The sequence below is a fragment of the Pseudoalteromonas rubra genome (genome assembly GCF_004212645.1).
Classification (GTDB): Bacteria; Pseudomonadota; Gammaproteobacteria; order Enterobacterales; family Alteromonadaceae; genus Pseudoalteromonas; species Pseudoalteromonas rubra_G.
In genome coordinates this window covers 57,672-115,342 of the sequence record NZ_PPUZ01000022.1, presented here as the reverse complement: position 1 = coordinate 115,342, position 57,671 = coordinate 57,672, and the positions used below count along the sequence as shown (strand labels likewise).

The following is a 57,671-nucleotide window of genomic DNA, read 5'->3' as shown; positions in this document are numbered from 1 at the left end:
AACGAGCAAAGCCACAATGGCGAAGCTCGTTCAAATGAACTGGAATCACTCACCCGCAGCCTGAGCGAAGAAACTCAGATGGTTGCCTCTGCCATTACCGAGCTCACCGCCTCCGCTCAGACCGTAGTAGAACATGCTGAACAGGCAGCAGAATCTGTACAACAAGCTGAGGGTCAGGGACAAAGCGCCGATAAACTGACGACCAAAGCCTCTGAGGCAATAGCCTTGCTGGAACAGCAAATCGATAGTGCCGGCAATAATATCCAGGTGCTGGATGAGGAAGTAAAAAACATTGCCAATGTATTGAGTGTGATCCAAAGCATTGCAGAGCAAACCAATCTGCTGGCGCTGAATGCCGCGATTGAGGCTGCCCGAGCGGGTGAGCAGGGGCGCGGCTTCGCCGTTGTGGCCGATGAAGTCAGACAGCTGGCACAACGCACACAGACCAGCACGGAAGAAATTCACACCATGATTGGCAATCTGCAATCCGCAACGCAGGAAGCCAAGGCGTCGGTCACACTCAGCATCGCCACCAGTGAAAAAACGGTGACTATGTCGAGTGAGGCCAGTGACGCACTGAAACGGGTAGCCGAGTCGCTCAGTGCCATATCGCAAATGAGCGACCAGATTGCGCAAGCAGCCAAAGAGCAGCTGGCAGCCGGAGAAGACACCGCTCAGCGCGTTGTGACCATCTCAGATACCGCCAGCCAGACTGCACAGGTCTCGCACCATGCCCATCAGGCAACTGACAGCATTACGGCATTGACCCACCAGCTGGAAAAAGAAATGGCAAAATTTAAAGTTTAGTTGTTTAGTTAATATTCAGATTTTCAAGTAAAAAAAGTGAAACCAAAAAATAAATTAACATTAAATTAAAGTTATATGAAAAATTTCATTTCACTTTTCTGGTCTTGGTGGTAAATTTATTAACCAGAGCTTAATAGACTTATGTTGTGTTGTATGAAATTAATCATATATGATAGGTCTGAAAGCACACCCTATTCATCAGAGTTGCGTCGCCAAAATTTGCACGTAATTCTATGATGAATGAGCAAAGGCGGAAGCTGTGCCTATACTCTAAGAAGCAGACTAGCCAGTTTATGTAGTCGTTTTGGTTAGGCCAACAACAATGACATAAGGAATATCGATATGAAAACTCTTTCATTCACTGATTGCCAAAAAGTCGCTGCCGGTTCCAGTGTGTTACACCCTGTACGGCCCAATGCCCAGCAAACTTCCCAAAAAATAGAGATAAAACGTACTCCGACATGACAAAGGATTTATCGATCAAAGACCTACTACTACCATACGTCGTGATGGTAGTAGTTATTTTTATTATGCAGGATGCAACCTATGTGTTCATCCTCTCTTGTATTGCGATCATCTCACTGGTGTTCCTGATAGGATTACGGATTAAGGACATCAATATTTGCGTGCTTGCAATGATGAACTTATCGTCCATTCTGATAGAAAACCTGCTGTTTTCCACTGGCCTGATCAGCCTGTACTCTGAAGAAGAGAATCGCCTGCTGCAAAACAGTGTGATATTCGGCCTCTCCATGGCCAGAGAGCTGTTGATCTTAGTGCTGCTCACCTATCGCGTTGAAATCACCAAATGGCTGTTTCCCAAGCACCAGATCCGTGCCACCTTTGCGGATAGCATGATGCCCTGGCTTTATTTGATTGGCGCGGCTATCAGCTTTTTCGCCCTGATAGAAAACTATTTCCGTAATGCCAAAGGCTACGACATCACTTTCTTCTTCTACGCCTTTGAAATTACAGGCTACCTGATATTTTCCACCATCTGTGCCATGCTGGTTGCGCTCACGGTGATCTCTTACAAAGAAGCTTATGAATTGAAAGTACCTTCGATTAAAAAGCGCAGTTAAGATGCAAAGGCAAACCTGTTTAATCAGTCGGTGTGGAAGAACGGGTTGTCGAGATATATCGGCCGTGCAGTGCTCAAAAAGGAAAGATCAAAGTAACGCGCCAATAGCTGCCGATACTCGCCACTTTCTTTCAAACGCGATAGTCCCAGTGCCAGTTTTTCTGCCAGCTGTGGTTGTTGTTTGTTCACAAAAAAGTAGAAATGTGCCGGATACGACAGATAAACGCCGGGGAGCTTGACCAAATCAGTGGCCGACTGTGCCGCCAGCTCGGAATCTACCTCTATCACCGAGCGGGGAAAATAGTCCGCTTTTTGCGTCAGGATCAAGTCAAACATCGCCTGATAATTCACGATCGGCCTGACCTTTAAGCCATTGGCTGCCAGTATTTTTGTATCGGGCCAGTCATGCCCTTGCACAGCAACCAGCTTGGCCAGGGCCGCTTTATCCTTTACAGCCTCAAAACGGGCCAGCTGTGCGCGATGAACCAGCAAGGCACGCTTGCCGATCAGACCATCAAACAGGGGGAATTTAACCGCAATTGCCAGCTTTTCTCGCGCCGGACTCGACATGCTCCAGTGTAAGTCAACTTCGCCTTTACTCAGCGCGAGCAGGGTGCGTTGCTGATGAGGATGCACCTTAACATGCTGGATATCAACCGGATATTCGGCCGCTTTGAGGGATAAGTCGAGCAATTCATAAAGGAATAAATCGCGGTCATAGAGGGGACGCATTTCCTTGGCAACATAGATGCTTGGTTTTGCTTCGGCAACCACACCAAGCAGTATTAGCATCAGATACATAACCCGTTTTACCATACACCACCTAGCCCACATTGAATTATCAGTGCTGCAATTTGGCATCCCAGACACTGGCGTTGCTGACTTTCAAACTACACCTTAGCGTACTGAACTGCAACAATACTCACGCGAAATCGCTGCTGACTGCGTCCAGGCGTACTACGGGTGCGCTGGGCTTACGGCGGTTGCAGACAAACAGATAACTATTGCGGTATCGTTTGGCCTCTTTTTTGGCATCCGTTGCCAATGCGGCAACCTGATGACTGTTGCTGCAGGATTCTACGTCCGGAGAGACCAAACCGATCGATAACGTCAGTAAAGGGACAAATTGTTTCTGCCCTTCCCGGTTACTGGCCCAGTACCCGCCGGCCGCCACATGCTCCGGAGTGAAAAAAGCTTTAGACTGGGCTTCAAAGCGTTGGATTATCTCATGGCATAAAGTCTCGGCATCGTCATTGTCAAACACCACCATAAAATCATCGCCACCGATATGGCCCACAAAACAATGACTGTGCTTGCACACAGCCACAGTGACTTCGGCCAGCAACTTTATCACGCTGTCGCCACTGGCGTACCCATACAGGTCGTTAAACTGTTTAAAATGATTGAGGTCGATATAGGCCAGTGAAAACCCGTGCATGGCGCGCAGGCGCTGTTCAATTGCTTCATTGATAGCCACATTACCCGGTAACATGGTCAGCGGGTTGGCGTGTTGCGCATGGCGAATTTTTTCATCGGTAATATGTTTGAGAATATCCCGCAGCGGTGCCAGGCCCAGGTAGCGCCCTTCCCGGGTAATAATAATGTGCCGCCGGATATCGAACTCATGTTCAGTGATCAGCTGGCTGACACTGTCGAGCTGCTCCTGCTCATCCACAATCAAAGGCTGCTTATCCATCAGCTCTGTCACCGGCTTTTTATCGAATAACGCATGGCCATAAGGGGCTGCGAAGACTTCGGTGAGCTGATCCCGGTGCAACAAACCCACCGGCTCTCTGGCATCATTCACAACCGTCAAACTCATCAGTCGTTTATCCCGCTCAAAATGCCGATGCGCATCGAGGCACTGGGTACAGGTGTGGATCGCAGCCACATCCTTGGCCAGCCAGCCAATCGCGATGGACTGCTCAAACGGGTTATCTTTATTGTCAGTATGGCGATGCTGGGCCAGATTAATCATCTCGCAGTTAGGATGCTCACTGGGTTTGGCCAGTAGATATCCCTGCGCGTTCACTATCCCCAGTTGCTCCAGCAAAGCGAGCTCTTCCATACGCTCGATACCTTCTGCAATGACCGCGGTGTTGGTTGCTTTTGCCAGTTCAATAATAGATTTCAGAAACTCTCGTTTGACGATGCTCTGGTCGCAATAATCAATAAAGTAGCGATCCACCTTAACAAAATCAGGGCATAACTCAGACCACTGTTTTAGTCCCGAATAGCCCGCCCCCAAGTCGTCAATGGCAATGGTGAACCCCAGCTGGCGGTAATGGGCAATGGTTTTTAACAGTAAAAAGCCATCATCCACTTTATCCTGCTCAGTCACCTCAATCACTATGCGGCTGGCGGCCAGCCCAGCCTGTTCAACCAGATGCAGGGTTTCGCCTTTGGGATGACGTGGATCCAGCAAGGCTTTTGGACTGACATTCAGAAACAGCTTACCGGGGAGTTGTTGCGCTACAAATTGCGTGATCGCTCTTTGGCGGCATAATAATTCCAGCTCGGACAGCCGGTCATAGCGACTGGCAGCCGCAAACAGGCTGTCTGGCTGCTCCAGCGCAGAGCCTCGCTTACCACGGCTGAGCGCCTCAAAGCCGAGCACTTGCTCCTTTGCCAAGTCATAAATTGGCTGAAATGCCGTGTATACGGCCTGGTTTGCGATGATTTCATCCAAAAGGATCTGCGTTGAGTCCACTGCTCGATGACCAAGATGAGAGTTGATTGATAATCGAACAAATTAACAATTTTACATGACAGTTATATGTCAAAAGGACGATTGTACCTAATTTGTTGTTGAATCATTTGCAACTTCCAATGACTCAGCCGCTGTCTTGGCGCGCGCAAATGCCAACCTGACTTGCTCAACATGGGCCATTAATTCGACCAGATCCAGTTCAGCATCCAGATATGCCTCATCATCGCTCAGCCCCGCTTTGGCCATCACTGCCACTTTGGCGGGGTGGACCAGTAACTCCTTTGGGTGATAACACACGGGATCAGCCAAAGTCGGCAATGCTTGGGCATCATGATAGTCCTGCTCAAGCTGCTGTAAAGTCAGCGTCGGTAGCGTTTGGGTAGCGCCAAGCACGGCATCCAGGTAAGCCCCGCATTGAGGATAGGCCTGGTTAAAGTGTGCCAACACGGGACCTGCTTCGTGCATTAAATCCTCAGCCTGTTGTGCTATGGCCTCAGCTGATGTCTGGATCCGAATATTGGTAAGCAGATCGCTGGCGATCAGCCGGTAGCGGTGCAGTGTATCCTGAGGCTGGATGGGTGTTGGCGTACTCGCATTTGCCTGCTCGGCTTGCTCCGAGCAGCCAAGTAACGCCAGGCCGATCAGTGCTGTTAATTCCTTTCGCATTCGCTGTGCTCCTGTGGTGACAAAAAAGCCGCGATACAATCGCGGCTTTTTATTACATTGCTGGTTGATTATGGCATGGCATCCAGATCGGCGCCTTCTTTTTCCACTTCAACCGGGATCAAATCTTCTTTACTCACGCCCATGGCCACCGCCACAGAGCTGGCCACATAGACCGACGAGTAAGTACCAATGAATACACCGAACAGCAGCGCTGTGGCAAAACCATGGATAGTCTGGCCACCCCAGACAAACAAGGCAACCAATACCAGAATGGTCGTGATTGACGTCACTAAGGTACGGTTTAGCGTCTGAGTCAGTGAGATATCGATGATCTCCAGCGTATCGTCAATGCGCACCTTACGGAAGTTTTCACGGATCCGGTCTGATACAACAATGGTATCGTTGAGCGAGTAACCTATCACGGCCAGGATAGCGGCCAGAATGGTCAGGTCGAACTCCAGTCCCAGCAGTGAAAACAGACCCATGGTCAGGATCACATCGTGGAACAAAGCGGCAACCGCGCCCACAGCAAAGCGCCATTCGAAACGAAACGCAACATAGATAAGGATACACAGCAGTGCGGTCAGCATTGCCAGGCCACCCTGCTCTTTCAGATCCTCACCCACGCTCGGGCCAACAAACTCGATGCGGCGCATCTCAACATTGCTGTCGACCTGTTTTAGTGCGTCAACCAACTGGTTACCCAGGATCTCGGCTTTCACGTCATCGCGCGGTGCCAGACGTACCAGTACGTCCTGGCTTGAACCAAATAACGTCACCGACGCATCCGGGAAACCATTTTCAGCCAGCGTGCTACGCACTTTCGGTAAGTCGGCAGGCTGAGAAAAACCCACTTCAACCGCCGTACCACCGGTGAAATCCAGACCCATGTTCATGCCTTTGTAAGCCAGGCTGAAAACAGACGCCAGGATCAGTAGCGCAGAAAACGCCATCGACACTTTGCGCGCCGCCATAAAGCGGATAGTGTCTTTGATTCTTAATAACTGCATGTCCGTCTCCTAGATTGAAAGCGAGTTAATACGCTTGCCACCGATGACCGCATTGATCACCGCACGGGTACCGACGATAGCCGTAAACATCGACGTTAAAATACCAATCGCCAGCGTTACAGCGAAGCCTGCTATCGGACCTGTACCTACAGAGAAGAGGATCACGGCCGCGATCAGCGTGGTAATGTTGGCGTCGAAAATGGTGCTGAAGGCACTGTCATAGCCATGGTGAACCGCTTGCTGAGGACTGCGCCCTTCTGCCAGCTCTTCACGAATACGCTCAAAAATAAGCACGTTAGCATCTACCGCCATACCGACGGTCAGTACGATACCGGCGATACCCGGTAAGGTCAGCGTGGCACCTGGGATCATCGACATAACGCCCACAATCATGACCAGGTTGGCAGCCAGCGCCAGGTTGGCAACCAGACCAAAGCCTTTGTAGTACATCAGCATAAATGCCAGTACGAAGGCAAAGCCCAGCACAACGGCTGTCATACCAGCCTGAATGTTTTCCTGACCCAGGCTTGGACCCACAGTACGTTCTTCAACGATCTGGATAGGCGCAACCAGCGCACCTGCACGCAGCAACAGGCTCAGATTATGGGCTTCTGCTGGCGTGTTGATACCGGTGATCTGGAATGAGCTGTTCAGACGGGCCTGAATGGTGGCCACGTTGATCACTTCTTCCACTTTAATTGGCGGCAGGGCCTTACCATTTTTGTCGACTTTACCCGACGGCTTGTATTCGATGAATACGGTTGCCATAGGCTTACCAATCGCGCGCTTGGTAAAGGCACTCATTTTCGCACCACCTTTGCTATCCAGATTGATGCTTACTTTTGGACGCTGATACTCATCCAGGCCAGACTGTGCACCGGTAATGTGCGAGCCTTCCAGTACCACACGCTTTTTCACCACGACCGGATAACCGGCCTGGTGCATAATCACTTCTGAACCCGGTGGTACGCGACCTTGCGCCGCGGCGCGGGCATCAGCATTTTGATCTACTTCGCGGAATTCCAGTGTTGCCGTCGCACCTAAAATTTCTTTGGCACGTGCGGTATCCTGTACACCAGGTAACTGAACGATAATACGCTCAGCGCCCTGACGCTGTACGTTAGGCTCAGCAACACCCAGCTGGTTGATCCGGTTACGAATGATGGTTTCGTTTTGCTTGATGGCGTAGTCACGCAGCTCTTTGATTTTTGGCTCGCTCAGCGTCGAGAAAAATGCCAGACCATTGCTGCTGTCATTGATAAACAGGTTACCCGGGTAGCGGTTTTTCAAAAAGCGCTCAGCCGCATCGCGGTCTTCATCAGAGCGCATGACCACCTGAATGCGATCGCTGTTGGCAACACGACGAATAGAACGATAACGTAGTTTTTCTTCTCTTAGATCGCTCTTATAGTCCTGCTCCATCTGCTCAAATGCTTTGTCCATGGCCGTCGCCATGTCAACTTCCATAGTGAAGTGAACACCACCGCTCAAGTCCAGGCCCAGTTTCATTGGGTTAGCACCCAAATTCTTTAACCACTCAGGCTGTGCCGGGGACATGTTAATGGCAGAGATATAATCTTCACTCAGGGTATTGCGCAGCAGGTCTTGCGCTTTGAGCTGATCTTCAACGTTGGTGAAGCGGATCAGTACCTGGCCATCTTCAAGGGCCGTTGATTTGACAGTGAGGTTATTGTCTTTAAGTGTTTTATTTACTTGGTCGAGCACACTGAGATCGGCATTGGTACCTTTAGTACCAGAAACCTGTATGGCCGGATCACGGCCATACAGGTTAGGTGTAGCGTATAAAATACCTACGGCCAACACAGCGAGCACAAGTAAATATTTCCACATTGGATACTTGTTTAACACTGGATCATCCTTATTGCTGGTTTATAGCGACTTCATTGTGCCTTTCGGTAACACCGCTGAAATTGCTGATTTTTGTACCGTAACTTCGGCCTGATCATTCAGGGCGATCACGATAAAATCTTTGTCTTCTGCAACCTTAGTGATTTTACCAACCAGGCCACCCTGAGTAAGCACTTCATCACCTTTGGTCAGCGCACCCATCAGATCTTTGTGCTCTTTGACGCGTTTTGCTTGTGGGCGGTAGATCAGGAAATAAAATACCAGACCAAAAATACCCAGCATGATCAACATGCTCCACTCGCCACCGGCTGGTGCTGCGGCTGCCGTGCTGGCATGCGCGCTAGACATAAATAAGCTCATAGCTCTTCCTCATTTAATTTTTATTGCAAACTATTATTCGGTGTCGGCCAGCGGCGGAACCGGTCTGTCACGTCGGGCATAAAAATCGGCCACAAACTGATCAAACGTACCGGCAGCAATGGCCTCACGCATTCCTTCCATCAGGCGCTGATAATAACGCAGGTTGTGGATGGTATTAAGACGCGCACCTAAAATCTCGTTACACTTATCCAGATGATGCAAATAAGCACGTGAGTAATTTTTACAAGTGTGGCAATCACACTCTGGGTCCAGCGGACCTGTATCCGTTTTATGTACCGCGTTGCGGATCTTAATCACGCCACCGGTAATAAACAGGTGACCATTTCGCGCGTTACGGGTGGGCATCACACAGTCAAACATGTCGATACCACGACGTACAGCTTCTACTAAATCTTCCGGCTTGCCCACGCCCATCAGGTAACGCGGCTTTTGCTCCGGCATCTTATACGCACAGTGATCAAGGATGTTGATCATGTCTTCTTTGGGCTCACCCACTGACAAGCCGCCCAGGGCATAGCCATCAAACCCAATGTCTTCCAGTCCAGCCTGAGACTCGGCACGCAGCTCAGGGTACATACCGCCCTGAATAATGCCAAATAGTGCAGACGGGTTGTCGCCATGGGCTTCTTTAGAACGCTTTGCCCAGCGTAAAGACAGCTCCATTGAGTCACGCGCTTCTTTTTCCGTTGCAGGATAAGGCGTACATTCGTCGAAGATCATCACGATGTCAGAGCCCAGATCACGCTGTACTTCCATCGCTTTTTCAGGAGACAACATGATCCGCTCACCGTTGACCGGTGACTGGAACAGCACGCCTTCTTCGCTGATCTTACGCATTGCGCCCAGACTGAATACCTGGAAGCCGCCTGAATCGGTCAAAATCGGCTTATCCCAGTTCATAAAATCGTGCAGATCACCGTGCTGTTTGATGATCTCGGTGCCCGGACGTAACATCAAATGGAAAGTGTTACCCAGGCAGATGTGTGCACCGGTGTCTTTCAGCTCGTCCGGCGTCATGCCTTTTACGGTACCATAGGTACCTACTGGCATAAATGCGGGTGTTTCAACCACGCCCCGGTCGAAGATCAGGCGGCCACGACGCGCCTTACCCTGTGTACAATCTAATTCAAATTTCATACTTACCTCTGGTCGGAAAAACAGTCCAACTTACTCTTAACCGGGAGCCAGACCCGGCGATACTAAAAACCGCCCGATTCTACCATAACGGCAATAATATTGGGGCGAAAATAGCACTTTAAAGCGCCGGGTCACAGAATTCAGGGATTAAAACAGAAAAACCCAGCCTTAATGCTGGGTTTTCATGATTTACGCCTTGTCCTGTCGGGTCAGGAACATGGCATCGCCATAACTGAAGAAACGATACTGCTCGGCAATCGCCGTCTCGTAGGCATGCATAATATGCGACTGGCCAGCAAAGGCACTGACCAACATGATTAGGGTTGATTCGGGCAGGTGGAAGTTGGTGACCATGGCATCTACCAGCTGGAACTGATAACCCGGATAAATGAAGATATCTGTATCGCCGTAAAATGGCTTTAGCTCATCTGGATGCGCTTTGGCTGCCGACTCCAGCGAACGTACTGACGTTGTGCCAATTGCGATCACTCGTCCACCACGCTGGCGCGCAGCAGCAATCGCATCCACCACTTCCTGCGGCACTTCGATGTACTCAGAATGCATATGGTGATCGTTGACGTTCTCAACCCGCACGGGCTGGAAAGTCCCTGCGCCAACATGTAGCGTAACAAACGCCATTTCAACGCCTTTGTCTTTTAACTGGGCCATCAGCACATCATCAAAATGCAGGCCAGCTGTCGGCGCTGCTACGGCGCCTGGCTTTTCGCCATACACAGTCTGGTAACGCTCTTTGTCTTCTTCTTCGTCCGGACGATCGATATAAGGCGGTAACGGCATGTGACCGATTTCGTCGAGAATTGACAATACGGAAGACTCACCGTGGAACTTCAGCTCGAACAGCTCACCATGACGGCCCACCATAGTGGCTTTTGCTTTGCCCTCGAGTATGATCTCAACGCCTTCTTTTGGCGATTTACTGGCACGTACATGAGCCAATACGCTGTGTTCATCCAGCACCCGCTCAACCAGCACTTCCAGCTTACCGCCGGTGGCCTTTTGACCGAACATACGGGCCGGGATCACTTTGGTATTATTGAAAATTATGAGATCTTCCGGATTGATCAAATCGACAATATCCTTGAACACTTTGTGCTGTAATTCACCAGTGTTGCCATCCAGTGTCAGCAAACGACTGCTGGAGCGTTCTTTTTTAGGGTGGCGAGCGATCAGCTCATCAGGGAGTTCAAAACTAAAGTCAGCAACGCGCATAGAAGACCTCAAATTAATGCAAATAGGCGCCAAGTCTAGTGATCCACCTACGCTAAATCAAGTGCTGAGGTAAAACTATGTAACGCTTGTCAGTGCCCCAAAATAGCTTTAATCTAGTCGCTATTGTACGAAATTTCGCAGCTAAAACGGTGCCACACAGTGACCTCCCGGTTCAGGGATCCTTCAAGGTACACAGCGCAATACAGATCACTGACAAAAAGGGTAAAAACTTGTTTACTTATTTCATGGGTTTAAGGCAGTAACACCATGGCAAAGCAACTCACATTATTGCTGGTGAACGCGGATCAACAGGAGCGCCAGCTGGTCGTCAAAACCTTGTCTTCACTGAACGTGTTTCACATCGTTGAGCACAGTGACACGCAAACTGCGCTGGGTGTATTAAAGCGCCAGGCCGTTGATTTGATCATTACCGGGCTTAATGTCGGCAAAATAGATGGCTGGCGCTTCTCACGTATGGTGCGCTCCGGGCTGCTAAAAACGCCTAAAAATACCCCGATTGTACTGACGCCTCCAACCTATTGTGAACGTATTGCCGAAACCACAGCGCGCAGTTATAGCATAGATGCCGTATTGCCGTTGGAACGTCAGGATGTACTGCCGCAGGTGCTGGCGAATGTATTATCAACTCACCTGGAAAAAAGCAGCCGCTTAAACCTGTTATTGCTTGAACCGGACCAGGCCCGTGCCGATGAGATCTGTCAGCATTTGTCCCTAAACTTTACTACTACGCACGTCACCACCACCAATGGGGCGCTGTCGCAGTTTTTGCAAAGTGAGTTTGCCATTGTGCTGCTGGATGCGACGGCAACACACAGTGACGCCGGCAAAGAGCTGGTGGCGAACATTTTGCAACATAAACCCAGCCAGGCCATTGTAACCATTATAGATAACCGCGATGCGGATTATGCCGAACAGCTGCTTTTGCTGGGTGTGACCGACTTTGTCCGCGCTCCCTATGATCTGTCTTTATTGAGTAAAGTGTGTGACCACGCGGCACGGCGTGAAGACTTTATGGTCAGCTATGCCGAGTTTGCCGAAAAAGTTGAGCAACTGAGCCGCAGTGAACGACGCTACAAAGACCTGTTCTCGGCACACCAGCGCATTTTGCTGCACCTTAATACCGTTGTGATGGAGCTGGATACCGCCGGGGTGATCCGCTTTTTAAACCCCGCCTGGGAGCAACTGGTGGGGCACAAACTAAAAGCCAGCCTGCATACCAGTATGTTCGACTACGTACTGGCAGAGCACCGTGACAAACTGGCATCGGTGCTGACCAAAGTACAACAAGGCGAGCAGCAATCGGCGCTGCTTGAACTGCAGGTGATGCAGAGCAACCAATGCCCTATCTGGGTTGAGTGCCGCTTTCAGCTGATTAAAAATGTCACCAGCACCGCCACTATTACGGCAACCATAGACAATATCCATGAGCGTAAGCAGGCAGAATTGCAGCTGCGCCACTTGGCATTGCACGATACCCTGACCGGCCTGCATAACCGCTATTACTTCGATCAGCAATTGAACCTCTTCTGCGAACAGGCCAAGCATGATACACAACTTGAACATGCGCTGATCTATATCGACCTGGATCACTTTAAGATCATCAATGACAGCAAAGGTCATCAGCAGGGCGACATTGTGCTTAAAGAAGTGGCGCAACTGTTTGGTGAACATATTGCCGATGAGCACCTGATCTTCCGCATCGGTGGCGATGAGTTCGCGATTTTACTGAAGCACACGCCGCTGCTGGATGCCCATATGCTGGCTGAAAGTGTCTGTAGTGCCATTGAACACCATCAGTTTCATTCCGAGGAAGCCAGCTACACCATCAGCTGCTCCATTGGTTTAACACAGATCACTCACCTGAACAGCGATCCCAGTGAATGCCTGAAGCAGGCCGACATCGCCCTGTATATTGCCAAAAATTTAGGCCGTAATCTGGTGCACTGTTACAGCAAAGAAGATGCCCAGAACAGTACTCTACAAACCGGGCTGGAATGGGGACACAATGTCCGCCAGGCGCTACAGAATAACCATATTGAGCTGCACTACCAGCCTATCTGGGACTTTAAACGTAATCAGGTCGCCTATTTTGAAGCCCTGCTACGACTGCGTGTTGACGACAACCTGGTTTATCCCAATCAATTTATTCCGGCACTGGAATTACTCAATGATACCTACCTGATGGACCAGTGCGTGATCCGCGAGTGTATTCGCGCTATCGCCTGCCACCGCGAGTTGCACCAGGTCTCTATTAACCTGTCGGCCCAGTCATTTCTGGACGAGCGTTTGCTGCCGCACATTCAATCCTGTCTGGCGGAATTTCAGGTCGCTGCCAGTGCCATTATTTTTGAGATCACGGAATCGGCCAGTATTAATAATCTCAGTGCGACGCAGGCCATGATAGCCAAACTCAACGAGCTGGGATGTCACTTTTCTATCGATGATTTTGGCACCGGTTTTAGCACCTTCAGTTACTTAAAACAGCTGCCAGCACAACATGTTAAGATTGATGGTTCGTTTGTACGCGACATGCTCAACGACCCCATAGATCTGGCGCTGGTAAAAGCCGTGAATGACATCAGTCACTCGCTGGATAAGCGCTCTGTGGCTGAATATGTGGAGAGCAAAGAGATCTTTGATGCACTCAAAGAGATAGGCATTGATTACGGTCAGGGCTACTATATTTCACGGCCATTACCGGTTGAACAGCTCAGCGCTATGCTGAAAACTATTTTGTCTGAGAAAACAGCCTGCTAGTATTTTTGTACAAAATTCGACTAAAAATTAGCTGCCTGTTGGGTAATTCTCATCTATAATTAAGCTTACATTTTGACGTGTCACTTTAAATACATGAAACACAGGTATTTACAAGACATTCAATGGATTTGGACACGTCTGGCTATGGAAATGGAGGAATTGCAATGGTACAGCTGTCTATCATATTGTTGCTCATATACGTTGTTATCGCCGTACAATGTTACCGAAGCGCAAGCCACAAAGGCTACCCAAAACTGTTTTTTACCTTACTTGGCTTAGTGCCTTACTTTAATCTGGTGGTGTGGGTTTACCTGCTTTTTTTACCCGATCTGAAATCAGGCCGCCAGCTGGGGTCACTGGAATCTTAAGCCAGATTGCGTTAGTTAAAACTCTCTAACACATTGACATAAAGGGCTTTCGCCCTTTATGGTTTTATTGTGTCACGCCTTTGCTATCGTTACAGTGCTGGGCAACAAACTCACCTGCTTTATCACTAAATAAACGAAAATCCCGGATCCGGCCTGTGGTTTTACGCCATAGCAAACCAATTTCACGATATGCATCGGGCTGTGGTGCGGTGGCGACCATAGGTTTGCCATCCAAAATACCCGCGTTCAGTGCCATCTGAGGCAGGAAAGTCACCCCGTTTTGGTATTCCACCATGCTTAACAAGGTATGCAGGTTAGCAGCCTCAAAGGGGTTGATACAGGCGCTACGGTTAAGGTGGCAGGCACTGAGCGCATGATCTGTCATGCAGTGTTCCCGCTCCAGCAAAAACACGCTTTGCTCCGGCAGTACATTAAAGTCATCCAGCTGCTCGGGTACCTGATACTCCTGATGGCGGACCAATGAAAAATGATCCCGGGCAATCACCTGAGTGTGGAACTTTTCGGTTCTGTAGGGCAACGCCAGCATGCCCATATCAATGTGGCCCTGCTCCAGCTTATCAAGCAAACGATCACTGGTGTCCTCTACCAGCACCAGTTGCAGCTCGGGAAAAGCGTCTTTGCAAAAACGATATAAAGGCGCCGCAATAAAGCTGGCAATAGTCGGAATGATCCCCAGCACCAGTTTGCCCGACAATGGATGCTTAAAGCTCTTGGTCAGCTCTACTACGCTAATGGTATCGCCGATAATGCGTTTGGCGCGCTCCACCACTTCTTCGCCCACATCTGTGAACATTAAACTGCGGTTTTCACGCTCTATCAGTTGGCATCCCAGCGTTTCTTCGAGGTTCTGAATGGCACTGCTCAGTGTTGACTGGCCAATAAAACAAGCTTCCGCCGCGCGGCCAAAATGCTGGTGCTGATGCACTGCAATTAAATACTGTAACTGTTTAATGCTTGGTAAGTTATTCACTTTTTATACCCACAAATAAAAAGACCCCAACACCAAAGGCATTGAGATCTTTTCAAGCTAAAAGTCTGTCCTTTCTGTTAAACGCCGAACGCGCTTCTCAGAATGTAGAATATAACAATAGCAAGGGCAGCGCCAACTGGCAATGTGATCACCCACGAAACCACAATGTTTCTGATCACACCCATGTTTAGCGCAGCAATACCGCGTGCCATACCGACACCCAATACCGCACCCACTAACGTTTGTGTGGTTGAGATTGGCAAACCTGTACCTGATGCAATAACAACGGTAGACGCGGCTGCAAGCTCAGCAGCAAAACCACGGCTAGGTGTCAGGTGAGTAATGCCTTCACCAATAGTCTTGATTACTTTTTTACCCAGCACAGCCAGACCGACGACGATACCTAAACCACCCAGTGGCAAGATCCACCACGCCAGCGCCGCTTTCTTGGCAATTTCACCATTGTGTTCAACAATGTTCACAACCGCAGCCAGAGGACCAATCGCGTTAGCCACGTCGTTCGAACCGTGTGCGAACGCCATACAACAAGCTGTCAGTACCATCAGAATCGCAAACACTTTCTCAACGTTATTGAAGTGCATTTGTTTGTCTGCATTCGGGTCTATCTTCAGGCGATTGATGGCCATTTTACCGATAAAGCCAACCAGTACAGCAATACCGACCGCCAGCGCATACCCTTCAAAAGTACCCAGGTTAACACCAATGTGCTTCAGGCCTTTTTTGATGGTTACCAAAGACATCACAAAACCTGCCAGGCCCATGTATACCGGGACGAAACGCTTGGCGTTTTCCAGTGGCTTGTCGGTGTCAAAGATCAGTTTTTGCGCGCTCATAAAGATAAGGTATGCGATAAAGCCCGAAATCGCCGGGGTCACAATCCAGCTACCAACGATACCGGCAACCTTACCCCACTGAATGGCTTCACTGCCCACGGCAACCAGCGCAAAACCTATGATGGCACCAATGATGGAGTGCGTAGTAGAGACCGGCCAGCCTAACATGGAGGCCAGTAATAACCAGGTACCCGCGGCAAACAGCGCCGAGATCATTCCCAGCACCATTAGCTCCGGAATGTCCATAAATGGCGTAGCATCAATGATCCCTTTACGGATCGTCGAGGTTACCTCACCACCGGCCAGATAAGCACCGGCAAATTCAAAAATCATCGCGATGATGATCGCCTGTTTGATGGTCAGCGCTTTAGAGCCAACCGATGTACCCATAGCATTGGCTACGTCATTCGCGCCAATGCCATAGGCCATAAAGAAACCAACTGCGGCCGCAATAATAATCAATAGCGTGCCATAGGATGCAATGATATCCATTGTAAAACCTTTAATTCTTAACTAATTGTGTGAAGGCAGATGGTGTGCGCTTAGCGCGCCAGCATCAGCTCCAGTCGTGAGCCTACTCGCTCAGCAATGTCAGCCAACTCACCGACCCACTCGATGATCTTGTATAAGAACATCACATCAATCGGGTTAAGTTCACTTTCAATGTTGCGTAAACCTTTACGAATACGGATCTGCATCTCATCGGTGTCTTCCTCGATGGCATCCAGTTCAACGAGCATTTTTTCGACCAGAGCAACTTCGCGACCACGGAAACCTGTTTCCAGTAGTTCGTCGAATTCGTTAATGGCTTCTGAGGCTTGTTTGGTCGCATCAACACAGCGTGTCAGATACGCCAAAAAGTCGGCTTGAATTGATTCAGGGATCTCCAGTTCACGACCAATCACGCGTCCCGCGATGTCTTTGGCTTTATTGGCGATCTTGTCTTGGTGGGTAATGAGTTCCAGTAAGTCGGTACGTTCTACTGGCATAAACAGACCACGTGGCAAGTGCAGGCGCACTTCACGTTTTAGTGTATCTGCTTCTCTTTCCAGGTTACGGATCTGCACACGAAGCGCGTCGGCCTCGGTCCACTCCCCTTTGAAGGCATGGTTAAAGAACGGGATCAAGGTTTCACTGGCTTGATGGACGATCTTAATGTGCTCTTCAATTGGCTTAATAGGAGACTTTGCGAATACTCCTAAAAATGCATTACTAGGCATAACTGACCCTTAAATCATATTAATATGCATGTGCAGGGCGCAATTTTACAGCATTAAGCCAGATTGTGAACGCTTTTTCGTGTGAAGTTCTGATTAACGGTACCGAAAAGGCACCGTTATTTGTTACAGATCACAGTGATTTTTCGATATCTTCCTGAGAAGTATGGCGAATATCTTTGCCATTAACGAAATAAATCACATATTCTGCAATATTCTGACAGCGGTCACCGATACGCTCCAGTGAACGAACCGACCAGATCAGGTCCATAATCTTAGGAATAGAACGGGGGTCTTCCATCATATAGGTCATGATCTGACGCGTCAGCGCTTCATATTCACGGTCAACTTTGGCATCTTCTTTGTGCACTTCAAATGCACGCTGGGCGTCCATTCGGGCAAACGCATCCAGCACATCGTGTAGCATCTGAGAAACCAGACGACCCATATTTTCAACATTGACCAGTAAGTCTTGTTGGTCTTTGGTGAAAGAATCCAACGCCACTTTGGCAATGCGTTCCGCTTCATCACCAATGCGCTCCAGGTCGGCAATGGTTTTGGCAATGGCCACAACCAAACGTAAGTCACTGGCTGCTGGCTGACGCTTAGCAATAATGCGGGTACATTCTTCGTCAATGCTCACTTCCATGGCATTCACCTGATAGTCGTTCTCACTGACTTTACGAGCCTTGTTTTCATCACAATGGCTCACGGCATCCAGTGCCAGGTTTAACTGTTGTTCAACCAGTCCGCCCATACTCAATACATGGTTGCGAACGTTTTCCAGCTCTTCGTTAAAGCGGCCAGAGATATGCTTATTAATATTATGTTCCATAGTCAGTTCCTAATTTGTTTCAACACGGCATAGGCGCCTCCGTGGGGGGCGCTGGCTCAGCGCTTTGCTGAGCCCGATGAATTAACCGTAACGACCAGTAATATAGTCTTCGGTTTTCTTCTTGGTCGGTGTTGTAAACAGAGTATTAGTATCTGAATATTCGATCAGCTCACCCATGTACATAAAGGCTGTCTGATCGGATACCCGCGCCGCCTGCTGCATGTTGTGAGTTACGATCACCACGGTGTACTTTTCTTTCAGGTCGTTGATCAGCTCTTCAATCACCAAAGTCGAGATAGGGTCCAGTGCCGAGGTTGGCTCATCCAGCAATAATACCTCTGGCTCAATCGCAATTGAGCGTGCAATAACCAGACGCTGCTGCTGACCACCCGATAAACCAAATGCACTGTCATGCAAGCGGTCTTTCACTTCATCCCATAAAGCAGCACCACGCAGTGAGCGCTCAACCACTTCATCCAGCTTACGTTTGTCTTTTACACCTTGTAAGCGTAGACCGTAAACCACGTTCTCGTAAATAGACTTAGGGAATGGGTTTGGACGCTGGAATACCATGCCGACATTACGACGCAACGCCGCTACATCAACACTTTTGTCATAAATGTTGGTGCCGTTGAGGTTGATCTCACCTTCAATACGGCAGGTATCTACCAGGTCGTTCATGCGATTGATACAACGCAATAGCGTTGATTTACCACAACCTGACGGGCCGATAAACGCCGTTACCTGACCGCGTGGGATCAACATGTTGATGTTGCTCAGAGCCTGCTTATCACCATAGTAAAGGTCAAGGTTTTTGATCTCTAACGCGGTTAGTTCCGGGCTCAAGTTTTCCAGATCCAACTTCTTGCTGGTATCTGCATTATTTACCTGTGGCGCTACTGTAATCATAAATGTTTACCTATTTAAATACTTTACTATTAGTGCTCTAAAGCTCTGAATTTTTCACGTAGGTGGTTACGGATCCCAATTGCAGTGATGTTCAGTGCAATGATCACGGTCACCAGTAAGAAGGCGGTCGCATATACCAAAGGACGTGCCGCTTCTACGTTCGGGCTCTGGAAGCCCACATCATAAATATGGAAACCCAGGTGCATAAACTTCCGGTCAAGGTGAATATACGGGAAGTTACCATCCAGCGGCAAGGTCGGTGCCATTTTCACCACACCCACCAGCATCAGCGGTGCGACCTCACCCGCAGCACGGGCAACCGCCAGGATCAGACCGGTCATAATTGCCGGGCTGGCCATTGGGATAATGATCCGCCATAAGGTCTCGGCTTTAGTCGCGCCCAGAGCCAGTGAACCATGGCGCACTGTGCTTGGGATACGTGACAGGCCTTCTTCAGTCGAAACGATGACTACTGGCAGCGTCAGGATTGCCAACGTCAGTGCTGACCAGATCACGCCGGGCGTACCAAATACCGGGCTTGGCGACGCTTCCGGATAAAACAACGCATCGATGGAGCCACCCAGCATATAGACGAAGAAACCTAAACCGAATACGCCGTATACGATAGACGGAACACCCGCCAGGTTGATTACCGCGATGCGGATCATCTTAGTCACCGCGTTTTTAGCCGCATACTCGTGCAGGTAAATCGCGGCAACCACACCAAATGGCGTCACAATCACCGCCATCAGCATGACCATAAACACAGTACCGAAGATAGCCGGGAATACCCCACCCTCGGTATTGGCTTCACGTGGGTCATCGCTGATGAACTTGCCAATCTGCGACATATAATGGCCCACTTTTGCGAAGAAGCCCATGTCGTTCGGGAACCAGAAATCTAAGACCTGGTATAAAGGCAGTGTTACTTCCTCACCACGCATATCACGCACAACCACTTCGTCGCGTTTGGCACCATTACGTAGTTCAAACAGCGTTTTCTCTAGCACTTTGTATTCTTCACGCAGCGCAGCACGCTGTGCTTCCAGGTCTGCGATGATTTCAGGCGTCAATTCATTGTCCAGCTGATAAGCACGCTCTTTAAGACGCAAACGCTCCAGCTCATAGTTAATGTGGCCAATCTCACCGTTTTGCAGATCCAACGCTTCTTCGTTCAGATCTACGGCACGCTCAACCATCTCTTCCAGCGCTGCTAGCGGATTGTCTGTCACCACCTGACCATCGCGAATGACCCGCTCAACGTAACCGTAAAAGTTACCATTTTTAGTCCGCTCAAACACTGCTATCTGCGCAGGTTTGGACTGGCTCTGGATATCGGTGGATAAAATCCAGCGGAAATCCAGTTCAACATACTCACGGTTACCGGTTTTTACCAGCAAGCGCTCAATGTACTCGCCGGGATGGTTGGAAAAATCCAGGCCTGTCGCTTCCAGTCGCGATTTAGGCACCAGCTCACGGTCGTAGATTTCACCAATCACGGTTTGTTTTTGCACAGACCCCTGCAGGTGCATTTCAACCACTTCGGAAGGCCAGAAAAAGCTCAGGCCTTTCCACGCTATCATTGCAAGCAGACCCAGCACTGAGATCAAACTGATGCTGACCGCACCGCCTGTCATCCAGATCCACGGAGATCCTGACTTAAACCACTGTCTTACCATGTCATCTCACTCCAGTTACATTGAGCTGTATTTTTCACGTAGCTGCTGACGTACAAACTCAGCCATCGTGTTAAATACGAAAGTAAAAATAAACAATACAAAGGCCGCAAGGAACAGGATACGGTAGTGCGAGCTGCCCACTTCAGATTCTGGCATTTCTACCGCAATGTTCGCCGCCAAGGTACGCATACCCTGGAAGATACTCCAGTCCATAATCGGTGTATTACCCGTCGCCATCAGTACAATCATGGTTTCACCCACGGCACGTCCGAGGCCCATCATCACCGCCGAGAAGATCCCCGGGCTGGCAGTCAGTAGCACAACGCGCACCAGTGTTTGCCATTGTGTTGCACCCAGTGCCAGCGACCCGTTTGACAGATGCTTAGGTACACTGAATACCGCGTCTTCGGCAATCGAGAAAATGGTTGGAATAACCGCAAAGCCCATCGCAATACCGACAACCAGAGAGTTACGCTGGTCAAACGTCAGGCCCAGTTCGTTGGTCAGATATTGGCGCACGTTACCGCCGAACATCCATCCTTCAATCACGTCACTCATGGCAAAAGAGACCCAGCCAACCAACAGAACCACAGGGATCAGCAAGATAGAATGCCAGCCATCAGGCACAAAGTGACGGATGACTTTAGGCAGTTTGGTCCAGCCCAGTGCCGTTGCCAAAATAGCCAGCGGCAACAACAATAGCAGTGCGACAATTGCAGGTAAGTGGCTTTCAATCAAAGGCGCTAACCACAAACCTGCCAGGAAGCCCAGAATAACGGTAGGCAGTGCTTCCATGATTTCAACTGTCGGCTTCACCACGCGACGCAGTTCACTCGACATAAAGTAAGCGGTGTAAATGGCCGCAGAAAGCGCAATCGGTACCGCAAACAACATGGCATAGAAAGCCGCTTTAATCGTACCAAATGAAATTGGCACCAATGAGAATTTAGATTCGAAGTCATCACTGGCTGACGTTGACTGCCAGGTGTATGCCGGCTCAGGATAGCCTTCATACCATACTTCCTGCCACAACGCAGACCAGGTTACTTCCGGGTGCTCATTGTGCAGTTCAAACACGCTTACCTGGTTGCCCGTTAGCAGCAAGGCCGCATTGGCACGAGGCGAGATAGCGAAGGCATCGATTGCCTGATCAGCAACTTTACCACGCCATAGCTCGGCTTCACTGGTGGTGTAGTACACGCCCAGTTCACCCTTTTCTGTGGTGGTAAAGAAAGTACGACGATAGAACTCACTGTGCACTTTCATGTGCTTGCTCTTGTCGCTGTCAAAAGCACGAATTTTGGCAAACTCACGGCCATCATCGGTGTTTACTTCAAACCACTGTGACACTTCACCATTGTCATTGGCCAGCATCAGCGAGTTGGCACCGGCCAGTAAGGCCATGCTAACCAGGTTGGCATTTTCTTCGTTAGCCGCTAACAGCTGAAACTGTTTAACATCATCGGCAAAGCGCGTATCAAAAATATAAATCTGATTCGCAGAGCGCACAAAAGTGCGGGTGGTATCCGGTGAAATCAGTAAGTCGTCAATGCGACCGTCAATGGGCAACTCAGTGCGTGTTACCTGCCATTCCACTTCGCCAGTAAACATATTCTCTTCAGCCACATATGACGCGAAGATCACTCGTTTATCGGCAGTCAAAGCAACCACCGCCGTTTTGTCTTCGTAATGGCTAAAGGCAAACTTTTTCAGTGCCTGTTGCTGCTCATCAACCTGCAACTGCTGACCTGCAAGGGGATAACCCAGGCGAGGTTTCATCACACGCTGGTTACCCGGAAAGGTGACCACAAAGTTGGGCTTGAGGATCTGTACCTGACCATTATCAAGACCGTATGCATACTGGCCTAAAAATGGTGCGCTTTTCGCGAAGCTGGTGATTTGGCCATCCAGCTTGGTTTGTAAGGTGCTAACCAGTTTACCTGCACCCTCGCCTTTCACCTGATAAAAATCAACCTGACCGGTGCTATCCAGCAAGTACGCAATCTCTGTTTGCTCTTCTACCCCGAGCGCGAAGTAGCGCTTCTCGGCAGACAACGCAATATCAACCCGCTTTTCGACCTTGGCAGATTCGAAAATGGGCTGTACAACGTAAAGCAAATAGAAGAATATCAATAGCAAAGCGACCAATACCATTACCCCACCTGAGGTAATGCCAAATTGGGCAAAGCGGTCCTTAAATAGACGGCTTCTATCCGTTTTAAAGGATGGTTTTTGCGGATTGGAAGTCATCAAAATACCCTTTCATAATCAAACTGCGGCGCATTATATTTCATCAAGATGACAGTTGTGTTACACGCAATCCCAAGTCTGTCCGCTTTATGGAATTGGTCTTCATTAGTTACGCTCATCACTTGTTTTTTCATGCTGAATTCTGATCATCAGAGAGTATGTTAGTTCCCAACTTTACACCACCCTTCTCAGATTGCCCGACAAAAAACGCGTTCAATCCCCATGAATACAAGGTGTTGGGAACAACCATATCGCTTGGGTAAACGTAAAATACCTCTCTGTTCAAGGAACTTAACACCCTGAGTAAGGCTCGAATTACAGTCACCGATAGGATTTTTGCATTTTTTTACATTGTATCCATTATCGGAAGTAGACAAATAAGTTTCATTTACTAGGCTTATAGAGCGATTATTCGCTTTCATTCAGGGCTTAGATACCGAGCCACCAATAATAAGAGACATGTGATATGAAGCAGTTAGTACTAACACTTATAGGCAAGGACCAACCAGGTCTCGTAGAACGAGTTTCCTCCACCATTCTTAACCACCACGGCAACTGGCTAACCAGTAACCTGAGCCATCTTGCCGGACAATTTGCAGGGATAGTACAGGTAGAAGTGGCAGAGGAACACTTGCAAGAGCTGCAAGATGCCGTACTTAGTATCCCGGAGCTTGAAGTGCGCATTGCCAATGGCGAGCAAACCGAAAGCACAGAGCCGGAAACATTAAATCTAGTGATCACGGGCAATGACAGGCCAGGTATTGTACAGGAGCTGGCAGCCGTGATCCGCCACAAGGGTGCCAATATTACCCACTTAAATTCTAAACAACAGAGTGCCCCCAACTGGGGTGTGCCGATATTTAGCGCATTTGCCACCGTTAGCCTGCCCGCGGGCATGATAAAAGACAACGTTGTCGAAGCGCTTGAGTCTATCACCAGCGATCTGATCGTGGATGTCGAACAACCCTAATCGCACTATCCGGTAAGGTCCTCACACCACCTTACCGGCATTTCATTGTATGTTTTCTACATACCGACACATTGACATCAAACAAGGCAGATCAAGGAGACTGGTCTATACTTTGTAGATAATTTGGTGACATGACAGCGCATGTCATATAAGTGTCACAATACAGACATATTCTACCCGCAGCTTTAATTACCATGGAAAGAAAGATGCAAGCATTATCTAACGATCCCATTACCATCAGCTATTTTGCCAAAGAGCTGAGCTGGCTGTCCTTTAACGAGCGTGTCCTTCAGGAAGCCAAAGACAAAAGCAACCCCATTATTGAGCGGATCCGATTCTTAGGCATATTTTCCAATAATTTAGATGAATTTTTCCGGGTCCGTGTGGCGGACCTAAAGCGCCGTATTCTCTTAAGCAACCTGCCTGAGACCGACTTCGATGAAGACGAAGCCCTGCTCAATCAAATCAACAAAAAGGTACTGGAGCTGGGCAAAAAGTTCTCACACATTTACGATCAGATCCTGCTGGACTTGAATGAGCACAATATTCATATTCAAAAACCTGCTGAGCTGTCTGATTTTCATCAGCAATGGCTGGCCAAGTACTTTCAGGATCAAGTGCTACAGCACATGTGCCCTATTTTGCTCAGCGAAAGCAAAGACTACTCAGATCACATCAACGATGCCCTGACTTACCTGTTTGTTGAAATGCGTGGCGATAAGCAACATCACGCTTTGCTTGAATTGCCAACAGATCGCCTTGAGCGTTTTATCGTGTTGCCACCGGAAAAAACCCGGCGCCACAAAACCATAGTGATGCTCGACGAAGTGGTGCGCTTTTACCTGCACGAAGTGTTCAGAAACTTCCTCAGCTTTGACAACATTGAAGGGTATGAAATCAAGCTAACCCGGGATGCCGAGTACAATCTGGATGACGAAATCGAAGAAGGCCTGCTGGATAAAATGTCAAAGGGGCTTAAGCAGCGTTTATATGCCGAGCCGGTGCGCCTGACCTATGACGAAGCCATGCCTGAAGAGATCCTTAAGGTAATGAAAAAACGCCTCGGCGTCACCAGTCAGGATGCCCTAATCCCAGGTGGCCCGTACCGTAACTTCCGCGATTTTATTGGCTTTCCAAATGTAGGCCGTGGCTATCTTGAAAACAAACCCCTGCCGCCACTGCAAAGCGAAGCATTCAATGCCTATCGCAGCATTTTCAGGGCCATTTCTAAGCAGGACATTCTGCTTTATTATCCTTACCACACCTTCAACCACATGCTTGAGTATGTGCGTCAGGCGGCATTTGATCCTAAAGTTACTCAGATCAAGGTCAATATTTATCGCGTTGCATCACGCTCCCGGTTAATGGCCTCACTGATCAATGCGGCCAAAAATGGTAAGAAAGTCACCGTAATGGTCGAGCTCAAGGCACGCTTTGATGAGCAAAACAACATTGAATGGGCCAAAATGCTCAGCGATTACGGCATCAAGGTGATGGTCGGGATCCCAGCGCTGAAAGTGCACAGCAAGTTGTGTGTCGTTCACCGTAAAGAAAAGGGCCAGATAGTAAAATATGCCCACATTGGCACCGGTAACTTCCATGAAAAAACCGCCCGCATTTATACCGATTTCAGCTTATTCACTAAGCACCCTGAGATCTGTGACGAGTGTGACGATGTATTCAAATTCATTGAGAGCAGCTACAGGCCGTTTAACTTTAAGCACCTGATGCTCTCTCCGGTCAATGCGCGAGAAAAAATCCTCGCACTGATCGATCAGGAAAGTAAAAATGCCCAGGCAGGCAAAACGGCCAAGATCACCGTCAAGGTCAACAACCTGGTAGACAAAGAGCTGATCGACGCCTTGTACAATGCCTCGATGGCGGGTGTGAAAATTCGCATGATCATCCGCGGTATGTGCGCCTTGGTACCGGGCCTGCAACGCTTTAGTGAAAACATCAAAGTGATCAGCATCGTTGACCGCTTTTTAGAGCATCCCAGGGTTATGGTATTTGAAAACGATGGCGATCCTCAGGTCTATATCTCCTCTGCGGACTGGATGACCCGTAACCTGGATCACCGGGTTGAAGTCGGCACCCCGATTTACGATGCCTCACTCAAACAATTGATCATTGATATTCTTGAGCTGCAATTCAAAGACCGCTCAAAAGCACGGATCATTGACAGTGAACAGAAGAATCTCTATGTTCGTCGCGGTAATAAAAAGAAGATCCGCTCCCAGATAGCCATCTATGACCATCTGAAAAAGTGGGAAAGCAACCAATCCAATACATAAGGGCAGCTCTATGACCACATACCCTTCCATCGCGGCCGTTGATTTAGGCTCGAACAGTTTTCATCTAGTCGTCGCGCGGGAGGTCGATGGTCGTCTGCAATTGTTGCACAAAGAAAAGCAGCGGGTGTTTCTGGCCGCCGGTCTGGACGAACAGTTCAACCTCAGTGAAGAGGCCATAGAGCGCGCGCTGCATGTGCTGCAACAATTTGCAGCCACGTTGCAAGACTTCGATAAGCACAGCGTACAGGTTGTGGCCACTTATACGCTGCGCAATTGTCGTAACATTCGCTATTTCCTGGCCAAGGCCAAAAAGGTGTTTCCGTTTAAAATAAATGTGATTTCCGGGCAAGAAGAAGCACGACTTATCTATCAGGGCGTGGCAAACCACATTCACAACGACGACAACCGCCTGGTGATCGACATTGGCGGTGGCAGCACTGAGCTGATCATTGGTAAGCACCTGGACCACAAATTACTGACCAGCCGCAATATCGGCTGTGTTACCCTCAGTAACAGTCACTTTAAAGATCTGAAAATCACCGCGAAGCGTTTTGCCAAAGCCGAAATAAAGGCCGAGCAAAACATCGAGGCCATCTCCGCCAGCTACCGTAAGGCCGGCTGGCAAACCTGTATCGGCACATCGGGCACCATTAAAACCCTGTGTGCCATTGCCCAGGAGCTATTTAACCAGGATACCTTAACGCTTGCAGTGCTAGAGCAAATAAGGCAACGCCTGATTGACACCGACTCCCTGCATGCGCTCAACCTAAAAGCGCTGCCCGAAGAGCGGTATGCCAGCATTGCGGGCGGCCTGGCCATTCTGATCGGGGTATTCAGACAGCTGAATATCGACGAGCTGAGTTATTGCGACAACTCATTGCGCGAAGGCCTGCTGCAGGAAATGGCGCAAAATGACGAGTTTGATATCCGTGCCCGCACCATCAGCGCGGTGGGCGATCACTATGCCGTTGATAAGCAGCATGCTGAGCATATCTGCAATACGCTGGATCAGATGTATGACATGGTCCGCGAGCACTGGGCCCTCAATGAAGTCGACCTGCAAATGCTGCGCTGGGCCGCGCGATTACACGAAGTGGGACTGGCCATTAATTCCTCCGGGATCCATAAACACAGTGCCTACATAGTGCTGAATGCCCAGCTGCCAGGGTTTACCCAGGAGCAGCAACAACTGCTGGGCACCTTGATCCGCTTTCATCGCAAAAAAATCAAACGTGCCGAGCTGTCGGCCTTAGTGGAAGCCGATCTAACCCATTTTGCCCGCCTGCTGACCTTGTTGCGGCTGGCCATTCTGGTGCATCAGAAACGACAAATCGATCAGGTGGCTAAATTCACGATAGAGGCGCTGGATAACAGCCTGCTGTTGACGTTCGAGCCCGACTGGCTGGCGCAACACTCCCTGTTTGTAGCCGACCTGCAACAAGAACAGGCATACTGGAAAACCCTGAATATGACGCTGATGTTCCCGGCAATGAATTAATACCCATTTTACTTAACACTTGTTCGACTTGCAGAGGATAAATACGACGCTAACGGTGTTAAAAATTTCTCCGCAGGAACATTAAGCACTCAGGCCCGTAAACGGGCCTAAGCCACTTCCTCTTTTACCACGGCGTAAATTTCATCGGCATAGACACGACTGTCCAGCGCCAGTGAGAAGAGTAGTTCAATGCTGGATGCAGGGCGAATGGCGTTGAGGATAAGTTCCGCTTCCACAATGTTATTACGTTCAACTTCTATCGCCAGGCGCAGTGCCCCGCCTATCAGCCCTTTATAGCTTAATAGCGCGCTGCTGAGGTCCGGGTCGAGTGAAAACTCATCGACAATAACGGATAGCTCTACATCCAGTACAGCATCCAGGACCGACATCAGGCCAATCAGATACCCCTGCTGCGCCATTTCATCACCACCGGGAAGCAGAAACTGCTCTAAAAACTTGGCCCGGGCCAGGCCGAGCTTGGTCAGCTCGCTGGGTTTATCTGCGCCCAGTTCACTTAACGCCAGTACTTTAACAAACTGGCGGATCGCATCTTCGCCAAGATACACGACTGCCTGGGCGATGGAGCGGATCTCGATTTTGTCTTCACCTGCCTTGGCATTGGCCAGTTTAAGCACCCGCGCCGTCAGGCTCAGATCTTTGGCGATCCTTTGCTGAATTTCTTTAAAACACAAAGACTGCTTGGCGGTGCAACGCAGTAAGTCCAGTACCACCAGCTTAGATGGCTCGACATTGCCGTGGTTTAGCATTTCCGGCACCGCAAAGAAAAAACCCTGGAAGTAATCCGCCCCGGCACTTTTGATAAAGCTATAGTGCTCCATGGTTTCAATCCGTTCCACGATGACTTTGGTTTCTGGAAAGCGACGTTTGAGCTTTTTCAGCATCATGGTGGTTTTGATCACCGGATCGAGCACTTCTATTTTGATGTAGTCCATCAGCGGCAGTAGCACTTCCCAGCGCTCATCGCCGTCGTAATCATCCAATGCAAAGCGATAGCCCAGTTTTTTTAGCTTAGTGACTGTGGCAACCAGCTCTGGCAGGTTCGTTGAACGCTCAACAATTTCGATCACCAGCCCCTGAGGCCGGAGTAATTTAGGAAGCTCCTGCAATAAAGTTTCATCTGACAGATTAATAAAGGCAGGTGCCCCTGCTGCAAGCCGTTCTACGCCGATAAAGAGCAGAGAATTAAAAAACAGCCTGCCCGTTGCCTGGCCATCGCTGACCCCAATAGGAAAGGCGTTATTGTGTGAGTCCCGATACAACAATTCATAGGCAGCCACGCTCTGTTCACGATTGAATATGGCCTGACGCGCTATATATTGCACCGCGTCTTTTTTTGACTTGGCAATATGACCGCTCATTAACATCCTTAACTCTTGTACTCTAAAGGCTTCCGTTGTCCCAGCATATGAAAACTCACGCCCTTGAGCAATCTATTTCCTCACCCAAAGGTGACAATATAGTGCGCACAAGGAGGTTGCCGGAACAGCCACTCTTTTACTAATATAGGTCTTATGAGTTTTACACTTATTTCGCCTTTTTGCATCCTGCTTTTTATCACTTCGTGGCTTGTACTTAGCCAGGATGCTGTCGCATCGGCGCTCAAGCAGAGCAAACATGCATCGGGCAGTCGTCATACGGTGACGCTAAAATATAGCATCAGCGGTTCAGGCACTTTCTATCCCTACTTCACTAACGACCCGCAGCATCCGGGGATCCTCCCCGATCTCGTGGCAAAAATTTTGGCACAATCGGCATTACAGGGCGAAAACATCGTATTGCCTGCAAAACGCACTAACCGCTATCTGGCCTCAGGAAAAATTGATTTCGACCTTATCAGTCCAGCCTGGCTGAAGGCGGCGCAGCGCAGTGATCCGCGCTTTGTTTTTTCACAGGCTATCCTACAAATCCGCGAATATGTGGTCACTCGCACACCCACCAGGCCACTCCGTGATCTGTCGGGTCTGATTGTGGGGACGGTCAGGGGCTATTATTACCATGACGATGACGACTTTACCCGCGTTGATTTTGAATCGGAGCGCGCCTTGTTACAGGCGCTGAATAAAGGCCGGGTGGATAGGATAATCGTTGGCGATCTGCCCGCCCGGTACTGGTCGAAGCAAGATAAGGTGACGCTGCACTTTAACCAGCTGCATTCACACGGCACGTTACACATTCGCCTGCGTGCCGAACATGCTCACCTGCTGCCTGAGCTCAACCAGGCTATCGAGACGCTGCGGGGATCGGGGCAAATCGCACAGGTAGAAGCCTATTATCTGGCGCACTCATTCGGTCAGTAAACTCCACCCGAGTGACATGCGTTACTCTGCGACCAGCTGCTCGCTGCGGAAAAAGCCCGTCTCTGACGACAGTTGCTGCACCAGTTCAGGGAGCACTTCGTCCATCGTGGCCTTAAGCGTCCAGGGTGGATTTATCACTATCATGCCAGATGCGGTCATACCGCGTTCATCGGTGTCGGCTTCAGTCGCCAGTTCGAATAACTGAATATTGCGCACACCCGACTCTACCAAAGTCTGCTCCATCTGATCGATCCGCGCTCTGTCCACGACCGGATACCAGATCATATACGTGCCCGATGCAAAGCGTTTATATGCCTTAATAATTGAGCGTACCGCAACGTCGTAATCGGATTTGATTTCGTACGGTGGGTCCATCAGCACACAGGCACGTCGGGATTGAGGGGGCACCAGGCCCATCAAACCTTTAAAACCGTCTTCTCCTTTCACGCGTAAAGAGCGCTTATGCGCGGTGTTTTTTTCCAGCAGCTTAAGGTCCTGCGGGTGTAGCTCAAAGAACCAGCCCTTGTCTTGCTTACGCAAAAACTGCTCAGCCACTTTTGGCGAGCCCGGATAATAGGCCAGTGCGTCACGGTTCAAGGATTTAACCAGCTCAACATAGTCGCGGATAGCGGCTACCTCACCAGTATACGACCACAGTTTTGCAATCCCCTGCAGATACTCCTGGGTTTTTTGCGCATCTTTGGCCGCCAGTTCAAACAATCCTGCGCCGGAGTGGGTATCAATATAATCAAAGGGCTTGTCTTTGCGTGTCATGTATTCCAGCACTTGTGCCAGTACCAGATGTTTAATGACATCGGCAGGGTTACCTGCATGAAATGAGTGTCGATAACTGAGCATTATCCGTTCCTAGTTTAGGTGAGCTTTGTCCGTTACACAGGTGCCTGAAAAGGGCTTTTTTACCTTTGTGGCTGAACCATAAATGAACAAAATCGTTAGTATTTGTCATTATCGCTCAAAACGAGACAAAAATCAGCATAACCTGCCCTAATCACTAGCTTTGCAGCGCACTTTGCTTTACATTTGCATGACATAATCACAGTGATAATGAGCGCATTTAATATGAAAGAAATTCTCCCTCAACTCGAGCAACTGATTGATCAACTTATTGCACAAAACAATACACTGACCGAGCAGGTAAACACCCTCAAAGAACAAAATAGCAAACTCATTGACGAAAATGAGACATTGCAGCTGGAAGTGCTGGAAAGTGAAGAAAAGCAAAAAGAAACCAGCTCAACGCTGAGCGGACTGCTGGAAAAACTGCAGAGCGCTAGTCAGGCAGGCTAATGTCAGAATCGCCCGAACAGGTAACCGTCACCCTGCTGGGAAAAAGCCACCAGTTTTCCTGCACGCCAGGACAACAACAAGCGCTGATTGACGCCGTCGACCTGCTCAATGGTCGGGTCGACGAAATGCGTCAACGCGACACCGTGCGCAGCGATCACAGTGCCCTGTTACTCGCTGCTTTGCACCTGTGTCATGAGTTGCTGGCACTGCAAAGTGACACCCAACACGCTCAGCACACCTTGCAGCAGCTCACCCAACGTATCAGTACACAAATAGAGAGCAAATAGGTGTTGCGCCTGCTCTCTGTTCTAATCTTATTGCTGGCACTGACGCCGCCAGCCTTGGCCACCAGTTGGCATACCGTTTCACCCGAGATAACACTCATTTCTCCTGCGCCAAAAGCCCGCAATATTTTGCCAAATATGGCCCTCATTCAGGGCAGTAGCTGTAGTGCCTTGATTGACAGCCACGGCGATTTTGTGGCGCTGGAACAAGTGATCAACCAGCTCAAAGCACGCCTCAAAGCGCCGCTGTGCCACCTTATTGCGACCTCCAGCTCAGCCCACCAGCTAACCGGACTGGCGCTGCTGAAACAGGCCTTTCCCGATGCCAAGGTGCACCTGCCCACAGCGCCACAGCTGAATGAGCAAGCGATGCGTGCGGCACTCGACAACCAGCTTAGCAATTTTGCGAAAAGCATTGAGCTCAGTGAGCAAAGGCTGAGCCAGCTTTCCGCCGAGCAGCAAGGTCCCTGGCAAACCCGTATCACACTGGCCAAGCAACGTCTGGCGCGCTGGCAAACGCTGCACAGTGTTGCACTGAGCAAGCAAACCAAGCCTGCGACACAGCTTGAACTGGGTGGGTTATCCCTCCAGCTCATCCAGTTTCGGGGTCAAAGCGGATATGACTTGGGTGCATTCAGCGCACAGCACGGTGCCTTATTTGCAGGGCACAGCGCTGACTTACTGCCCTACGTGCGCCATACAACCTGGCAGCACAGCTTACAGTGGCTCCAGGACACACCCGCACTCGATTGGGTAATGCCCGCTTTTGGTAAACCGTATAAAGCCGCACAGCTAGCCCTGCCAATCACCTTTATGACACGGGTTCAAGCGCAATTGAAAACAGCCGATCCGCTGATGCCGCGCAGTATTATCGCGCTGTATCAGGATCAGTCATACACCCACAGGCAGTTGACTCAGCATTTTGATCAGGCCATCAAAGTCCTCAGCCACAAGAAGACTTTGAATAAATAATCGTCAACCAGTATAGTGAAACTTATGAGAGTTTCTGGCCCGTTTTTTATGTCTTGGTGGCGCGTATATAGTCCGTTACGCTTCGGTGTCATCCTGTTATGCTCAGTGGTTCTGAGCGCATGCATCAGCTCGACGTCCCGGCATGCAACCCCTGTTGAGATCACCGCAGCGCTGAACCTGCCAGTGGCGCAAGCCCCCACTGCGATACCGACACAACAACAAACCGCAGAGCCGTTGCCGGCGATCACCGAGCAACCTCAGCAGTATCAGGAGCTGTGGCAATACATCGCGGCAAACCTGAGCTTTGACATCACGCCCAATGCGCGGCTGCAAAAGCGCGTCGCCTGGTATCTGTCGCAACCCAATTATCTGACCAGTGTGAACGAGCGAGCGGCCCCTTACCTCTACCACATAGTAAAAAAAGTAGAACAGCGTAAACTGCCCATGGAACTGGTTTTACTACCTTTTGTGGAAAGCGACTTTCGCCCTACCGCCCGCTCCTCCCAGGGCGCTGTGGGGGTTTGGCAGTTGGTCGATGCCACCGCCTATCACTTCGGACTGCAAAGCAACGACTGGTATGACGGTCGCCAGGATGTGCTGGGGGCAACCGATGCGGCACTCGACTATCTGCAATACCTGCAACAGAGGTTTAATGGCAACTGGCTGCACGCACTGGCGGCCTATAACAGCGGTGAAGGGCGAGTCAAAGCGGCTATCCGCAACAATCAAAAACACGGCCGCAGTAGCCACTTCTGGCACCTGAAGCTGCCCAAAGAAACCGCCGATTATGTGCCCAAACTGCTGGCACTGAGTTACCTGCTGCAGCATCCCGGGACCGGCCTGAAACGCCCAAGCCTGGCAAACGAGGCCCAAACGACAGTACTGGATGTGGGGCAGCCGTTTAACTTTGGCATACTGGCCGCACTGCTCGGCGTCGACAAACAACAGCTACACCAGCTCAACCCAGGTTACCTGCGCCACCAAAGTCCCAAAAATGGACCGTTCAGGGTCTTGTTGCCGATGGACCAGCAACAATTATTTTCCACTGACTTCTACCGCCGCCAGTTTAGTACCCACTACCAGGTTAAACTCAATGACACCTTGTATGGCATTGCCAGACGGCATAACACCAGTGTGGCAAAGTTAAAGCAGCTTAACAATAAAACCCAAGACTTGATCCGGGTTGGCGAGACCCTGCTGATCCACAGGGCACATGCCAAAGACGACCTCACCGTCGATTATGAGATCAGCCCCTATCTGCAACAACAGCGCCCGGCTAAAGTGGCCACCTATGAAAAACATCACGTGATCCAAGACGGTGATTCTCTGTGGGCAGTCAGTCGTCAATATCAGGTGCCGATGAAAGATCTGCTCGACTGGAATCAGCTGAACACACAAAGCCTGCTTTCTCCGGGCGATACCCTGATCCTGCATTTACCGGTTGAGGAACCCTCGACACCGCAACCAAAGGCCCCAGCAGGGGCTGGCAAAGATTACCTGGATGCGTTAAAAACACTGGTCAAGCCGAAAAGCGATCCGTAGAATGCCTGTCACTACAACACTACGAAAATGAAGAGATTACTATGCAGATCGCAAAAAATACTGTGGTTGAGTTCCACTACACTCTGAGCGAAGCCGGTGAGCAGCTGGAAACCAGCACCAATCAGGACGCACTGGTTTACCTGCACGGCGCCGAAGGCATGTTGCCAGGTCTGGAAGCCGGGTTAGAGGGCAAAGCGGCAGGCGATAAAGTAACCCTGACGCTGGAGCCAAAGGATGCCTACGGCGAATATCAGGAAGGCCTGACTCAGCGTATCCCGATTAAACACCTGCAAGGTCTGGGCAATAACAAAGTCTGGAAACCGGGTATGACCGCCATCGTTGAGTCTAATCAGGGCCGTCATCAGGTGCAGATCATCAAGGTTGGCCGCTTCAATGCCGATTGCGATTTGAACCACCCATTTGCCGGTAAAACACTGACCTTCGACGTTGAGATCCTGTCTGTACGTGAAGCCACGGCGGAAGAAGTGGCACATGGCCACGTTCATGCTGAAGGCGGTTGCGGTCACAACCATTAAGGAATATACATGCAAAAAGTTGCCATTGTAACCGGTGGCAGCGTCGGCATTGGTAAAGCCATTGCCGAGCGTCTGCTCACTCAGGGTTATCAGGTTTTCAACCTGGACATTCAAAGCGCACCGCACGGTGAATATCGTCACTGTGACGTCAGCGACGTCGAAGCCGTGCGCCGCACCATCGCAGACATACTTGCTACCACAGGACGTATTGATGCATTGGTGTCCAATGCCGGAAAGCACCTCAGCGCCACCATAGAGGACACCGATGAAAGCACCCTGGATGAACTTTTTGCCTTAAACGTCAAAGGCGCATACAGCGCCATTCAGGCGGTACTGCCAGCGATGAAAACACAGCGCAATGGCAGTATTGTCTTGATCTCATCCGATCAAGCACTGGTTGGTAAACCCAACTCCTTTGCCTACAACCTGACTAAAGCCGCGCTGGCTTCAATGGCTAAAACCACCGCATTGGATTATGCCAGCTATAATATTCGCGCCAATGCCGTGTGCCCGGGCACCATTGAAACGCCTTTGTTTCATCAAGCCATTGACCGTTACTGCGAAAAAAGCGGTGCCGATAAACAAGCAATCGTCGCAGAAGAAGCGGCGCTTCAGCCACTGGGCCGACTTGGTCAGGCAGATGAAGTGGCTGCCCTGGTGGCCTTTTTACTCAGTGACAATGCCAGCTTTATTACCGGCAGTTTGCAAACCATAGACGGCGGATATACAGCACGATGAACAAGATAATTGACCCACACCTTCACTTTTTTTCGCTCCGGCAGGGTCAATATCACTGGCTGAAACACAACCCGCCTGCCTGGCAGAACCTCGACCTGATCCGTCAGGATCACCTGCCCGAAGCACTCTCAGACTTGCGTGACTTTACCCTTGAGGGCTGTGTGCATATTGAGGCGGGCTTTGACAATGATGAGCCTCGTCGCGAGCTCGACTGGCTGGCTGAGATATTGCCAGCCACGCGTTACAAAGCGGTAGGCTATGCCCAAATTGATGCGCCGACTGCGCAGTTCCGCGCTCAGCTGGATGCACTGCGTCATCCCAGTCTGGTTGCTGTTCGAGATATCACGGAAGGCCACGATGTCGTTCGTCTGCAAAGCCCTCAGGTGGCCGAGAATCTGTCTTACCTCAGCGAGTGTGGACTGCATTTTGAAGCCCAGTTTGAACTGTCTCAGCACGCCGTCGTGCAGCACCTGTGTGATATCGCACGCCAGCTGCCGCAGTTACGCATTATGCTCAATCACAGCGGCCTGGTCGGCCAGCACGATAACTGGCAAGACAATGCCGCCAGACTGGCAACACTGCCGCACTGCGCTATCAAATTCTCCGGACATGAATTGCTGGACCACCCACTGCCTTTGCAAGCGCAGCTGCATAGCCTGCTGGACTTGTTTGGCCGGGAGCGGGTGATGTTTGCCTCCAATCACCCGGTGTGCCTGATTCAGCATAGCTATGAAGCGATTTGGCAGAAGTATCTTAATTTGTGTGAGGACGATACACCATTGTGGCATCAGCTCAGTTATGCCAATGCCAAAAACTGGTATGGGTTTAGTTAGCGGATCTGCACCAAATCGTATGCCGCCAGGCTAGGTACTATACTTTGCAGCCGGGTTTCGGTTTTATCCAGTGCATTCAGGCACTCACAGTATTCATCGGCTTTTTCTTCAAGTTGATAAGCTTTCTTTTTCAGCGACTTATCAATTTCACGTGAGATGATCTCCATGCGCTGACCCATGTCGCTGAAGCGATCTTCTATGTTCCCTTCACGCGCTTTAAACGCATCTCCCACCGACACTAAAATTGCACCCAGAGAGCCGTGCACAGCTGAGTGGATCCGTTCACTGATCTCTTTAGTAAAAAAGTCATCGATTTTTGACAGTGACTGAGGGGCGATAAAATAGAAGTCTTCGCCGCGCTTGAACTTGTCCATCAAGGCCCGCTCAACGTATTGTAACTGAGTTTTCAGCACCTCAGGGTCATTGTCTGACATCCCCTCAACCACCTGCTCTATGGCACTCAAGCCCAGATTTACGCCGTCGGTTGCCAGGTTCACCAACTCAGGCACGGTATCACGGATCCCAAGTGCATACTCATTCAGTAACTGGGTATCCTGATCGCTCAGCTGGATCCACTTACCTTTGATCAGCAGCTGGTTATCATTGTTAATCTGAACCCGGGTCTGGTTTTTATCGACAATCCGGATCACTGAATCTGTGATGATCAGGCCATGGCCCAGCTCAACATCACATTTTCCGGCGGCCTGAAGCGGGATTGCCATCAGCCACAATACGGGCAGTAAAAGGAATTGTATTATGCGTACACGGAACACGTGCTACCTCCACCTTAAGATAATGTGAGCGTAGCAAATTTAATAAGGCCAACCCACCGCTTTGCGGCGGGACTGGCCAATTTTTGCGCCTAACAGCAGTAAACGCGGTCAGTCCCAACGTCTGCGTTATTCACAGAAGGTATAACGCACTAGCCTGACATAGGCCTGAGCGCTTTTATTAAACACATTGCTGACCTTGCCATCACCAAAAGACAGTAGCCAGGCATTCGCTGGCGTCCCTTCTACCGTAGTGCTTGACCAGTAGTTTTTTTCCAATGTGGCAAGAAACACGGTCTCATTGATTGATGGCTTGACACAGCTGTGTTCAACGATGCTGGCCAGCTCTTTAACATTAGGCAAATGCCAGTCACTGTAACCGGCAAACTCCTGGGCATTGGCGGTTTGCAGGGCCTGCTGCCAGCTCAACTCTTGCGCAACATTGTCACAGCTGCCATTGTCACTGTTATAAACCTGACCAAACGTACAGCGCTGCCACATCAGGTTAGTTTGCTTATCACAGACGGTGCCATCTGCGTTCACCACAAATTGCTCTGTCGGTGTAGTGTCCGGCACCAGCGTTTGCGACGCACAAATTTGCGAGGCATGGCTTAGCGTGCTGATGCTCAAAGCACTCAACGCTGCGATGAATAAAGTCGCTTTGCTCATTGGTCATCCTCCCCGTAACGACGGACTAACCGCACGTAGGCCGTCTGCGACTTATTGCGTGTGACGTCATTACCCGTTTTCATGTCTATCACCAGCGCCCTGACCAGGTTGGCATCTTTACCATCGGTACCATCAACACTGGTTTGCGTAGTCCAATAGTATTGGTGCCCCAATAAAGCCTCAGCAGGTACATTGGGGAAATAGTTAGGGTCGAGTAAATAACCGCCACTGCTGTTGTGATCCAGCAGATTGGCCAACTCCATATAGGTCGGCAAACGCCAGTTATTCCCGCCACAGAAACTGGCCGCATTGACGGTATCAATCAAAGCTTGCACGCCACAATGGTTATTCTGCGGGCAAGTCGTATTAGCGGCGCCGGGGTCCACATTCGCGCCACCGGTGAGATACCAGGTGTAATGGTTTTGTGCATTACGTGTGCTGGTGTTCGGCAAAGTACCCGCTGTTACTTCTTTGACTTCCCAGATCAGGCCAGTCACGTTATCCAGCACACAGCTGAAGTCTGTCGCACCGACCGTCAGCGGCTCAAACTCTTCACTGAACTTGGTAAAATCAAAGGCCTGATTGCCCTCACCACTTTTAGGTAAAAACTGTACAACCGCGTCCCGTCCCAGCTCGGCATCCTGGCCGGGAAAGTCGCTATTGCCGCAACTGATCTCAGAGGTGTTGTTATAGCACTTAGCAGTGCCGGTATCATTCAGTTTGCCAAGTGGTTTGGGCAAGATTTCGATATTCACCGTGTCTGCACCATTGCGCTGTGCGCTGTCAGTCACGGTGACTTTAAAGTCTATTGAAGTGGCCTGATTGCCACTTTTTAACGGCGCCATAAAGGTCGTTTTACAGGCACGCTCATCCGCCAGCGCAACGGCGCTGCCGTTACTCACCTGCTCCCATAAACAGCCAAACTGACCATCAACGGTCACACTTTGCGTGGCGTCAAGCGTCACAGAGTCCAGTTCCTGAACCTGCTGATCACTGCCGGCATTGGCCAGTACCAGTTGATCATTGGCAACTAACGCGAGCTGTTTTGTTGACGTTGCACTAGCACCTTCATCATCCGTGACAGTCAACTGCCACTTAACAGTATCCGCCTCCGCTAATAAAGGGTGAACAAAACTCAACGTGACCTGATCGGTGCGCTCAGCTTTAATCGTGGCAGGCCCTTCGAGCATTTCCCATTGGTAGGCGACTATGCTGCCGTTTTCATCATTATCCACAGATTCTGCCGCAGACAAGGTGATGGTATCGGCGTATTTTGCAGTCCCTTCTTCAGGTGCGGTTTGTGATATTTTGGCACTGGGTAGCAGGTTGACAGAAATCACATTCACAACCAGCGTATCACTGGCAGAAGAACCGTCAGGGGCCGTATAGCTGACCTTCAGTTCAACCTGACTGTCGCCCTTTACATCTGGCGCTGTGACCGCCAGTTCCTCGCCTTCTTGTGGAAAACCCTCAAGCTCAGGTCCCGAGACCACTTGCCAGCTAAAAACGCCACCGGATGGCGAGCCCAGAGGTTTGAGTGTAAATTCGGTCTTTTCATTGACACTGATGTCCGGGCCGGCATTGACACTAACACTGATATTCGGGCTTTCATCACCGTCAGAGCCGCCCCCACAAGCACTTAAAACACTCGCAAGGCCCAGAGCCAGTACTGATTTCTTCAGCATGGTAACTCCTAAAAAGTTACTTATCCGTTGTACAGCCATACAGAGACCGCCAACAAACTCGTTGTGACTATGCCAGGGGATTGAACACAGCAGGCAAGACTGTCCCTCGCCCGGCGTGCAGGTAATGAATGGTGAATTGCTTAGAGGTAACTATCCTGATGGATCCGAACAAATAGCTTTGTGCCAATTTTACTGTAATCTACCTTATACTCACGCCCATCGAGCGCCTGGATAAACAACAGCCTCTTCACTTCACCAAATACATCCACGCTGGCCACGTGAACTACCTCTAAGTAACGCTCTTTTGCTTCGCGACGATTTCTTGGCAGTTCTTCTTTGAACGGTACCAATCCCGTAGGAGTCACCTTAATTTTAGGGTGATTCTCTCCATTCACGATCACTAAATCGAGCTTTTTTTCTTTATGGATAATGGTGTTACGACCACTTTTAATAAAAGCTTTATCAAAGCTCATGTATTTATCCTGTTACTTCATTGCTGAGGTAGCCAACTCACTATGCAAGTTTTTGACCACCTCTTCGGGTGTTAACTTCCAACGATTCATGACAGTGGCAAATTGCCAGATATCCCTGTCCAGTACATTGGCAGGCAACATAAGGTCGTAGCCTGTCAGCGTTTTAAAGTTCTGCATCCGATTTGCGAACATCGCCATTAATCCAGAATAAGGCTGGCCGTTCGGTGAGGTGTAACTCGCCTCTTCAATCAACCATTCTGATGGGCAATTGCCATTACTGCAATGTATTTTAACAGCTTGTAAAAAAATATTCCGCTGTTCTATCAGTAATTTTCCAGCCAGTCTTGGGGTCAGGCGGGATAAAAATACATCAATATCCTTTAGTTTAATACCTACGACATTTAACTCAAGCGTTTCAACTCCTTGAGTGACACTTGGCACCCCACTGGAGTGAAAATTATCATGCTCAAGTAAGAATTCTCCAAACTTATGATTGTAGACCAGCCGCTGCGGACTCATTTCAATACTATAATAAGGTTGCTGGCTTTTCAGAAAGCCCAGCATAATCGCAACAATCGCGGCACTCGCCAGTGCAATTTCAAGTAACGAAATGGGCGTCGCCCGTAAGGTGACAAACACCATGATAACAACCAGCGCTATTGCACCAACCAGCATAAACTCAATGCTGTGGCGATTGGCTGACGCACGCAGTCTGACCGGTTCAACCATAACTATAAAACCACAAATAAAAACCGTACATAATGATCCCCCAGAACACCAATTTACGTATTTTCTGACATCTTTCGCATGGCTTAGACTTTTTCATAATGCCTTAATTTTTGGGTACAAATTTCCACATAGAAGCTACCTTTTGGGTCACTTTTCGTTTAATGCACAAATATACAGGACGTTCGACGATTTGCTCTATTTGGAATTTTTGTACACTAAAGCCCCGCAGTCAACGAGAATCAATTATGCGCGCCAGTCAATCGGGTAAAGCCCTCTTTCCTTTTATAATTTTAGTGCTTATTGCCCTATGCGGCTATCTCTATTTGCCTGCCAGCAAGGGTAACAGCAAGCCGTTCTCCGGCGCGCCGACTCAGGTCGCGGCGGTCACCATAGAAGAGCAAAGCCGGGCTATCACCATCAATGCAATAGGCTCTGCCCGTGCCAATCATGCCCTGAATATCACCAGTGCGCAAAGTGACTATATTAGCGCCTTATACTTTGACGATGGAGACAGAGTCAAGCGCGGCGATAAACTCGCCCAGCTACAAGATCTTAAAGAGCAGCTGGCAGTACAAGAATTAGAGGTCAACCTGAAAGAGCAACAACGTCAGCTTAAACGTCTGACAGAGCTGGCCAGAACCCAGTCTGCTGCGCGCTCTCAGCTGGACAGCCAGCATGCCATTGTTGATGCGCTGGAGATCCAATTGCAAACGGCGCGCACTAAGCTGGCCGAAATGGCCATTTATGCCCCGTTTGATGGCGTACTGGGTCAACGGTTAGTGTCTGTCGGCAGCTTCGTTAACAATAACAGTATACTGGTCACGCTGGATGATATCAGCATCATCAAGGTGGACTTCCAGGTGCCTGAAAAGTACCTGGCACAACTGCAACTCGACATGCGTGCTTCCGTCTCCAGCGATGCATACCCGGGTGAAGCCTTTGAAGGCATTATCACTCACATCGACCCGCGTATAGATGACGCGACCCGCAGCATTCGTGTTACAGCCAGCTTTGACAATCCGCAAGATTTGCTCAGGCCCGGTATGCTGCTCCATGTGTCGCTCTTTTTGGGTGAGCTGAATGCGCTAATGGTGCCGGAAAAGAGCCTGATCCCCAGACAGGACAAGCACTTCATCTACACCATTAACGAAGGCAAAGCAAAACAACAACAAGTAAACGTGCTGTCTCGCTTCCAGGGCTGGGTTGCCATCGATGGTCTGTCTGCGGGTCAGCAAGTGATCACCGAAGGCACCACCAAAATTCGTAACGGCAGTGCCGTCGTGGTTAAGGGGTAGAACGTGCGGATCACAGATACAGCCGTAAAACGGCCCGTTTTTGCTATCGTTATCAATCTGCTGCTGCTGACCTTTGGCCTGGTGGCCTTTACCATGTTGCCGCTGCGCGAATATCCCGATATCGAAACCCCCATTGTCAGTGTCAGCACCGATTATACCGGCGCCTCTGCCGAGGTCGTTGAAACCAAGATCACCCAGGTGCTGGAAAATCGCATTTCCGGGATCGAAGGGATCAAGAGCATTACTTCATCCAGTCGCAACGGCCGCTCTAATATCACCATAGAGTTCAACATTGACCGCAATATTGATGCCGCCGCCAACGATGTGCGAGAGCGGGTATCCAGGGCGCTGGACCGGCTGCCCGAGCAGGTTCGCCCGCCTGAAGTGTCCAAGTCAAACAGCGACGAAAGCCCTATCGCCTGGTTTGTGCTGAACAGTGAAACTATGGATACCCTGCAATTGTCCGACTATGCCCAGCGTTTTATCGTCGACAGACTGGCGGTGGTGGATGGCGTGTCAAACGTGCGCATCGGTGGCGAGCGTAAATACGCCATGAAGATCTGGCTCGACCGTCGTGCCATGGCCGCCCGGGACATTACTGCCAGCGACATTGAGCGTGTGCTGCGCAACGAAAATGTCGAGCTGCCGGCCGGTGAAATTGAATCGCTGGACCGCGACTTTGCCGTGCGCATTGCACGCAGCTATAAAACCCAGCAAGACTTTAATAATCTGGTGATCAAACGTGGTGCCCAGGGTTATCTGGTTCGACTGGGGGAGGTTGCCGATGTACGCCTGGAAGCGGCCGATGTCGAAAGCACCTTCCGCGGTAATGGCAAAAACATGATAGGCCTGGGCATTGTCAAACAGGCCAAGGCCAACACCCTGGATGTGGTCGACAACGCCCGCAAAGAGCTGGAAAAAATCAAGCGCAACCTACCTGAGGGGACCACCATTCAGGACAGCTATGACTCATCGGTGTTTATTCGCGAGTCAATCGTAGAAGTATATCGCACCCTGGGCATCGCCATGGGTCTGGTGGTACTGGTGATTTTCATCTTCCTTGGCAATATTCGCGCCACGCTGATCCCGGCGATCACCGTACCGATTGCACTGATCGCCACCTTTACCTTTTTATTCGCCATGGGGTATTCCATTAACTTGCTGACCCTGCTGGCTCTGGTGCTTGCCATTGGCCTGGTGGTGGATGATGCCATTGTGATGCTGGAAAACATCCATCGCCGCATCGAGCTGGGCGAGCCGCGACTGCTGGCCGCCTATCGGGGCGCGCGCGAGGTCGGCTTTGCCATTGTCGCCACCACCTTAGTGCTGGTCGCGGTTTTTGTGCCTTTGGTATTTATGGAAGGTCGTATCGGTGCCTTGTTTACCGAGTTCGCACTGGCCGTCAGTGCCGCCGTTATCTTCTCCAGCATCACGGCGCTGACTCTGTCACCGGCCTTGTGCTCCAAGGTACTCAAAGCCAGTAACAAAGAAAGCAAATTCTCGCAGTGGATGGACCGCCAATTTGGCCGCCTCGAATCTGGCTATCGTAATGTCATCAGCGACAACATCAATCGCCGTTACAGCCTGACGCTGACTCTGGCACTGGCCGGCTTTGCCAGCTTTGCACTGTTCCAGCAGATCCCCTCAGAGCTGACACCCAAAGAAGACCGGGGCACCTTTTTTATTATGATGAATGGTCCGGAGGGTGCCAGCTACGAAAATAACGCCGCAAATATGGCCGAGATTGAGCAACGCCTGCTTCCCTATGTGGAAAATGAAGAGCTGAGCCGGGTGCTGGTACGCGTACCAGGCTGGGGCGGGCGTGGCGGCGTCGCCATCGTCGGCATGCCAGACTGGGATGAGCGCAAACGCTCAACCTGGGAAGTCATGGGCGAGATCAGTGGAAAAATGCGTGAAGTGACCGACGTGCGCGCCTTTGCCATCATGCGCCGTGGGATCGGCGGAGGGGGCCAGTCTCGCCCCATCGAGTTCGTGCTACAGGGCAATGATTACGACGAACTGGTCGACTGGCGGGATCGCATTCTCACCCGTGCCCGCACCAATCAGGGACTGGTCAGACTCGACCATGACTATAAAGAAACCTTCCCGCAATTTTTGATCAGCATAGACAAACTCAAGGCCGCCGATCTTGGTGTCTCGGTCAGTGATATTGGCCGCACCTTAGAAACCATGCTGGGTCAGCGCCGGGTCACCACCTTTATTGATCGCGGTGAAGAGTATGATGTGATCCTCAAAGGCACCAAGGCCGATTTCAGTGCACCAAACGATATCGCCGATATTTATGTCACTTCGCGCAGCGATCAGCTGGTGCCGCTGGATAGCCTGATCACGATTCGCGAAGAAGCTACCGCATCGCGATTAAATCGCTACAACCGGATGCGGGCAATCACCATCACAGCCAACCTGGCGCCCGGCTATACGCTGGAGCAGGCGCTGGATTTCCTGAACCAGGTTGCAGCGGAAGAAAATGACATTGACGGGGCCGTCGACTACAAAGGCGAGTCTCAGCTGTTTTACGAAGGCGCATCGGCCATGACCTATGTGTTTATTCTGGCCCTGACTGTGACGTTTTTGGTGCTGGCCGCCCAGTTTGAGAGTTTTGTGCACCCGCTGGTGATTATGCTGACCGTACCGCTTGGGCTGGTTGGCGCCATGTTTGGCCTGTATGCCACCGACAGCTCTCTGAATATTTACAGCCAGATCGGCATTGTCATGTTGATTGGCCTCAGTGCCAAAAATGGTATTTTGATCGTTGAGTTCGCTAACCAGCTCAGAGACAAGGGCGTGGCCTTTGAGCAAGCGATTATCGATGCGGCGGTACAGCGACTCAGGCCCATTATCATGACCTCACTGACCACGGTAATGAGTGCCATTCCACTGGTACTGGCCTCGGGCCCGGGCTCAGAGAGTCGCATGGTGATCGGGGTCGTGGTATTTGCCGGGGTGAGTGTTGCGACCATTTTAACGCTGTTTGTGATCCCCTGTGCCTACAGCATGCTCGCAAGACGCACGCAGTCGCCACAGGCAACCAGCGATAAGCTGCTTGAGCAGCACGATGCCCACCCGCAAACACAACAGGAACGGGAGATTTAAGAATGAATCCGCAAATTGCCACTTTTGGTGGCGGCTGTTTTTGGTGTATTGATGCCGCCTTTCGCAAAGTCCGGGGCGTCACGCACGTGGCTTCTGGTTATGCCGGCGGCCATACCGACAACCCAACTTATGAACAGATCTGTACCGGTCAAAGCGGTCATGCCGAAGTGGTTCAGCTGACCTTTGACCCTCAGCAGGTCGACTTTTCTGTGCTGCTGGAGATGTTTTTTGCGCTGCATGACCCTACCCAGCTGAATCGTCAGGGCAATGACATTGGCACGCAATACCGCAGCGTCGTGTTTTATCACTCAGAACAACAACGGGCGTTAACTCAGCAATACATTGATACGTTAGCGCCCACACTGAGTGCGCCTGTTGTCACCGAAGTATCGGCTCATACGCACTTTTACCCTGCGGAGCAGTATCATCAGGACTATTATACCAATAACCCCAACCAGGGTTATTGCAGCGTGATGATAGCGCCCAAGTTAGCCGCATTCGCTCAGAAGTTTGCCGACTATCTAGATCTGTAAGCTAAGCACTTAGGATCAAAAAAGGAGGCCTCAGCCTCCTTTTTACATTCCTTCGCTATTAGAAGGTAATACGGGTGCCCACATAGATCTGTCTGCCCGGCGGCTCATAAGGCAACAAAGTGCCGTCAGCCGTTTTACTGGCAACTGAGTTGAAATACGCTTTATCGGTCAGGTTTTCCACCCTCATTGTCAGTGCAACCGGTTCAAGCAACTGGTAATTAGCACTTAGATTAAACACCGTGTATGACGGCAAATCGGTATCAAAATAGCTGATCGACGGACGCTTATCACGGTATTGCATCGCCAGTCTCACATCCAGCTTATCCCACTGCTTAGACAGGACATAGTTAAACGCTTTGCCTGGGCGACGTGGCAAGTCTTCACGTTTTTCCTGATCTCTGGCTTCCAGCAAGGTCAGATTAGCAGCATGCTCCAGACCCAATGCAGAGAATTGTGCGCTGAGTTCAATGCCTTTCATCTGTGCACGACCCACATTGGCGGGAATATACTTACTGGTTTGCGCATCAAATTCATTGCTGATCAGGTTGTCGATACGATTGTCAAAAATGGCCACATCATAGCGCACGTTTTTGGTGTCCACCGTCACACCTACTTCGTTGTAAGTGCCCTCTTCCGGTTTGATTTCGCTATTTGGTATGTACCAGGGGCTGTCTTTAACAAACGCATTAGTCAGGCTCGGCGCGCGAAAGGCAGTGCCATGGTTAACCCGAAAGGTGACTGCGTCTGAGGCTCTGAAACCTAAGTCTGTGGTATAGGTATTGGCACGGCCATGATGCTCGTAATCATCGCTGCGCACCACCGCATTGAGCAACCAACGCGCATTGTCATAAAAAGCCGCAGCAAACACGGCCGTGTTGTCACGTTCCGCAATGGAGAACTGTGCGCTCGATGAAGACAAGTCTTCATTTAAGCGGCTCACACCACCCATCAGCTGTAATGACGGCATGAGTGTGTAGCGGGCGCGATACTCGATTTCATCGCGCTTAGTGCTATAAATGTCTTCTGGCGGCGGCGTGCCACCGGCAGGCAACACGGACAGGAACTGGGTATTTTCTTCCTGTGCCAGGCTAACAGACGCCTCCTGACTTAATACATCCGATTGTTTCTGCCAGGCCAGCTTAGTGGTGTAATTGTCAAACTTGTACGCATCATTGCCAAAGGCGGAGTCATAGTCCGCTTCCCCTTCGCTGTGCTGTGCGTGCAGTGCAAGCTGACCATACTTTGCCAGGTCATAGCCCAGTTTCACACCCATATTGGTGTTGTCGTAAGCATCACGGTCGTGCTCTTTGGTGTGTGGCTGCGCAGGGTCTTTGGCTGTCACATCATAACCGTCTGTCGTTTCATAGCCAAAGTGATAGTTGACGGTCAGCTTGTCCGCTTCGAACTGACCAGCCAGCTGGGCACCACCATAGTTACGGCTGCCCGAGGTCAGTGCCAGCTGGTGGCCTTTTTGCTCACGGGTAATAATGTTGATCACCCCGGCCACGGCATCAGAGCCGTAAATGGCGGCACGCGCACCCTTAAGCACTTCAATGCGTTCAATGCTGTTGACCGGAATGTTAGTAAACGACACGTCGCCCGAGTTGGCATCGCTGATCCGCACACCATCAACCAGCACCAGGGTATATTTAGTCGCAGCTCCGCGCACGAACACGCTGGCTTTCTGACCATAACCGCCACTGCGCACCACATCTATACCGGCCAGGTTATTCAGCAAAGTTGGTACGTCACGCACATTGGCACGCTCTATTTCAGCGCGCTCAACCACCGCAACTGAAGTCAGTGTATCAACACTGGCTTGCTCGAACTTGTTCGCCGTGATTGTAATATGTTCAATGTCTTGTGCAGACAGCACAGAAAAAGGTAACACAGCCAGCATGGCCGTGGTTAAAGCAGATTTTTTAAACATGAGTTCCCCTGATCCACGCCCACCGCGTGAATTACAACTAGTGAGTAGGCTTCAGGGCCGGTTTCCGGACTTACTTATTCCAACCAGACAGTTACAATAAGCTCACCGTTGCGGGGGCAGCGCCGGACTAATGCCTATTCCTGAGGCATGCACCAGCTTCCCGATTATTCAGATCTTACAGAGACTCCAAGCTCCTGATCTGACACCCTGAAAAGTTGGCGCTATTGTCGGGGATCTGAGGGCAAAAAGCAACGGACGTCTAGCATGCTAAAAGTCATTAGTGACGTTCAGCATGCCAGATAAAAGAAGGGGTTAACAACCCACAGTTTAATCGCGGAAGTTTTTAAACTGGAAAGGCTGGCCAAGCTCAGCGCCACGGATCAGCTGCATGGTTTCCTGAAGATCATCACGCTTCTTACCCGTCACACGTACCGTCTCGCCCTGAATAGACGCCTGTACTTTGATCTTGGAATCTTTAATGGCTTTAACAACTTTCTTCGCCATGTCTTTGTCAATCCCTTGCTTCAGCATCACCTTACGTGACACATACTTACCTGATTTTTCAACATCCTTAAGCTCAAAGCTGGCAACGTCCAGACCACGCTTTGCGGCTTTGCCCACCAGCATGTCGAACAATTGCATCACTTGCTGCTCAGATTCACTTTTCAGTACAATCACTTCGTCTTTGAGCTCAAATGAAGCTTCTACGCCACGAAAGTCAAAGCGTGTGCTCAGTTCACGGTCGGCGTTATCAACGGTGTTTCTCGCCTCAGTCATATCAATTTCAGACACAATGTCAAAAGAAGGCATATCTAGCTCCTGGATAATGTTTTTTCGGATTATAGCAACCCAAATGCTGCGGCGCGACACCCCTGATTACGTTAGTTTTCAGATCAGAAACAGAATGCCACCGCTTCATCCTATTTTCAGATTTCGATGATATACTGGCCTTTTAAACCCTAATGATTTGGAAGTATTTGTGGCACGCCGACTTTATCAATGCCTGTTATTACTCTCTCTGGCCGTTTGTACCTTCTTGTTTGCTAAAGAGATCCAGACCAATCAAATTGTTAGATTTGAACATGCCGACAAGGTCGCACACTTTGGGGTGTTTTTCGTTCTGGCGTTTTTCTCTCACCATGCATTTCGGTTTAAAATCTGGTTTCACCTGGTGTTGCTCACCCTGTATGGGGCAGGCATTGAGTGGATGCAGGACTCGCTACCTTATCGCCAGGCGTCGCTGGGAGATTTTATTGCCGACCTCGCCGGTGCCGTCAGTTACTTTTTAGCCTACTGGGCCTATTGTAAAAAAACAGGTAAACCCAATGCCTGAGTTATTTATTGTTGGTAAAGGGGCAGTAGGCCTGTTGCTTGCTCAGCGACTGGCAAACACCCATCAGGTCACATTGATCACCCGAACGCCCACTGACGCGGTGTTTTTTCAAACCGATCTGCGTCGCCAGCAACTACCTGTAGAATGTCTGACCTGGGAGGCGCTGGCACAACAACAAAAAACCATTTCTCAGTGTATTATTCCGGTTAAATCCTATCAGCTAAGCGAAGCTTTTATGGCACTCAAACCGCACCTGAGTGAGGATGCCAATGTCATTTTAAGTCACAACGGGATCCAGGCACTGGCGCCCCTCACCGACGCGTTATCCGCGCATCAGGGGCTGTTTTTTCTGTCCACCAGCATGGGAGGCTGGAAGCCCGATAGCAGCACGGTGGCATTTACCGGCCCGGGTCAGAGCGTATTTGGCCCCTGTAACCCGATTGCTCAGCAGCGTGCACAGGCACTGTTTAATCAACTTATTGGCCCTGCACTGCCAAACGCGCATTTGGCACACGACATTGCACTCCTGCGCTGGCAAAAGCTCTGCGTCAATCTGGCCATCAATCCACTCAGCGCTCTTACCGGGCTCAGAAATGGCCACTTACGTGCCCCTTGCTACGCAACCCAAATATTGTCTGTACTCAATGAAGCCTGCTGTATCGCAAATCGCGTCGGAGTTCCCCTTAAACTCAGTGAAGAGCTCGCACGCGCCTACCAGGTGATGACACTGACCGCCGAGAACTTTTCCTCTATGGCTCAGGATGTCAAAAACCAGCGGCGCACGGAAATCGATGCCATGTGCGGCTATGTTGTTGAGCTGGCAAGGCAGCTTGGGGTGACTGCGCCGTACAATGCCCAGCTACTTAACCAGGTACAATCGCTTAACCTGACCAATAAGTAGTACCCTCTTCCCTTATCGCACACATTTTCCACGACTTTGTGCTGAATAAAGCAGTCAAAACAGCCCGCTTGCCACCCAGGACAGAAAAAAATTCAATTTTTTAGAGAATGATTTTCATTTAGATTACCTGCAATTTTTACAATAATCGTCCGCTACGATGCCCTGTAAATTTATGCAACGTTCGGCATAACGCACAGCGCTATGGATAAAATGACATAATGGCCAGACCAGATTACGTGCATGAATTACTCTCAGCCAAAGATGCACATGAATAAAAATTATGTGAACTACGCGATAACAAAAACAGATTTAACCTATTATTCTGCCTTAATACGGCAGGTGTGAAACAATTATTCTTACCGGTTAAAGATAAGTCTATTCTTCAGCACCCTCCATGCCATGAATCACAAAACAAAAAAATTGCATAACTGACTGCTGTACCACCCTATTAAGCTACCCACAAAGCGCAATTTAAATGTATACAAAAAGTAAAAACAAAGAAAATACAGTATCAACCACCACTTGATGTTGGGAGTTTTTTTGCTACCATGCCCGCGTTTTCAACCGCCTCACTTTAATTAAGAAGGAATTAATATGAACGCAAAGGCTTGGCTGCCCCTGTGCTGTGCTGTCATTTTGAGTGGCTGTAATAGCGTCTCTCAACAAACTCCCGCGCACACTCTCTCTGCGCAAACCGTTGCCCTCAATAAATCAGTCATATTTATTCATGGCGCACATTTGAAAGGCGCGGCGTGGTCTGCCGTGCAATCTCAGCTGTCACAACAAGGGATCAGCAATTATGTGGTCGATTTGCCGGGGCGCACTACCCACATCGACCCTAAATCCATCACGCTGGAACACGCTGCACAAAGCTTGTGTGAACAGTTACGCGCTTATCCGCAACCTCAGTCGCTGGTTGTTCACAGTCAGGGCGGTGCGGTCGCGCATAAAGCCATGACATTGTGTCAGGATGTCAAAATCACTGATCTCATTTATGTCAGTGCTGTTGCCCCTGTTGACGGTGCCAAGCCATTTGCATTGCTCAGTAAACAGGATGAAGAAAACTACTTTGCGGGCATCACCTATGAAGATGGCTGGTTGAAGATCTCGGATAAACCGGCTTATCTGGCGTCGTTTACCGAAGCTCAGGCAAAAAGACAGCAACAGTTTGTACTGGATAATTCAGTTGATGAGCCCGCCATCACAGGCGATGGCAAAGTCACGCTGAGCAAAGCCACATTAGCGCCCATCAACAAAGCGTATGTGTTTGCAACTCAGGACAAAATTATCTCTTTACCATCACAGCAGAAAATTGCCGAATCTATCAATGTTACGCACACCTACAGTCTCGACTCCGGCCATTTACCTATGGTGACCAAACCAGTCGAGCTGGCAGAAGTGATCACCAAAGCCCTGCAACTTTAATTACGCAAACAAGGATTGAAAAGTATGCAAAAAGGTATTTCTAACTCAGTACCGGATCCTATGGTCACACTGAACAGCGTTCGGGCACTGGCAGACAACAGCCTGACTACACGCCCAACGGTGACTATTATCGGTGCCGGTGTGGCGGGGCTTAGCGCCGCCTATGAGTTACTCAGACTGGGCGCCAAAGTCACACTGCTGGAAGCGGATCCCAGCCACATTGGCGGGCGCGTCAGAACATTGCGTGAGTCTGACAAACTGTACGCCGAGCTGGGCGCGATGCGGATCCCAACAGAGCACCACCTGACCCGGCATTACATCCGTGAAATGGGGCTTAAGATGCGCCATTTCGTGCAGGAAAATGACAAAACCTATGCCATGATCCGGGGCCAGAAAATACCACGTACTGAAGCCGGTTTTGAGCAATTGAAGCAGCATTTTGCTTTGAGTGAAAGAGAGCAGAAAATGTCTGCCGATAACATGTGGGAAATCGCAATCACTGAGGTGCTGAATTCACTCAGCAGTGATGAACAGCGTGCACTTTACGATCGGACTTTACGCAGTGATAAGCTCAAAGCGCTGGATGAAATGTCGTTAAAAGACGCTTTCATCGCCGCCGGCCTCAGTCTGGATGCGCTGGAATACGTCAGTGCAATTTATGGCGTCTCAACTTTGATGCACACCTCTTTGACCGAGCACCTCAGGGAAGAGCTTGAGCGAGTCTGGTTTGATGGCTTCGACGAGGTGGTGGGTGGTACCGATCTGCTGCCGCGTAAGCTGTTCGACAAGATCCAACATAAAGTACAGTTCAAAGCCGGTGCACGCGTTGTTGCTGTCAACAATCTGGCCAATGGCGTTGAAGTGACGTACCAGCTCAGAGATCGCTCTAAGCACACCCTGCGCTCAGATTTTGCGATTTGTACATTGCCATTCGGGGTGCTTGGCAAAATCGACTTTAATCAGTCTATCGACCCCGGCAAGTTGCGCGCTTTTGCTCAGGTCAATTATGACTCAGCCACCAAAGTGCTGCTCCGGACTAAAAACCGTTTCTGGGAGCTCAACGAAGGCATTTACGGCGGCAGTACCATTTATGATGTGGGCCTGGGCCATACCTGGTTTCCCGCGGATAACGCCAGACACCGAGACCCTCAGGTATCACGTTCACCCAGCTACCTGCTGGCCTCTTACACCTGGGGCCAGCATGCGCGCCGGATCGATACACTGAACAACTTAGAGCTGAAAGAGTTTATCTACACTGAGCTGAAGAAAGTGCATCCCTATATTGAGCGCGACGATATTTTAAGTGTGCTGCGCTGGAGCTGGACTAACCACACCCATTCGGCGGGCGCTTACGCCTTTTTCAACCCCAGAGATCATCAGGACTTCTATGCACTGATGACTCAGCCCGAGCAGCGTTTGTGCTTTGCCGGGGAACATTGCTCTATGTTCCACTCGTGGATCCAGGGCGCACTGATCTCGGCGCTGGAAGCCGTTCAGTACATAAGTGAAAAAGCATAACTAGATAAGGAAAGAAGATGTCTTACACTGTTGCTGAGTTTATTACGCTCAGATTAAAGCAACTTGGTTGTTATCATGTATTCGGGGTGCCCGGTACCTCATGTTCGGATTTTATCGACAGCCTGGTGGCCGATCCGGATATGCAGTTTGTTAACACCGTCAATGAGCTGGAAGCCGGTTATGCTGCCGATGGTTATGGCCGACAGGGCGCAATTGGCGCGGTGTCAGTTGCTTATGGCGTTGGTACACTCAGCATGGCCAATGGGATTGCCAGTGCGCTGACCGAACGCGTTCCCTTAGCGGTGATTAATGGCGGCCCCACAGATAAGGACTTACGCCTGGAAGCCGAGTACGATGTACTCTTTTCTCATTCCACCGGCTTTGGCAAAACCGATCTTAAGGTATTTCGTAAACTCACCCTAGGTGCGGCCGAGATCCGTACCCTGGAAGGCGCAGCAGATCGCATTGACCGTTTGCTGATCATGGCGATGGAGCGCTCTGGTCCGGTTTACATCGAGATCCCCCAGGACCTGTGGAAGCAACCCATTGGTCACTTTTCACCGAACCTGGCTTACAGCCCAAGACGCTTTAGACGCGGTGCACGGGCATTCACCAACGCCGTCGCTGACAAGCTCGCTCAGGCCAGTAATCCGGTGGTCTTGCTCGGTGCCGAACTGGTGCGCTTTGGCCTAATTGATGAGGCGCTACATTTTGTCGAAGCGCAGAACCTGCCCTTTTACACCACCTTGCTCTCTAAATCTTTGATCAGTGAGTCTCATCCTTTATTTTGCGGTGTCTACGACAGTGATCTGGCTCCGTCTACCGTGACTCAGGGTGTTGAATCATCCGATTGCGTCATCGCATTAGGCTGTTTGTTTGGCATTGATCATCGCCACATGGTCACCACTTTAGGTGACAAGCTATTACGCGTGGCCTTTAATAAAGCCATGATAGGGACCGAAGTGCTGCCTAAACTGTCGCTGGGCGCCTCTTTGCAATCACTCAATCAGTTGCCTGAATTGAGCCGCACCGATCGCCAGATCCCCACCGTCGCCGGACAAACCTATCAGGATCGTCGCGCGCAGTGGCAGTCCAAACTGGGTGATAATCCTTACAGCGGCACTCTGGGCCACGATGGGATCTTTGCCGCAATCGGGGATTTCCTGATGGAGCAAAACGACCCGTATTACATCAGCCTGGATACCTGTCTGGCCAGCTTCCCCGGTGCCGATATTCCCGTGCTGGATACTCAGTGTTTCCTGGCCAACCCGATCTGGTTGTCAATCGGCCAGGGAACACCGGCGGCGATCGGCGCCTATTATGCAACGGGTAAACGACCACTGATAGTCACCGGGGATGGCGGCTTCCAGATGGTGTCGCAGGCATTCTCCTCATTTGTGCAGAACCAAATACCCGGCATCATAGTGGTTATAGATAACGGCTCGTATGCCATTGAGCAGTTCCTGATCGACGGCACTTTCTTTACCGAGCCAGACAAAGCACCTCTGGATTACGTGACGCTTAACGGCTGGAAATATGAAAATATGCCACACGTTTATAACGGCGGGATTGGCCTCAGGGTGACCAGCTATGAGGACTTACTCGGCGCATTGCGTCACGCCCATGCGCGCCCGGATCAGCCCTGCGTGATAGCAGCCCAGATCCCGATGAAAGATCTGCCGGCTGAAAACCGCGCTTTCTTAGGTATTTAAGTCACTTAGTTCGTTAATTATCTCGTTATTTAATCGTTTTAAGAGGCGTTTACGCCTCTTCAGCACAAGGGTATAAGGATGACATTGTCGCGGCGTACGTTTTTAAAAAGCAGTTTCGCACTTGCAGGACTAGCCGGCTGTCAGGTTGCAGCCTCTCCATTGGTCAGGGCTTTGTTAAATCAGGAGAACAGTTATCATGCGCTCTACCTGAATAAACACCGTCTGGCTGAATTACTGCCACTACTGGCTCAGCAGTTACACTTGTATCAGGATGCTGAGATCCACACCCAGGCTGCCCAGTGTATTGCGCAGCTGGACAGTGAGCACGCCATCTACACGCGTCTCAACGAATTGCTGACACAGGACTCAATGAATCTGGGTCTGATCAATATGCATCGCTACCAGGATCGCCAGATGCAATGTATTGAGTCTTTGCAGGAGCTTGTTTCCACTTCACCGGTGGATGGATATATCAGTTTTGGCCTACCCAGCAGTAGTTTTGATCCCATCGCTCAGTTGCCTCAGGTATGTGGTACCAAGCTGACCGTTACCCGGACTATGCCTGCGGCCCACAGTCCAATCGCGCGCTCTGATGTGATCAGCATCGCCACCACAACCGAAGTAGAGCAGCAAGCGTTGACGCAGGCAAACGACACACACTTACAACTGGCAGCCATCTATGATGGCCCACACTGCTATAGCAAACCGGTGTTCAGCCAGATGATATCTGGATTGAGCGAAAAAATGCGCGCCGGCGGTCACCTTGCAATGCGTCTTTATGACGTGCAACAGCCGCTGCAACAGCATTTTGCTGCGGTGCTCAATGACTGGGCTAATCTGTTTGAAGGACAACCCTGGCAGCAAGCCGCTGCTCAGCGTGCACGCCTGTCCCCGGCCGCAAGCTGGCATCGGGAGCTGGCCCAGTATGGCTTTAAGCTGGTCGATATGCATGCGCTGACATCGCATCAAGCACTTCCTGAATACCTGGCTCTTTATCAAAAGGTTTCTTAATCTATGAAAACTCAGCAACATACCTCCCTGTCCAGGCGATCCTTTTTAAAGGGCACCGGGCTGGGACTGGGCGCACTGGCAACCAGCGCGCCCACTTTTGCCTGGCAGAACACCATTGATGTACATCAGGGCGTGGTTGCCACTGCCACACTGAAAAATGCCGGCTTGCAGGAGCAAGACCAGTTGCACGCTCAGTATATGACCCTGACAGACACACTGGACTTAGCTATCCGTGCGGATCATCGGGTGTTAATTGTACTGGGTGTGGTAACTAACAAGCCGTTTCCCTACAGCGTTGATAGCAAGCTGCTATACGCCAGCCTGAAGCACCTGCTCGCGCAGGGGGTAAGCGCTCAGCAGATCACCATCGCCTATCACAGTGAACAGGACCTGCCGCCGACTGCGCCACTGATGGCCTCAGCAAGCAAGGCGCTGGGTGTGGATCTCGCCCCGGCTCGTTTTATCAACACCCGTTATACCTCACAGTGGGAAACGCTGGCTCTGCCGAACGCACTACCAAATGTACGCGTGCTTGCCAGCGCCAAACGTGCCGATCACCTCGTCTATCTGGGCCAGCTGACCGATCAGCATGGTCAGCCCGTTGCACCAGAGCGCGCCATAGCACACACATTGCTGGCAGCCGATGATCTGGTCCACTATGCAGAGCAACTGGATGCGCTTACCAAAATAGCTGCGCTCAACCAGGCGGTGTTTGCCAAGGTCAGGTTGCTGGCAAACAACGCGACCCGCTTTATCTCAGCCACGAAAACAGCAAGCACTGAGGAAAAATGTGTGCACCCTGGGATCCTGAATATCTCTAATGATATGACCAGTCAGGCACTCTTTGCCCGTCATTATCTTAGTGCGCTACAGGATGAGGCTGGGGTATCTGCCCGTCACGCTCAGTCTTTGGTCTGGATGCAGCATGGCAGCAGTCGCGATCCACTGACTACCCGGCTGGTTGAGTCAGCCCTGAGTCGCTCGGGTGTTGCGTTGAAAAAGGTCACGCTGGGGTAAGGTCATGTGTGGCTGAGCGGATTTGCTCAGCCACAGTGCAGAAGGTCTCGCTATGGACGGTATACTCTGACGTTTGCAAAGCCGTTCTCGTGCAGGATCAACGCCTGTAACTGACTCATCACGCCCTTGTTACAGTACAGGTAGTAGTCTTTGTCCTGAGGCAGGTCACCAAACTTAGTAGCCAGGCGGAAAAACGGCAAATGGATCACTTCAATTCCATCAAGCTCAAGCGGCTCGGCATCTTCTTCTTCCGGAGAGCGGATATCCACCACCACGGCACCCGCCGGCAGGTCACTGACATTTTCCGCTTCTTTAACTTCTTCTTTCGCTTCGGCCTCAATCTCACGGATGTCCTTCACGACGGCATTTTCAACCACAGTGTCCAGCACATCAAAGTCAAACTTGCTTTCTTCCGCTTCGATTTTTTCCAGCTTAGCTTTCACCGTTGGCTTTTTCGAAATCACACCACAGTATTCCGGCATCGACTCTGCCATTTCACACGTGCCTATCTGGCGTGCAATGCGAATGATCTCTTCTTTATCGTATTGGATCAGAGGACGTAAAATCAGTGTCTCGGTGACACGGTCAATTACGTTGAGATTTGCCAGCGTCTGGCTCGATACCTGACCAATACATTCACCCGTTACCAGTGCCTGAATACCAAAACGCTCAGCAACTGCGGAACCTGCACGCATCATCATCCGCTTAAGCACGACGCCCATCTGGCTGCTTTCGATGTTTTCGAGGATCTCGGCTACCACAGGCTCGAAGTCGACCGTGATAAAACGCACTTTGTGGGTTGAGCTGTATTGCTTCCACAGGTAGTGACTCACCTGTTTAACTCCAATCTCGTGGGCTGCACCACCCAGATTGAAAAACAGGAAGTGGGTTCTCGCCCCTTTACGGATCATCTGGTAGCTGGCCACGCCCGAGTCAAAGCCACCCGACATCAAAGACAATACATCTTCCTGTGTTGGCAGTGGGAAGCCACCCATGCCCAGATGTTTAGTGGTCACGATATAGGCACGGTCGCCCTTCACCTCAATTTTAACCGTCACATCGGGCTTGCGTAGCTGCACCCGCGCACCCGGCACGTTCTGATTCAGACCGCCGCCAACATACCTTTCCACATCACTGGAAGTAAAATCGTGATCGCCCTGGCGTTTAACGCGTACACAGAAGGTTTTGTTTTCGATTTGCGGTCCCACCAGCGGCAGGGCTTTTTGATAAATATCGTCCAGGGTTTCAAAAGTGGTTTCCTGTACTTCCAGAAACTGAACAATGCCTGGAATACGCCCAAGGCCACTGATGAAAGCTTTGCGAATTGCAGGATCTTCGCTCTGCGTCACCACCGTGATGTTGTCCCAGTTATTCTTCACCGTCACTTTTTCATCAAAGCGGCATAGCACCAGTTTGATGTTTCGCTCGAGTACCATAGTAAAGCGTTTGCGAACCGATTTACTTTTGATCACGATTTCGGGGTGCAGTTTG

50 protein-coding genes and 1 riboswitch (2 of these 51 cut by a window edge) are annotated in these 57,671 nt (G+C 50.3%); of the genes, 25 read left to right on the top strand and 25 right to left on the bottom strand.

Annotation, left to right across the window (positions count from 1 at the left end):
* A protein-coding gene (locus tag C3B51_RS08680; RefSeq protein ID WP_130244777.1) for a methyl-accepting chemotaxis protein crosses the window boundary here: on the top strand, positions 1-807 show its 3' end. 825 nt of this gene lie to the left of the window's left edge; the window shows 807 of its 1,632 coding nt (coding positions 826-1,632); the start codon falls outside the window, past its left edge; the stop codon is at positions 805-807.
* A 461-nt stretch (positions 808-1,268) separates the two neighbouring features.
* Complete coding sequence (locus tag C3B51_RS08675) at positions 1,269-1,889, top strand: hypothetical protein (protein ID WP_125716731.1); 621 nt, start codon at positions 1,269-1,271, stop codon at positions 1,887-1,889.
* 23 nt (positions 1,890-1,912) lie between these two features.
* Here C3B51_RS08675 and C3B51_RS08670 read toward each other — a convergent pair whose 3' ends face one another.
* From C3B51_RS08670 to queA, 8 genes are all read right to left on the bottom strand, one after another.
* Positions 1,913-2,704, bottom strand: coding sequence for a substrate-binding periplasmic protein (locus tag C3B51_RS08670; RefSeq protein WP_130244776.1), 792 nt, complete (start codon positions 2,702-2,704; stop codon positions 1,913-1,915).
* 106 nt (positions 2,705-2,810) lie between these two features.
* Complete coding sequence (locus C3B51_RS08665) at positions 2,811-4,598, bottom strand: bifunctional diguanylate cyclase/phosphodiesterase (protein WP_130244775.1); 1,788 nt, start codon at positions 4,596-4,598, stop codon at positions 2,811-2,813.
* Between the two features lie 87 nt (positions 4,599-4,685).
* Positions 4,686-5,264: a hypothetical protein gene (locus C3B51_RS08660; protein WP_130244774.1), complete on the bottom strand. Its 579-nt coding sequence runs from the start codon at positions 5,262-5,264 to the stop codon at positions 4,686-4,688.
* Between the two features lie 68 nt (positions 5,265-5,332).
* Positions 5,333-6,274, bottom strand: a complete 942-nt coding sequence (gene secF, locus C3B51_RS08655) for a protein translocase subunit SecF (RefSeq protein ID WP_125778691.1) — start codon at positions 6,272-6,274, stop codon at positions 5,333-5,335.
* A gap of 9 nt (positions 6,275-6,283) precedes the next feature.
* The gene (gene secD / locus C3B51_RS08650) at positions 6,284-8,143 is read right to left on the bottom strand and encodes a protein translocase subunit SecD (RefSeq protein ID WP_125716735.1); all 1,860 of its coding nucleotides are present in this window, start codon (positions 8,141-8,143) and stop codon (positions 6,284-6,286) included.
* 21 nt (positions 8,144-8,164) lie between these two features.
* Positions 8,165-8,503 (bottom strand): preprotein translocase subunit YajC, encoded by a 339-nt coding sequence (gene yajC, locus C3B51_RS08645; protein WP_046004309.1) that lies wholly within the window; start codon positions 8,501-8,503, stop codon positions 8,165-8,167.
* Positions 8,504-8,536: 33 nt separating this feature from the next.
* The gene (gene tgt, locus C3B51_RS08640) at positions 8,537-9,661 is read right to left on the bottom strand and encodes a tRNA guanosine(34) transglycosylase Tgt (protein WP_010383277.1); all 1,125 of its coding nucleotides are present in this window, start codon (positions 9,659-9,661) and stop codon (positions 8,537-8,539) included.
* A gap of 189 nt (positions 9,662-9,850) precedes the next feature.
* Entirely contained in the window at positions 9,851-10,891 is a 1,041-nt protein-coding gene (gene queA, locus C3B51_RS08635) for a tRNA preQ1(34) S-adenosylmethionine ribosyltransferase-isomerase QueA (protein WP_130244773.1), read from the bottom strand.
* Positions 10,892-11,158: 267 nt separating this feature from the next.
* Between queA and C3B51_RS08630 the strand changes: the two genes are divergently transcribed.
* Both C3B51_RS08630 and C3B51_RS08625 read left to right on the top strand, forming a co-directional pair.
* Entirely contained in the window at positions 11,159-13,669 is a 2,511-nt protein-coding gene (locus tag C3B51_RS08630; RefSeq protein WP_125716737.1) for a GGDEF/EAL domain-containing response regulator, read from the top strand.
* Between the two features lie 164 nt (positions 13,670-13,833).
* Positions 13,834-14,037 carry a hypothetical protein gene (locus C3B51_RS08625; RefSeq protein ID WP_125716738.1) on the top strand — a complete coding sequence of 68 codons (204 nt, stop codon included), beginning with the start codon at positions 13,834-13,836 and terminating at the stop codon, positions 14,035-14,037.
* Positions 14,038-14,101: 64 nt separating this feature from the next.
* Here C3B51_RS08625 and C3B51_RS08620 read toward each other — a convergent pair whose 3' ends face one another.
* From C3B51_RS08620 to C3B51_RS08590, 7 genes are all read right to left on the bottom strand, one after another.
* Positions 14,102-15,028, bottom strand: coding sequence for a hydrogen peroxide-inducible genes activator (locus C3B51_RS08620; protein WP_125716739.1), 927 nt, complete (start codon positions 15,026-15,028; stop codon positions 14,102-14,104).
* Between the two features lie 77 nt (positions 15,029-15,105).
* Positions 15,106-16,374 carry an inorganic phosphate transporter gene (locus C3B51_RS08615; protein ID WP_130244772.1) on the bottom strand — a complete coding sequence of 423 codons (1,269 nt, stop codon included), beginning with the start codon at positions 16,372-16,374 and terminating at the stop codon, positions 15,106-15,108.
* Positions 16,375-16,424: 50 nt separating this feature from the next.
* Complete coding sequence (locus C3B51_RS08610; protein WP_130244771.1) at positions 16,425-17,102, bottom strand: TIGR00153 family protein; 678 nt, start codon at positions 17,100-17,102, stop codon at positions 16,425-16,427.
* A 130-nt stretch (positions 17,103-17,232) separates the two neighbouring features.
* Positions 17,233-17,934, bottom strand: coding sequence for a phosphate signaling complex protein PhoU (gene phoU / locus C3B51_RS08605; RefSeq protein ID WP_125558340.1), 702 nt, complete (start codon positions 17,932-17,934; stop codon positions 17,233-17,235).
* Positions 17,935-18,015: 81 nt separating this feature from the next.
* Positions 18,016-18,843 (bottom strand): phosphate ABC transporter ATP-binding protein PstB, encoded by an 828-nt coding sequence (pstB, locus tag C3B51_RS08600; protein ID WP_010383287.1) that lies wholly within the window; start codon positions 18,841-18,843, stop codon positions 18,016-18,018.
* Positions 18,844-18,872: 29 nt separating this feature from the next.
* Positions 18,873-20,522, bottom strand: coding sequence for a phosphate ABC transporter permease PstA (gene pstA / locus C3B51_RS08595; RefSeq protein ID WP_130244770.1), 1,650 nt, complete (start codon positions 20,520-20,522; stop codon positions 18,873-18,875).
* A gap of 15 nt (positions 20,523-20,537) precedes the next feature.
* The gene (locus C3B51_RS08590; RefSeq protein ID WP_130244769.1) at positions 20,538-22,772 is read right to left on the bottom strand and encodes an ABC transporter permease subunit; all 2,235 of its coding nucleotides are present in this window, start codon (positions 22,770-22,772) and stop codon (positions 20,538-20,540) included.
* Between the two features lie 466 nt (positions 22,773-23,238).
* Between C3B51_RS08590 and C3B51_RS08585 the strand changes: the two genes are divergently transcribed.
* From C3B51_RS08585 to C3B51_RS08575, 3 genes are all read left to right on the top strand, one after another.
* Positions 23,239-23,742 (top strand): glycine cleavage system protein R, encoded by a 504-nt coding sequence (locus C3B51_RS08585; RefSeq protein WP_046005428.1) that lies wholly within the window; start codon positions 23,239-23,241, stop codon positions 23,740-23,742.
* 206 nt (positions 23,743-23,948) lie between these two features.
* Positions 23,949-26,036: a polyphosphate kinase 1 gene (gene ppk1, locus C3B51_RS08580; protein ID WP_125716744.1), complete on the top strand. Its 2,088-nt coding sequence runs from the start codon at positions 23,949-23,951 to the stop codon at positions 26,034-26,036.
* A gap of 10 nt (positions 26,037-26,046) precedes the next feature.
* A complete protein-coding gene (locus tag C3B51_RS08575; RefSeq protein WP_130244768.1) occupies positions 26,047-27,534 on the top strand; it encodes an exopolyphosphatase in 1,488 nt (495 codons plus the stop codon).
* Positions 27,535-27,641: 107 nt separating this feature from the next.
* Here C3B51_RS08575 and C3B51_RS08570 read toward each other — a convergent pair whose 3' ends face one another.
* Positions 27,642-28,919: an EAL and HDOD domain-containing protein gene (locus C3B51_RS08570; protein ID WP_125716746.1), complete on the bottom strand. Its 1,278-nt coding sequence runs from the start codon at positions 28,917-28,919 to the stop codon at positions 27,642-27,644.
* 147 nt (positions 28,920-29,066) lie between these two features.
* On the opposite strand from C3B51_RS08570, the gene C3B51_RS08565 reads away from it, so the two are divergent.
* Positions 29,067-29,852, top strand: a complete 786-nt coding sequence (locus tag C3B51_RS08565; protein ID WP_130244767.1) for a substrate-binding periplasmic protein — start codon at positions 29,067-29,069, stop codon at positions 29,850-29,852.
* A 21-nt stretch (positions 29,853-29,873) separates the two neighbouring features.
* Here C3B51_RS08565 and C3B51_RS08560 read toward each other — a convergent pair whose 3' ends face one another.
* Positions 29,874-30,710 (bottom strand): 23S rRNA (adenine(2030)-N(6))-methyltransferase RlmJ, encoded by an 837-nt coding sequence (locus C3B51_RS08560; RefSeq protein ID WP_125716748.1) that lies wholly within the window; start codon positions 30,708-30,710, stop codon positions 29,874-29,876.
* 222 nt (positions 30,711-30,932) lie between these two features.
* Here C3B51_RS08560 and zapB point away from each other — a divergent pair, with 222 nt between their 5' ends.
* The 7 genes from zapB to C3B51_RS08525 are packed head-to-tail and all read left to right on the top strand — an operon-like array spanning position 30,933 to position 36,065.
* The gene (gene zapB, locus C3B51_RS08555; protein WP_046005422.1) at positions 30,933-31,160 is read left to right on the top strand and encodes a cell division protein ZapB; all 228 of its coding nucleotides are present in this window, start codon (positions 30,933-30,935) and stop codon (positions 31,158-31,160) included.
* Positions 31,160-31,447, top strand: a complete 288-nt coding sequence (locus C3B51_RS08550) for a cell division protein ZapA (protein WP_046005421.1) — start codon at positions 31,160-31,162, stop codon at positions 31,445-31,447. Before zapB ends, C3B51_RS08550 begins: the two co-directional genes overlap by 1 nt.
* Positions 31,448-32,416 carry a hypothetical protein gene (locus C3B51_RS08545; protein WP_130244766.1) on the top strand — a complete coding sequence of 323 codons (969 nt, stop codon included), beginning with the start codon at positions 31,448-31,450 and terminating at the stop codon, positions 32,414-32,416.
* A gap of 48 nt (positions 32,417-32,464) precedes the next feature.
* Complete coding sequence (locus tag C3B51_RS08540) at positions 32,465-33,958, top strand: transglycosylase SLT domain-containing protein (protein WP_240701871.1); 1,494 nt, start codon at positions 32,465-32,467, stop codon at positions 33,956-33,958.
* A 41-nt stretch (positions 33,959-33,999) separates the two neighbouring features.
* Entirely contained in the window at positions 34,000-34,494 is a 495-nt protein-coding gene (locus tag C3B51_RS08535) for an FKBP-type peptidyl-prolyl cis-trans isomerase (protein ID WP_125716750.1), read from the top strand.
* Between the two features lie 9 nt (positions 34,495-34,503).
* Positions 34,504-35,232 (top strand): SDR family NAD(P)-dependent oxidoreductase, encoded by a 729-nt coding sequence (locus C3B51_RS08530; RefSeq protein WP_130244765.1) that lies wholly within the window; start codon positions 34,504-34,506, stop codon positions 35,230-35,232.
* On the top strand, positions 35,229-36,065 hold the full coding sequence (locus tag C3B51_RS08525) for an amidohydrolase family protein (protein ID WP_130244764.1): 837 nt from the start codon (positions 35,229-35,231) through the stop codon (positions 36,063-36,065). Before C3B51_RS08530 ends, C3B51_RS08525 begins: the two co-directional genes overlap by 4 nt.
* Here C3B51_RS08525 and C3B51_RS08520 read toward each other — a convergent pair.
* The 5 genes from C3B51_RS08520 to C3B51_RS08500 form a co-directional block, all read right to left on the bottom strand.
* A complete protein-coding gene (locus tag C3B51_RS08520) occupies positions 36,062-36,787 on the bottom strand; it encodes a YggN family protein (RefSeq protein WP_125716753.1) in 726 nt (241 codons plus the stop codon). The two genes, C3B51_RS08525 and C3B51_RS08520, sit on opposite strands and share 4 nt — an antisense overlap.
* A 177-nt stretch (positions 36,788-36,964) precedes the next feature.
* Positions 36,965-37,504, bottom strand: a complete 540-nt coding sequence (locus C3B51_RS08515) for a DUF1566 domain-containing protein (RefSeq protein ID WP_130244763.1) — start codon at positions 37,502-37,504, stop codon at positions 36,965-36,967.
* The gene (locus C3B51_RS08510; RefSeq protein WP_130244762.1) at positions 37,501-39,189 is read right to left on the bottom strand and encodes a DUF1566 domain-containing protein; all 1,689 of its coding nucleotides are present in this window, start codon (positions 39,187-39,189) and stop codon (positions 37,501-37,503) included. The genes C3B51_RS08515 and C3B51_RS08510 overlap by 4 nt, the downstream gene beginning before the upstream one ends.
* Positions 39,190-39,329: 140 nt before the next feature.
* The gene (locus C3B51_RS08505; RefSeq protein ID WP_125716756.1) at positions 39,330-39,662 is read right to left on the bottom strand and encodes a hypothetical protein; all 333 of its coding nucleotides are present in this window, start codon (positions 39,660-39,662) and stop codon (positions 39,330-39,332) included.
* 12 nt (positions 39,663-39,674) lie between these two features.
* Entirely contained in the window at positions 39,675-40,391 is a 717-nt protein-coding gene (locus C3B51_RS08500; RefSeq protein ID WP_125716757.1) for a DUF2982 domain-containing protein, read from the bottom strand.
* Positions 40,392-40,636: 245 nt separating this feature from the next.
* Between C3B51_RS08500 and C3B51_RS08495 the strand changes: the two genes are divergently transcribed.
* The 3 genes from C3B51_RS08495 to msrA are packed head-to-tail and all read left to right on the top strand — an operon-like array spanning position 40,637 to position 45,333.
* On the top strand, positions 40,637-41,686 hold the full coding sequence (locus C3B51_RS08495; protein ID WP_130244761.1) for an efflux RND transporter periplasmic adaptor subunit: 1,050 nt from the start codon (positions 40,637-40,639) through the stop codon (positions 41,684-41,686).
* A gap of 3 nt (positions 41,687-41,689) precedes the next feature.
* Entirely contained in the window at positions 41,690-44,800 is a 3,111-nt protein-coding gene (locus tag C3B51_RS08490; RefSeq protein ID WP_130244760.1) for an efflux RND transporter permease subunit, read from the top strand.
* Between the two features lie 2 nt (positions 44,801-44,802).
* Positions 44,803-45,333, top strand: coding sequence for a peptide-methionine (S)-S-oxide reductase MsrA (gene msrA, locus C3B51_RS08485; protein WP_130244759.1), 531 nt, complete (start codon positions 44,803-44,805; stop codon positions 45,331-45,333).
* Positions 45,334-45,391: 58 nt separating this feature from the next.
* Here msrA and C3B51_RS08480 read toward each other — a convergent pair whose 3' ends face one another.
* Positions 45,392-47,263, bottom strand: a complete 1,872-nt coding sequence (locus tag C3B51_RS08480; protein WP_130244758.1) for a TonB-dependent receptor domain-containing protein — start codon at positions 47,261-47,263, stop codon at positions 45,392-45,394.
* Between the two features lie 38 nt (positions 47,264-47,301).
* Positions 47,302-47,482, bottom strand: a riboswitch (cobalamin riboswitch).
* A gap of 108 nt (positions 47,483-47,590) precedes the next feature.
* On the bottom strand, positions 47,591-48,073 hold the full coding sequence (locus C3B51_RS08475; protein WP_046005408.1) for a YajQ family cyclic di-GMP-binding protein: 483 nt from the start codon (positions 48,071-48,073) through the stop codon (positions 47,591-47,593).
* A gap of 169 nt (positions 48,074-48,242) precedes the next feature.
* Here C3B51_RS08475 and C3B51_RS08470 point away from each other — a divergent pair, with 169 nt between their 5' ends.
* The 7 genes from C3B51_RS08470 (at position 48,243) to C3B51_RS08440 (ending at position 56,180) form a co-directional block, all read left to right on the top strand.
* Entirely contained in the window at positions 48,243-48,596 is a 354-nt protein-coding gene (locus C3B51_RS08470; RefSeq protein WP_206074686.1) for a VanZ family protein, read from the top strand.
* Positions 48,589-49,497 carry a ketopantoate reductase family protein gene (locus C3B51_RS08465; RefSeq protein ID WP_130244757.1) on the top strand — a complete coding sequence of 303 codons (909 nt, stop codon included), beginning with the start codon at positions 48,589-48,591 and terminating at the stop codon, positions 49,495-49,497. Before C3B51_RS08470 ends, C3B51_RS08465 begins: the two co-directional genes overlap by 8 nt.
* 594 nt (positions 49,498-50,091) lie before the next feature.
* Positions 50,092-50,922: an alpha/beta hydrolase gene (locus C3B51_RS08460; protein ID WP_130244756.1), complete on the top strand. Its 831-nt coding sequence runs from the start codon at positions 50,092-50,094 to the stop codon at positions 50,920-50,922.
* A 24-nt stretch (positions 50,923-50,946) separates the two neighbouring features.
* Positions 50,947-52,440, top strand: coding sequence for a flavin monoamine oxidase family protein (locus C3B51_RS08455; protein ID WP_130244755.1), 1,494 nt, complete (start codon positions 50,947-50,949; stop codon positions 52,438-52,440).
* Positions 52,441-52,457: 17 nt separating this feature from the next.
* Entirely contained in the window at positions 52,458-54,152 is a 1,695-nt protein-coding gene (locus tag C3B51_RS08450) for a thiamine pyrophosphate-binding protein (RefSeq protein WP_130244754.1), read from the top strand.
* A 78-nt stretch (positions 54,153-54,230) separates the two neighbouring features.
* On the top strand, positions 54,231-55,163 hold the full coding sequence (locus C3B51_RS08445) for a hypothetical protein (RefSeq protein ID WP_130244753.1): 933 nt from the start codon (positions 54,231-54,233) through the stop codon (positions 55,161-55,163).
* Positions 55,164-55,166: 3 nt separating this feature from the next.
* The gene (locus C3B51_RS08440; RefSeq protein WP_130244752.1) at positions 55,167-56,180 is read left to right on the top strand and encodes a twin-arginine translocation signal domain-containing protein; all 1,014 of its coding nucleotides are present in this window, start codon (positions 55,167-55,169) and stop codon (positions 56,178-56,180) included.
* 50 nt (positions 56,181-56,230) lie between these two features.
* Here C3B51_RS08440 and thiI read toward each other — a convergent pair whose 3' ends face one another.
* Positions 56,231-57,671: the 3' portion of a tRNA uracil 4-sulfurtransferase ThiI gene (gene thiI, locus C3B51_RS08435; RefSeq protein WP_125778664.1), read on the bottom strand. Its footprint extends 17 nt past the window's final position; the window shows 1,441 of its 1,458 coding nt (coding positions 18-1,458); the start codon falls outside the window, past its right edge — the gene reads right to left on this strand; the stop codon is at positions 56,231-56,233.

What these genes read in the sequence shown, in the direction of transcription:
- C3B51_RS08550 (WP_046005421.1), top strand. Translation starts at nt 31,160, where the DNA reads ATGTCAGAATCGCCCGAACAGGTAACCGTCACCCTGCTGGGAAAAAGC.
- C3B51_RS08500 (WP_125716757.1), bottom strand. Translation starts at nt 40,391, where the DNA reads ATGGTTGAACCGGTCAGACTGCGTGCGTCAGCCAATCGCCACAGCATT.
- yajC (WP_046004309.1), bottom strand. Translation starts at nt 8,503, where the DNA reads ATGAGCTTATTTATGTCTAGCGCGCATGCCAGCACGGCAGCCGCAGCA.
- queA (WP_130244773.1), bottom strand. Translation starts at nt 10,891, where the DNA reads ATGCGCGTTGCTGACTTTAGTTTTGAACTCCCTGATGAGCTGATCGCT.
- C3B51_RS08475 (WP_046005408.1), bottom strand. Translation starts at nt 48,073, where the DNA reads ATGCCTTCTTTTGACATTGTGTCTGAAATTGATATGACTGAGGCGAGA.
- msrA (WP_130244759.1), top strand. Translation starts at nt 44,803, where the DNA reads ATGAATCCGCAAATTGCCACTTTTGGTGGCGGCTGTTTTTGGTGTATT.
- C3B51_RS08480 (WP_130244758.1), bottom strand. Translation starts at nt 47,263, where the DNA reads ATGTTTAAAAAATCTGCTTTAACCACGGCCATGCTGGCTGTGTTACCT.
- pstA (WP_130244770.1), bottom strand. Translation starts at nt 20,522, where the DNA reads ATGGTAAGACAGTGGTTTAAGTCAGGATCTCCGTGGATCTGGATGACA.
- C3B51_RS08570 (WP_125716746.1), bottom strand. Translation starts at nt 28,919, where the DNA reads ATGTTAATGAGCGGTCATATTGCCAAGTCAAAAAAAGACGCGGTGCAA.
- C3B51_RS08510 (WP_130244762.1), bottom strand. Translation starts at nt 39,189, where the DNA reads ATGCTGAAGAAATCAGTACTGGCTCTGGGCCTTGCGAGTGTTTTAAGT.
- C3B51_RS08460 (WP_130244756.1), top strand. Translation starts at nt 50,092, where the DNA reads ATGAACGCAAAGGCTTGGCTGCCCCTGTGCTGTGCTGTCATTTTGAGT.
- secF (WP_125778691.1), bottom strand. Translation starts at nt 6,274, where the DNA reads ATGCAGTTATTAAGAATCAAAGACACTATCCGCTTTATGGCGGCGCGC.
- C3B51_RS08535 (WP_125716750.1), top strand. Translation starts at nt 34,000, where the DNA reads ATGCAGATCGCAAAAAATACTGTGGTTGAGTTCCACTACACTCTGAGC.
- C3B51_RS08575 (WP_130244768.1), top strand. Translation starts at nt 26,047, where the DNA reads ATGACCACATACCCTTCCATCGCGGCCGTTGATTTAGGCTCGAACAGT.
- C3B51_RS08505 (WP_125716756.1), bottom strand. Translation starts at nt 39,662, where the DNA reads ATGAGCTTTGATAAAGCTTTTATTAAAAGTGGTCGTAACACCATTATC.
- C3B51_RS08540 (WP_240701871.1), top strand. Translation starts at nt 32,465, where the DNA reads ATGTCTTGGTGGCGCGTATATAGTCCGTTACGCTTCGGTGTCATCCTG.
- pstB (WP_010383287.1), bottom strand. Translation starts at nt 18,843, where the DNA reads ATGATTACAGTAGCGCCACAGGTAAATAATGCAGATACCAGCAAGAAG.
- C3B51_RS08615 (WP_130244772.1), bottom strand. Translation starts at nt 16,374, where the DNA reads ATGGATATCATTGCATCCTATGGCACGCTATTGATTATTATTGCGGCC.
- C3B51_RS08465 (WP_130244757.1), top strand. Translation starts at nt 48,589, where the DNA reads ATGCCTGAGTTATTTATTGTTGGTAAAGGGGCAGTAGGCCTGTTGCTT.
- C3B51_RS08520 (WP_125716753.1), bottom strand. Translation starts at nt 36,787, where the DNA reads ATGGCAATCCCGCTTCAGGCCGCCGGAAAATGTGATGTTGAGCTGGGC.
- C3B51_RS08565 (WP_130244767.1), top strand. Translation starts at nt 29,067, where the DNA reads ATGAGTTTTACACTTATTTCGCCTTTTTGCATCCTGCTTTTTATCACT.
- C3B51_RS08625 (WP_125716738.1), top strand. Translation starts at nt 13,834, where the DNA reads ATGGTACAGCTGTCTATCATATTGTTGCTCATATACGTTGTTATCGCC.
- C3B51_RS08630 (WP_125716737.1), top strand. Translation starts at nt 11,159, where the DNA reads ATGGCAAAGCAACTCACATTATTGCTGGTGAACGCGGATCAACAGGAG.
- C3B51_RS08590 (WP_130244769.1), bottom strand. Translation starts at nt 22,772, where the DNA reads ATGACTTCCAATCCGCAAAAACCATCCTTTAAAACGGATAGAAGCCGT.
- tgt (WP_010383277.1), bottom strand. Translation starts at nt 9,661, where the DNA reads ATGAAATTTGAATTAGATTGTACACAGGGTAAGGCGCGTCGTGGCCGC.
- C3B51_RS08675 (WP_125716731.1), top strand. Translation starts at nt 1,269, where the DNA reads ATGACAAAGGATTTATCGATCAAAGACCTACTACTACCATACGTCGTG.
- C3B51_RS08660 (WP_130244774.1), bottom strand. Translation starts at nt 5,264, where the DNA reads ATGCGAAAGGAATTAACAGCACTGATCGGCCTGGCGTTACTTGGCTGC.
- C3B51_RS08445 (WP_130244753.1), top strand. Translation starts at nt 54,231, where the DNA reads ATGACATTGTCGCGGCGTACGTTTTTAAAAAGCAGTTTCGCACTTGCA.
- C3B51_RS08440 (WP_130244752.1), top strand. Translation starts at nt 55,167, where the DNA reads ATGAAAACTCAGCAACATACCTCCCTGTCCAGGCGATCCTTTTTAAAG.
- C3B51_RS08525 (WP_130244764.1), top strand. Translation starts at nt 35,229, where the DNA reads ATGAACAAGATAATTGACCCACACCTTCACTTTTTTTCGCTCCGGCAG.
- ppk1 (WP_125716744.1), top strand. Translation starts at nt 23,949, where the DNA reads ATGCAAGCATTATCTAACGATCCCATTACCATCAGCTATTTTGCCAAA.
- C3B51_RS08610 (WP_130244771.1), bottom strand. Translation starts at nt 17,102, where the DNA reads ATGCCTAGTAATGCATTTTTAGGAGTATTCGCAAAGTCTCCTATTAAG.
- C3B51_RS08515 (WP_130244763.1), bottom strand. Translation starts at nt 37,504, where the DNA reads ATGAGCAAAGCGACTTTATTCATCGCAGCGTTGAGTGCTTTGAGCATC.
- C3B51_RS08455 (WP_130244755.1), top strand. Translation starts at nt 50,947, where the DNA reads ATGCAAAAAGGTATTTCTAACTCAGTACCGGATCCTATGGTCACACTG.
- C3B51_RS08530 (WP_130244765.1), top strand. Translation starts at nt 34,504, where the DNA reads ATGCAAAAAGTTGCCATTGTAACCGGTGGCAGCGTCGGCATTGGTAAA.
- C3B51_RS08670 (WP_130244776.1), bottom strand. Translation starts at nt 2,704, where the DNA reads ATGGTAAAACGGGTTATGTATCTGATGCTAATACTGCTTGGTGTGGTT.
- zapB (WP_046005422.1), top strand. Translation starts at nt 30,933, where the DNA reads ATGAAAGAAATTCTCCCTCAACTCGAGCAACTGATTGATCAACTTATT.
- C3B51_RS08450 (WP_130244754.1), top strand. Translation starts at nt 52,458, where the DNA reads ATGTCTTACACTGTTGCTGAGTTTATTACGCTCAGATTAAAGCAACTT.
- C3B51_RS08560 (WP_125716748.1), bottom strand. Translation starts at nt 30,710, where the DNA reads ATGCTCAGTTATCGACACTCATTTCATGCAGGTAACCCTGCCGATGTC.
- C3B51_RS08495 (WP_130244761.1), top strand. Translation starts at nt 40,637, where the DNA reads ATGCGCGCCAGTCAATCGGGTAAAGCCCTCTTTCCTTTTATAATTTTA.
- phoU (WP_125558340.1), bottom strand. Translation starts at nt 17,934, where the DNA reads ATGGAACATAATATTAATAAGCATATCTCTGGCCGCTTTAACGAAGAG.
- C3B51_RS08585 (WP_046005428.1), top strand. Translation starts at nt 23,239, where the DNA reads ATGAAGCAGTTAGTACTAACACTTATAGGCAAGGACCAACCAGGTCTC.